Raw genomic sequence first — 57,671 nt, forward strand, 5'->3', positions numbered from 1 at the left:
ACGCTCGACGCCGGCGGCAGCGGCGTGGGCCAGCACCTGGCTGCGGTCGGCATCGAAGTCGGGGAAGTCCAGGTGGCTGTGCGTGTCGATCAAGCGCATGGTCAGGCCGCGGCGATGCGTTGCTTGAAGGTGCGGCCGATGGCGTGCACACCGGGCTCGTAGCGTTTCTCTTCAATCGCCGCCAACGCAAGCTCCAGGGCGGTGGCGGCTATGGCGCCGTGCTGCTGGGCCATCGCGTTGACCGGCAAGGGCAGGAAATCGAGCAATTGGTTGTCACCGAAAGTGCCCAACTGCAGCTGCCGCGAGTCGGCGGGGCGCGCTTGCAGGGTATCGAATACCCCCTGCAGCAGCACATAGGACGTCGTCACCAACGCGTCCGGCAAGCCGCCGTGTTCCTCGATCAACTGCTGCATCAGGCGTTGCCCGCATTCGCGGCTGAAAGCCTCGCCGGCATAGCGACGCACCACCCCTTGATAGCCCTGCATGGCTTCGTCGAAGCCGCCGGCGCGGGCCTGGCTGACCGACAGCTCCGGGCGTGCGGCTATCAGGGCGATACTGGCGGGCGCAGTTGCCAGCAAGCTACCGGCCAGTTGCCGACTGGCCTCACGGTCATCGCTGATGACCGAGCAGAAATGCCGGGGGTCCAGACGTCGGTCGATGGCGATGACCGGCAGGCCCTTGTCCAGCAGTTCGAGGTAGCTGTCATCCTCAGGGGGCAGGCAGCTGGCGACGAACAGCGCATCGCAGCGGCGGGCGCGGAACAGCTGCTGCAACTGGCGCTCGCTGTCGGGGCGATCATCGCTGCTGGCGATCAGCAGCTGGTAGCCGCGGGCACGCGCCCCTTGCTCGAGCTGTTTGGCGATACGCGCGTAGCTGGGGTTCTCCAGATCCGGGAGAATGAAGCCCAGCGTACGGGTGTGCCGGCTGCGCAGGCCAGCGGCTTGCGGGTTGGGGGTAAAGCCATGGGCCTCGACCACGGCGCGCACGCGCTCGACCGTGCTGGCGCTGATGCGCTGCTGCTCGGCCTTGCCATTGATGACGTAACTGGCAGTGGTCACGGACACACCGGCCAGACGGGCGATATCGCTGAGTTTCACCGAATTTTCCTTGTTATTGCCGGGGCTGGCTACGGCACCAGCCCCGGGTAGTTTGACCGCGAACGGGCGCTGCGCGCAGGCGACCATTGTCGCAATTGTCCGACAGGATGGGGCTTTTGCCTCAGGAGATTATCGAGTAACGTGGCCGCCTGGTCAGATTAAACGTTTCAGCTAGCCCATTTTTCTGCCTCGATGGCGCCTGTGCAAAGCCGTCGAACTGGCTGATTCTGTGAATATCACAACAATACCTCAGTACCTGGCATCAAAATCAAATCCGGGACTGCAAAAGGAGAAGGTCATGCTCGAGCTCGCCACAGGCCAGATAGCCATGGGCCAGACGGCTGTCGACAAGCAGGCGGCATTGCGCTTGCTGGCCGACCGCCTGGTCGCCGATGGCCTGGTCGCCGAAGGTTATCTGCAAGGCCTGCAGGCGCGTGAAGCGCAGGGTTCGACCTTCCTCGGTCAAGGCATCGCGATCCCTCATGGCACGCCGCAGACCCGCGACCTGGTGTTCGCCACCGGTGTGCGGCTGCTGCAGTTCCCCGAGGGCGTGGATTGGGGCGATGGGCAAATCGTCTACCTGGCCATCGGCATCGCTGCGCGGTCCGACGAGCACCTGCGGCTGCTGCAACTGCTGACCCGTGCGCTGGGCGAGACCGACCTGGCCGAGGCATTGCGCCGGGCCAGTTCGGCCGAAGCGTTGCTCAAGCTCCTGCAAGGTGCGCCGCAAGCACTGGCGCTCGATGCGCAACTGGTAGGGTTGAATCTGCCAGCCGAGGATTTCGACGAACTGGCCTGGCGCGGCGCACGCCTGCTGCAGCGCGCAGGATGCGTCGACAATGGCTTTGCCGCAGTGTTGCAGCAGGTCGAACCGTTGCCGTTGGGCGAAGGGTTGTGGTGGCTGCACAGCGAGCGCCAGGTGCGCCAGCCTGGGCTTGCCTTCCTCACCCCACAACAGCCGCTGCGTTACCGCGACCAACCGCTCAATGGCCTGTTCTGCCTGGCCAGCCTTGGCGCTGCGCACCAGGCGCTGCTCGAGCGCTTGTGCGAGGTGCTGATCGAAGGCCGAGGCCAAACCCTTTATCAAGCCACCAGCAGCCGCGCGGTGCTGGAAGTGCTGGGCGGTGAGGCGCCGGCCGACTGGCCGACGGCGCGCATCGTGCTGGCCAACGCCCACGGGCTGCATGCGCGCCCGGCGAAGATTCTCGCGCAGTTGGCCAAGGCCTTCGAGGGCGATATCCGCTTGCGGGTCCTCGACAGCGCGCAGCCGGCGGTGTCGATCAAGAGCCTGAGCAAGCTGCTGAGCCTGGGCGTGCGCCGTGGCCAGGAACTGGAACTGAGCGCCGAGCCGTCGATTGCCGGCGATGCCCTGCCAGCGTTGCTGGCGGCTATCGAGCAAGGCCTGGGTGAAGAGGTCGAAGCGCTACCGCCCACCGCCGGCAGCGAACCCGCAACAGCGGTCGAACATCTTGAGGCGCCGGCGGCAGGCAGCCGCGTCCAGGGTGTCAGCGCTTCGCCTGGGATTGCCAGTGGCCCGGCGCATGTATGCGTCGAGCGCGAGATCGATTACCCCCTGCGCGGTGACTCGCCGGCCCAGGAGCGCGCCAAGCTGCGCGATGCCTTGCAGGCCGTGCATGCAGAGCTGCAAGCCCTTGTCGAACGCAGCGACAAGGCGATTGGTGAAATCTTCGTCACCCACCAGGAGATGCTCGCCGACCCCGCGCTGACTGACGACGCCGAGCTGCGCCTGGCCCAGGGCGAGAGTGCAGCTGCCGCGTGGATGGCGGTGATCGATGCGGCAGCGCGCCAACAGGAGGCGCTGCACGATGCCCTGCTGGCCGAGCGCGCGGCCGACCTGCGTGACGTCGGTCGCCGGGTGTTGGCCCAGTTGTGCGGGCTGCAGGCGCAGGCCGAACCCGAACAACCCTACGTACTGCTGATGGCGGAGGTCGGCCCGTCCGATGTCGCGCGCCTGGACCCTGCCCGTGTCGCCGGCATCGTCACCGCCTACGGTGGCGCCACTGCACACAGCGCCATCGTCGCCCGGGCCCTGGGCATTCCGGCTGTGGTCGGCGTCGGCCCGGCGGTCCTGCTGCTCGCGGCCGGCACGCCGCTGTTGCTCGATGGACAGCGCGGCGCAGTCACGGTCGCGCCGCCAGCAGAGGTGCTGCAACGGGCATTGGCCGAGCGCGAGCAGCGCGAGCAGCGCCTGCAGGCCGCCTGGGCGAAACGCCACGACCCGGCGGTGACTCGCGATGGCCACGCCGTCGAGGTGTTCGCCAACATTGGTGAAAGCAGCGGCATCGACAAGGTCGTGGAGCAGGGTGCCGAGGGCATTGGCCTGCTGCGCACCGAACTGATCTTCATGGCCCATTCGCAGGCGCCGGACGTCGCTACCCAGGAAGCCGAGTACCGACGCGTGCTCGACGGCCTCGGCGGTCGGCCGCTGGTGGTGCGCACGCTCGATGTAGGCGGTGACAAACCACTGCCGTATTGGCCGATCGCGGCCGAGGAAAACCCGTTTCTCGGGGTGCGTGGCGTGCGCCTGACCCTGCAGCGGCCGCAGATCATGGAGGATCAGTTGCGCGCCCTGTTGCGCGCCGCCGATCAGCGCCCGCTGCGCATCATGTTCCCGATGGTTGGCCAGCTGCATGAGTGGCGCGAGGCCCGCGCCATGGTCGAGCGTCTGCGCCAGGAAACGCCGGTTGCCGACCTGCAGGTCGGCATCATGGTCGAAGTGCCTTCGGCCGCCTTGCTCGCCCCGCAGCTGGCCCGTGAAGTGGACTTCTTCAGCATCGGCACCAACGACCTGACCCAATACACCTTGGCCATCGACCGTGGCCATCCGAGCCTGTCGGCTCAGGCCGACGGCCTCGACCCGGCGGTGCTGAGCCTGATCGACATGACCGTGCGCGCAGCCCATGCCCAGGGCAAGTGGGTCGGTGTCTGTGGCGAGCTGGCGGCTGACCCGCAGGCGGTGGCAGTACTGCTGGGCCTGGATGTCGACGAACTGAGCGTGGCCGCCCGCAGTATTGCCGAAGTCAAGGCGTTGGTACGCCAGACCGATCATCAAGCGGCTCGCGCCCTGGCGCGCGAAGCCCTGCAACAAGACAGCGCCGCTGCGGTTCGCGCGCTGGTGGAGCGTTTCTGAATGGCCAAGATCCTCACCCTGACCCTCAACCCGGCACTGGACATCACCGTCAGTCTGGAGCGCTTGCGCCCAGGGCAGGTCAACCGTGCCCAGGCGCAACTCAGCCATGCTGCCGGCAAAGGCCTGAACGTGGCGCAAGTGCTCGCCGACCTGGGGCATGACGTCACCGTCGGCGGCTTTCTGGGCCGCGACAACCTGCAAGCGTTCCAAGCGCTGATCGCTCGTCGTGGCTTTGCCGACTGCTTCGTGCATGTCGACGGCGAAACCCGCAGCAACCTCAAACTGGTCGAGGCCGATGGCCAGGTCACCGACATCAACGGGCCTGGGCCTGTGGTGGATGAAGCGGCCTGCGCCGAGCTGCTGCGCCGCCTTGAACAGGTGGCACCTGGGCATGCGGCAGTGGTGGTGGCCGGAAGCCTGCCGCGAGGCATCAGCCCTGCCTGGCTGCGGCAGTTGCTCGAGCGCTTGCAGGCACTGGGATTGAAGGTGGTGTTGGACAGCAGCGGCGAGGCTTTGCGCGCCGGTTTGCAGAGTGCGCCCTGGTTGGTCAAGCCCAACACCGAAGAGCTGGGCGAAGTACTTGGCCTGAGCGTGCAGAGCGCCGCTGAACAGCGCGCGGCGGCCGAGCGTCTGCTCGCCAGTGGCGTCGAGCATGTGGTGGTGTCGGCCGGCGAGCAGGGTGTGCGTTGGTTCAGCGCCGCTCATGCGCTGCAGGCGCGGCCGCCCAAGGTGTCGGTGGCCAGTACCGTGGGCGCCGGGGATTCGCTGGTAGCTGGCATGCTCCACGGCCTGTTGGCCGAGGAAGACGCGCAGCAGACCTTGCGCCGCGCCACCGCGATCGCCGCCCAAGCCGTGACGCAAATCGGCTTCGGCATCTGCGATCGCCAGCAACTGGCGGCGCTTGAAGCCGCCGTGCAACTGACAGAACAACAAGAGGGTTGCTGATGAACATCGCCATCGTCACCGCCTGCCCCAACGGGCAGGTTTCCAGTGTCCTCAGTGCCCGCCTGCTGGCGGCCGCCGCCCAGCGTCGCGGCTGGAGCACCAGCGTCGAAGTGCTCGATACCGAGCATCCCGAGCGCCAGCTCAGCGCCGCGCAGATCGCCGAGGCCGACTGGGTGTTGGTGATCAGCACCGGCCCGGTGGATCTGGCGCGCTTCGCCGGCAAGCGGGTCTACCAGAGCACGCCTGCACAGGCGCTGGCCGACCGCGAGTGTTTTCTCGACGAAGCGGCAGCCAAGGCCGAGATGCTGACGGCGCAGGCCAGCGCTGCTGCGCCGGTGGCGGCAGTGCGCATGGTTGCGGTCACTGCCTGCCCGACCGGCGTGGCACACACCTTCATGGCTGCCGAGGCACTGCAGCAGGCAGCGCAGCAGTTGGGCTATGAGCTGAGCGTCGAAACCCAGGGCTCGGTGGGTGCGCGCAACCCGCTGTCGGCCGAGACCATCGCCGCTGCCGATGTGGTAGTGCTGGCTGCCGACATCGAAGTGCCGACGGCGCGCTTTGCCGGCAAACGCATCTACCGCTGCGGCACCGGCATTGCGCTCAAGCAGGCGCGTGCCACCTTGGACAAGGCCCTGGCCGAGGCCAAGGTCGAGGGCGCGGCCGACGGTGCCACAGCAGCGCCGGCCAAGGCCGAGAAGGCCGGGGTCTACAAACATCTTTTGACCGGCGTGTCTTTCATGCTGCCGATGGTGGTGGCAGGGGGGCTGTTGATTGCCCTGTCCTTCGTGTTCGGCATCGAAGCCTACAAGGAGGCCGGCAGCTTGCCGGCGGCGCTGATGCAGATCGGCGGCGAGGCGGCCTTCAAGCTGATGGTGCCGCTGCTGGCGGGCTACATCGCCTGGTCGATCGCCGACCGACCGGGCCTGGCGCCGGGCATGATCGGTGGTCTGCTGGCCAGTACCCTGGGCGCCGGCTTCATTGGCGGCATCGTCGCCGGTTTTCTTGCCGGCTACAGCGCCAAGGCCATTGCCCGCTGGGCGCGCCTGCCGAGCAGCCTGGAGGCGCTCAAGCCGATTCTGATCATTCCACTGCTGGCCAGCCTGTTCACCGGCCTGGTGATGATCTATGTGGTCGGCCAACCGGTGGCAGCGATGCTCGAGGGGCTGACGCAGTTTCTCGACAGCATGGGCACCACCAACGCCATCCTGCTCGGGCTGCTGCTTGGCGGCATGATGTGCGTGGACCTCGGTGGGCCTATCAACAAGGCCGCCTACGCCTTCTCGGTGGGGCTGCTGGCGTCGTCCAGCTACGCGCCAATGGCGGCGACCATGGCAGCGGGCATGGTGCCGCCGATCGGTCTGGGTATTGCCACCTTCCTGGCCCGGCGCAAGTTCGCCCAGAGCGAGCGCGAAGCCGGCAAGGCCGCGTTGGCCCTGGGCCTGTGCTTCATTTCGGAGGGGGCGATTCCGTTCGCCGCGAAGGACCCGCTGCGGGTCATCCCCGCCAGCATCGCCGGGGGCGCGTTGACCGGTGCATTGTCGATGTATTTCGGCTGCAAGCTGATGGCGCCGCACGGCGGGCTGTTCGTGCTGCTCATTCCTAATGCGATCAATCACGCGCTGTTGTATCTGTTGGCGATCGTCGCCGGCAGCCTGGTGACGGCAGTGGTGTACGCCGTCATCAAGAAAAGCGAACAGGTGGAGCTGGCCGTGGCACCGGCGAAGGGCTGAAACCTGCTCACGCTCTGCGATCGCCCTGTCGTCGCGTGAAACCGCTGCGATAGGGCGTTTTCGATCAGCGTCGGTGCTTGTGCCGCAATGGCACGAGCAAGTCACCCAGGCCGTTGTGGTCGATCTCATGCATCAACGCCAACAGTCCGCCCAACTCGCCGGCTGGAAAGCCCTTGCGGGCGAACCATGCCAGGTAGTCACCCGGTAAATCCGCAATCAACCGCCCCTGGTATTTGCCGAAGGGCATGTTGCGCGTCACCAGCAGTTCTAGCATCTCAGGTTTCATCACCAGCCTCTTCATCGAGCGGGTGGCGACGATACTGCAATCTGCACGGTCCTCCCAGGGCAATCATGCAGAAAACCGTGCCGAGCGGGTTTTTACTAGTGGCTAACTCGCTGATTTATATAGAAATTAATTTTATAGCCGATTTGGCACGATGCCTGCTCCTCTCCTAGTGACTATCACCTGCCACGGAGTTTGTGCGATGAGCAATGCAAACAAAGAAGTGATCGATATCCTCAACGACCTGATCGAGTACAGCAAGGACGGTGAAAAAGGCTTCAAAGAATCGGCCGATGATGTCAAGAACTCGGAACTCAAGGCGTTCTTCGTACAGCGCGCCGGCGCCTGCGCCAACGCAGCGGCTGAACTACAGGCTGAAGTGCGTCGCCTGGGCGGCGATCCAGAAACTTCCACCAGCGTGACCGCCGACCTGCACCGCGGTTGGGTCAACCTGAAGTCCATGCTGACCGGCAAGGACGAAGAGTCTGTACTCAATGAAGTGGAACGCGGTGAAGACCATGCGCTGAAGGCTTACAAAGAAGCCCGTGAGAAGCTGGTCAAGCACGGCCACGCTGCCGGTGACTCGACTTATGCGCTGGTCGAAAAGCAACTGCAAGGCGTGCAGCAGAACCACGACCAAGTCAAGGCGCTGCGTGACGCGGCCCGCGCTCGTTCCTAATCGAGCGGTCCTTCTACCCGGTCGCGGCCGTTAGCCTTGGCCCGGTAGAGGGCTTCATCAGCGGCGCTCAGCAGCTGAGTCAAATCGTGCTGAGTGCCGGGGGTGAAGACCCCAATGCCTACGCTTACCGTTATGCCCTGGCTGTCACCCTCAAACGGCGTTAGCGCTGCCACTTCGGCACGGATATTTTCAGCCAGTACCCTGGCGCCAGCCAAGCCCGTCTCCGGCAACACCACCTGAAATTCCTCGCCACCATACCGTGCAGCCAAGTCGGCTGGACGCCTGATGCAACGCCCCAGGGTTCTGGCGACGTTGTGCAGTGCCTTGTCGCCGCCCGCATGCCCATGGCGTTGATTGAACGCTTTGAAGTGATCGACATCCACCATCAGCACTGCCAAAGGTTGGCGATTGCGTTGGGCGCGTGCCCATTCCAGACGCAGCACCTGGTCGAGCTGGCGTCGATTGGCCAGACCGGTCAGGCTGTCGGTGGCCGCAAGCGCTACCAGCCCCTGTTCGGCGTGATGCCGACGACGCAGCTCGCGTCCCAGCAGCAATGTCAGCCAGACGATGCCGATGCACAGGACTCCAGTGGCCACACTCACCAGAATCGCGGTACGGCGCCATGACTGAAACACTTCATCGCTTGAATTGATCACCAGTACGACCAGGGGCAAGTCGCCGACCCTGGCGAAGGTATACATCTTCTGGCGCTGCGTGACGCTGGAGCGGGCCGTGAAGCTGCCCTCGGTTTGGCTGAGAATGCGCCGGAAGTTGGGCCGCTGTGCATAAGATGCGCCGACCGCGGCGTCTTGCGCAGGGGCTGGCTCACGGGCCAGCAGTTGGCCGTTGACGTTGAGCAGGTTGATGCTGCTGTCGGCGCCGATGTCCAAGCGTTTGAACAGCTCGCTGAAATACGACAGACGCAGGGCGCCTGCTGCCAGCCCAGCGAAATTGCCGTGGGCGTCGTCGATGCGCCGACTGAAACTGATGCACCAGTCCAGATCCCCTAGCCTGGCCTTGAATGGGGGGCCCACCAGCAAACCCAGCCGTGGGTCATTCAGGTGTGCCTGGAAGTCGCCGGTCTCGGCGAAGTTGGCCTGGCGCGGCACCGGGCTGCTGGAATCGCCGACCACGTTACCCTGCTTGTCCAGCCACAACACATCGCCACGCTGATGGTCGACCAGGGCGTCATTGAACAGCAGGCGCTGGCGCAACGGCTGCGGCAGGCGGGTCAGCTCTGGCCGGCTGACGGCCCAGATCAGGCCCTTGAGCGATCGATCGTATAACTCGACGTTGCGCAGGATGTCGCTTTCGATCAACTGCACGATATTGTTGGCAGCACGTACCGCCGACTGCTCGACGCTCTCGCGCTCGCGACCGAGCAGGTAGCTGACGATGGCGACGATGGCGAGCACGGCAAGGCAACTGCCCAGGTTGAGGAACAGCTCGGGGTGCGACCGGTAGAAGGCGGGGGACGACAGTCGGTTGGGCATGCGCGCTACTGCTGAGGCAGGGCCATTTTCGGCGGCGACATTCTAGGCAAGCGGTGATTGTCGGACAAGATTTGTCCGACGGAAACATCGCCAATGGCGCTTGGAAAGGGGCGGGAAGACCAGTTCCGCCCCTTGCGCCATAGCCGGTTGCGAATCAGAAGACGTTCAGGGGGTAGTCGACGATCACGCGCAGTTCATCATTGTCGCTGTTGCTGTCGATCGAAGCATAGCCCTGGCCACCGCGGTGGGTTGCGTAGCGCACCTGTACTGCGAGGTCCTTGAAGTCACCCTCTTGGAACACGTACTTGACGTCCAGATCGCGCTCCCAGTGCGTGGCATGCTTGCCGTCGGCGCGGTAGTAGTCGTAGTGGGTGGTGTCCTGGGTGGCCTTGGTCAGGTCCGCTTCGCCGCGCGAATACGACAGCGATGTGCTCAGGCCCGGAATACCGATGCCGGCGAAGTTGTAGTCGTACTGCAGTTTCCACGAGCGTTCATTGGGTGCGTTGAAGTCCGAGTACATCCGCGAGTTGTCGAGATAGACGCTGTCGCCCAGATTGATGTAGTCGAAGGGCGTATTGCCGTTGACCCGTTGATACGCGGCCGTGAGGCTGTGATAGCCGGCGTTGACGGTGAAGTGCAGGCTGTAGGTGTTGTTGTCGATCTTGCCCAGCAGCGCCTGGCCGGTGTCCTGGGTGTGATAGAAGTGCGCGCCAGGGTTGAGGCTGACCAGGTCGTTGACCACGTAGGTGTAGTCGAAGTCGGCGTAGTACTGGTTCCAGATGTCCTTGAGCTCGGCGGCATACAGGCTGGTGGTGATGCTCTCGGTGCCGCTCCAGGTGGCGCCTGCCCAGTTCAGGTGCTTGCTCTTGTCGCGCTCGTCGAGGCTGCCGTAGTAGGTGTCGATACGACGGTGGCCGCTCTGGTTGTAGGGATGGGTGAAGCTCACCTGGCCGCCTTCGAGCAAGAGGCCGTCGATGCTGGTGTTGGTCAGGCTGATGCCGCGGAAGGTCTGCGGCAGCATTCGCGTTTCGCCACCGGCAATGACCGGGTTGGTCAGAAACAGATCGCCGGCCTTGAGCTCGGTGTCGAAAGCCTTGAGCTTGAGCGCAGCACCGGCGGTGGAGAACGAGCGGGGAGCAGCGCCTAGTTCGCCGTCGTCCTTGATGTGCTCAGGCAAGATGCTGGTGCCCGCGTGACCGCCGCCGCCGTCGAGCTTCAGGCCCAGCATGGCATGGGCGTCGACGCCGACGCCGACCACACCTGGGGTATAACCGGATTCGAAGCGTGCCACTGCGCCCTGGCCCCACTCGCGGGTGTCGCGCACGTCGCTGTTGTGGTTGTTGCGGTTGAAGTAGGCATTGCGAAAATGCAGGTTGAACGACGCGCCGTCGATGAAGCCATCAGCCTTGTCTTCATCGGCCTGGGCGGCGAACGGCATCGTTGCAGTCAATGCAATGAACAGCGGGGTAAAACGAAACGCGGAAGGCACCGGGACTAGCTCCTTTGGTCTGACGGGTGTGACTGTTTTTGTTTTTCAATGCGCGTCTATTCATATCGATACGTGACAGCTGGGCTGATGGCGAGCGCACATAAAAAAAGCCGCTGATTGGCAGCGGCTTTAAAAGGCTAACATATCGACACCAACGGTGCCCATGGTCTAGCCGGGGGAAAGATGCGGCGTGCTTGAGCTGCACTCAGCTGTCGGCGGCGGTGTCGCTCGAGGCTTTCGATGCAGTCTGCTGCGCGTCTTTGGCGGCGTCGGCCTGATTGGCCAAGGCTTCGCGAGACTGTTGCTGAGTGGCCGCGAGTTGTGCGTTGCGGGCGACGAAAGCCGGGGATTCTTCGGCCATGGCCAAGGGCGACAACAACAGGGACGACAGGACGAAAACGCTGGCAATACCCATACTGTTGGACATGTTGAAACTACCTTCTTGCGGGGCAAGTGCTAATGAGGACGGGGTTAACGTTAATCCGCCCAAGCGCCCGGAAACAGGCTGATTATCGATAATCACTGTTGCGCGAAAGGTAAGGATTCACCCGATGACGGTGGCATAGGCGCTCCATGGCCAGGTAGATCACCGGCGTGGTGAACAGGGTCAACGCCTGGCTCACCAGCAGCCCGCCCACCACAGCAATGCCCAAAGGTTGGCGCAACTCTGCGCCAGCGCCGAAGCCGAACATCAGCGGCACCGCGCCGAGCAGGGCGGCGAGGGTGGTCATGACGATCGGACGCAAACGCGTCATGCACGCCTGGTGTATCGCCTGCTCAGGGGAGGCGCCCTGATCGCGCTGAGCGGCCAGGGCGAAGTCGATCAGCAGGATGCCGTTCTTCTTGACGATACCGATCAGCAGGACCACGCCGATCAAGCCCATGATGCTGAAGTCCTGGCCCATGGCCCAAAGCAGAATCAGGGCGCCCAGCCCTGCCGAAGGCAGCGTCGAAATGATCGTCAACGGGTGCACGAAGCTCTCGTAGAGCACGCCAAGTATGATGTAAACCGCCACCAGCGCCGCCAGAATCAGCCAGGGCTGGCTCGCCAGCGAGCGCTGAAAGGCCTGGGCTGCTCCCTGAAAATTGCCGCTGATCGCGTCAGGCATGCCCAGTTCACGCTGGGTGCGTTCAAGGATTGTCACCGCATCGCCCAAGGCGACGCCGGGTGCCAGATTGAACGACAGGTTGGCGGCTGGAAACAGGCCGTCATGGCTGATCGACAGCGGGCCGGTGCTGGGCGGCGCGACATGCGCCACTGCCGAGAGTGGCACCATTTCATTGCTCAACGGCGAGCGCAGGTAGAAGTAGTTCAGGCTTTCGGCTTTGCCTCGCTGCTGGGCGTCCAGCTCCAGAATCACCTTGTACTGGTTGGTCTCGGTCTGAAACTCACTGATCTGCCGCTGGCCGAAGGCGTCGTACAGCGCCTGGTCGACATCGGCGGTAGTCAGGCCGAAGCGCGCGGCGGCCTGGCGGTCGATGTCGATGCGAGTAACGCTGGCGCCCAGCTGCAGGTCGTTGGACAAATCACGAAAGGCCGGCTCTTCGCGCAGGCGGTCAGTCAGACGCTGGGTCCAGAGGTTCAGTGCCACGCCGTCGTTGCTTTTGAGCACGTATTGATACTGCGTGCGCGATGGACCGGAACTGAGGTTGATATCCTGGCCGGCGCGCAGGTACAGCACCACCCCCGGTATCTGGGCAAGCTTGGGCCGCAGCCGGTCGATCAGCTCGCTGGCCGAGACGTCGCGTTCTGCGCGCGGTTTGAGGGCGATCCAGAAGCGGCCGTTGGCGATGGTCTGATTGTTTCCGGTGACGCCCACCGCATGGGAATAGGCCTGCACCGCAGGGTCCTGGGCGATGATCGCCGCCAGCGCCTGGTGCTTGTCGATCATCGCCGGGTACGACACGTCTGCCGCTGCCTCGCTGGTGCCGAGCACGAAGCCGGTGTCCTGCTGCGGGAAAAAGCCCTTGGGAATGCCGATGTAGCCTGCCACTGCCAGGGCCAGCGTCAGGAAGAATACGCCAAGGGTCAGGCGTTGATGGGCCAACGCCTGGTTCAGGCCTTTCTCGTAACCCTTGAGCAAACGCGCGCCAATACCACCGTGCTGCTCCTGCAGCGGGCGGCGCATGAACAACGCACAGAGCGTCGGCGCCAGGGTCAACGAGACCACCACCGAAACCAGGATGGTCGCGGTAGCGGTGAGGGCGAACTCCTTGAACAAGCGCCCGACCACGCCACCCATGAACAACAGTGGGATGAAGGCGGCGATCAGCGAGAAGCTGATCGAGATCACCGTGAAACCAATCTCGCCTGCGCCCTTGAGCGCCGCCGTGCGGCTGTCGTCGCCGGCTTCCAGGTGGCGGTGGATGTTCTCGACCACGACGATGGCGTCGTCCACCACGAAACCCACGGCGATGACGATGGCGACCAAGGTCAGGTTGTTCAGGCTGAAACCGAACAGGTCCATCATCGCGCAGCTGGCGATCAGCGACACGCCAAGCACGCTGGACACCACCAAGGTGGCCGACCACTGGCGCAGAAACAGCGCCATCACCCCGATGACCAGCGCCACCGCGATCAGCAGGGTCAGTTCGACTTCGTGCAGGGAGGCGCGAATGGTCTGCGTGCGGTCCTGCAAGACCGACACCTCGACCGAGGCCGGTAGCATCTCCTGTAATTTCGGCAGCGCGGCCATGACTCGATCGACCGTGTCGACGATATTCGCCCCTGGTTGGCGAAACACCACCAGGTTCAGACCCGGTTGCTCGCCGGACCAGGCCTTGACGTAGGCGTTCTCGGCGCCGTTGATCACCGTGGCGACATCCTGCAACTGCACCGCTGCGCCGTCACGGTAAGCGACGATGAGCCGGGCGTAGTCCTCGGGGCGGAACAGCTGGTCGTTGGCGGCAAGGGTCGACACGCTGTGCTCGCCGTACAACGCGCCTTTGGCAAGGTTGAGGCTGGTCTGTTGAATGGCCAGGCGCAGGTCGGCCAAGGTGAGGCTTACCGCGGCCAGTTTTTCTGGCTGCGCCTGCACGCGAATGGCGGGGCGCAGTTGCCCGGTGATGTTGATCAAGCCGACTCCGTCGACCTGGCTCAACTGGCGTGCCAGCAGGGTCTCGGCATAGTCGCTCAGTTCGCTGCCGGGCATTTGTGCGGAGCTTACGCTCAGCACCAGCACTGGGCTATCGGCCGGGTTGACCTTGCGCCAGGTGGGCGGGTTGGGCAAGTCCCGCGGCAGGCGGGCGGTGGCGGTGTTGATCGCTGCCTGGACTTCCTGGGCGGCCGTGTCGATGTTCTTGTCGAGGCTGAACTGCAGGATCAGCGTGGTCGAGCCCAGTGCGCTGCTGCTGGTCATCTGGGTCATGCCGGGTATTGCGCTGAATTGCACCTCCAATGGCGTCGCTACCGATGAAGCCATGGTCTCAGGGCTGGCCCCTGGCAACTGCGTGGTGACCTGAATGGTCGGAAAATCCGCTTCCGGCAGCGGCGCCACCGGCAGCCGCGCAAAGCCGATAAGCCCCAGCAACACCAAGGCGAAGGTCAGCAGCAGGGTTGCCACTGGGTGATCGATGCACCAGGCAGAGACGCCGTTGCGGGTGTTCATGGCTGGCGCCGCAGGTCAGCGGGTGGCGGCGTCGAGGCGGCATCGCTGATGACGTCGACGCGCGCCCCGGGCTTGAGGCGTGACTGGCCGTCGAGCACCAGGCGTTCGCCGGGCTTGACCCCGGTGATGACCATCAGGCTGCTGTCCTGGTGCACGACATGCACCGCGACGCTGGTCACCGTGTCGCCATCCAGGCGATAGACGAAGTGGCCGTCGACAGCGCGCTGCACCACTGGCGGTGGTACCACCAGGGCGTTGCGCGCGATGGCGGTGCGCAAGCGCAAGGTGACCAGTTGCCCCGGCCATAGGCTGCCATCGTGGTTGTCGAACTCGGCCTTGACCCGCACCGTGCCGGTACTGGGCGAAACCTGGTTGTCGATCAACGCCAGGTGCCCCTCGCCAAGCAGGGCGCGGTCACCGTCGGCGTCCATGTAGGCCTGCACCAGCGCTGGGTCAGGCGCCTTGAGCAGCGCCTGCAGGGTGGGCAGTAGCTGCTGCGGCAGGCTGAACTGCACCGCGATCGGGTCGAGCTGGGTGACACTGAACAGGCCTTGCGCATCGCTGCTGCGCACCAGGTTGCCGGGGTCGACATTGCGAATGCCGACGCGTCCGGTCACCGGGGAGTGTATCTGCGTGTAGGAAAGCTGCACCTGGGCATTGGCGATCGCCGCCTGGTTGCCCTTGACCGTGGCCTGCAACTGGTTGACCAGGGCCTGCTGCTGGTCGAGGGTCTGCTGGGACACGCCATTGTCGCTGCTGAGCAGACGGTAGCGCCTGAGGTCCAACGCCGCCACTTGAAGTTGCGCCTGGCTCTGGCCGAGCTGGGCGCGCGCCTGATCGAGGCTGGCGCGAATGGCCCGGTCATCGAGGGTAGCGAGCAGGTCGCCGCGGTGGACCGATTGGCCTTCCTTGACCAACACCTGGGTCAGGATGCCGTCCACCTGTGGGCGAATCTGCACGTTGTGCAACGATTGCACGGCGCCGATGGCGCTGGCGTAGTGCGGCACGTCTTGCTCGACGACGCTGACCACCCTGACCGGTATGGCCGCCTGCGCCCGCGGCGCAATGCCTGGCTGGCGCTGTCCAAACCAGAACGCCACGGCCAATAAGGCGAACAGTGCGCAAGCGGCAAGCACAATAGCTCGAGAACGACGTCGCATTGGCGCAGGCACCTTGGCCGATGGGGTAGCTGTGCAGATTATCGGGATGCGCGGAGCAATCCACGCTTTTTTGCGCACCTGGCATCAGAAACCAATGAAGGCATAGAAGACCGGCGCTTGCGCCGTGGTGTGCAAGCCCAGCGCCTGCAACTCATCTACCCGTTCAGGTTGCTCCACGTGCAGCGTCCAGCCTAGCCCGATAGGCGCTGCGCGGGGCGCCTGCGTGGCAGCGGCGAACGCGCTCATCTGCGGCAGATAGGCGGTAAAGCCGTTGCCTTTGAGGGCGCTGGTGGTCATTTCCAGCGCCTCGCAGATGGCAACCTTGGCGGCAATGTCAGCGCGATCCGCCTGCCGTGAAGCGTGCACCAGCGCCTGCAGCGCGGCGTCCACCGGCAGCGATCCATGGATCAGCTCAGGGCCTTGCTGCCAGGCCTCTGCAGGGCAGTCCTTGTGCTCTGGGCGCAGCGCGATGTGCGGATTGATTTCCACCGGATAGATGCGGCAAACCAGCGGCCGCTGGTCGTAGATCGAGCACAGGTCGTCAGCATCGAGGTGACGGCAGCGCCCCGGATTGAAGGCGGCGAAGGTCACCGCGACCCGCGCCTCGGCGCTGCCGCACGGTACCGGGTAGGAACGGCGCATGACATGCTCGCGCTGTTCGACCGGCATGCCGGGCCCGTCGCTGACGAATGCCTCGATCAGCACGATCACCTGGCCGCCTGACACAGCCCATTGCCGTGCTTCATCCAGGGTCAGGGGTACATGGTGGCCGGTGCAGCATTTACCGCAGCCAGTGCAGGCGAAGCGCAGGGTGTCGTTCACTTGGCCTGGGGGTTCCATTCGCTGACGAAGGCCTGCTGTTGGCGGCGATCGTACAGGCACAGCTCGCTACCGGTGCGCTGCTTCATGTGCTTCTGCGCATAGGTGCCTTCGATCAGCAACGCGCTAAAGCCCACCCGGTCGTCGAACTCGGCGGGCTTGCCGCGGGCATGTGCGTTCTTGAACTGGCTGGCTTTGAGGCAGGCATTGAGCATCTGCTGGCGCTGGTCGTTCCAGGCCTGGGTGCTGGAAGCCTGGGCGGCACTGCTGAACAGCGTGCAGGCGATCACAAGGGAGCTAAGAAACTTCATACGCGGTTCCAGGATTTCATCCGAGGGGCGCGAATCATGCCCGAGCGCCCCTGGCGTCACGCCAGGGAGTTTGTCGCTGAATATAAAAACACGAGCATCAACGCTCGGCAAATACCACTGTGCGTGCAGCAGTTACCAGGCAATCGGTCAAGTCTGGCGAGGAGAATTTGGTAAGGATCGAATTGGCCCCGGCCTGGCGGGCTTTTTCGCTGCTCATGGCGCTGTCCAGCGAGGTGTGCAACAGCACATACAGGTGCTGGAAGTCGGGCGTCTCACGCAGGGTTCGGGTGAACGCATAGCCGTCCATTTCCGACATCTCGATGTCCGAGACAATGATATTGATCTCCTGGGCTGTGCCTTGCAGTTCCAGCAGCACGTTGATGGCATCCTTGGCGCTGCGCGCGGTATGGCAGTCGATGCCTAGGTTGCGCAGGGTGTGCACCGACTGCTGCAAGGCCACCTGGCTGTCATCGACCACCAGAATGTTCGCGGCAGCCAGCAGGCTGGCGTCCTCTTCGCTCAACTCGCCCGGCTGTGGCTCGTGCGCAGGCGGAGCGATGCCGTGGATGACCTTTTCGATGTCGAGCACCTGCACCAAGGTGTTGTCGACCCGCGTCACGCCGGTGATGAACGAGCGGTTGCCCGAGCCGAACGGCGGCGGCTTGATGTCAGTGCTCAGGCAGTGGACGATGCGGCTTACCGCCTGCACGTGCAGACCTTGGCGTGAGCGGCTGATCTCGGTGACGATCAGGCAGCCGCCATTCGGGTCTGCCAGCGGGCGCTCGCCGATGGCCCGCGACAGGTCGATGACCGACAGCGAGTTGCCGCGCAGTGTCGCCACGCCCTTCACGTGCGGATGTGATTCAGGCAGCTTGGTCAGCGGCGGGCAGGGGATGATTTCGCTTACCTTGAGCAGGTTGATTGCCATCAGCTTGCCGCTGCGCAGGGTGAACAGGAGCAGCGACAGCGAATCCGCGCGGGCTTTATGCGTGGCCATGGTGATCTTCGTGAGGCACAGGGGATGCCGGGTTATCGGCCTGATCAGGCAAGGCTTTAGCGTTTGCAGATCCCCGCGCATGAATTGTGCAAGCCACTGTCTTGCTATTCAAAACCGAGCGCGATCAGGTAGATCGCGCTGGAGTCCAGTGCAGGACGAATCTGCCAATCACCGCTCGCGCAGGGCCTCCTTGGCTCGGTTCAGAGGTTTGATCAGGTAGTCGAGGATGGTTTTCTCGCCGGTGCGGATATCCACCGTGGCGATCATCCCCGGCACGATCGCGAAATGCTTGCCGGCCTTGTTGGTCAGGCGGTCCTGCTCGGTGCGGATGAACACCCGGTAGTAGTAGATCTCTGGTTTGACTTCATCTTGCAGGGTATCGGGCGAGATCCCGACGACCTTGCCTTCCAGCCCGCCATACACCGAATAGTCATAGGCGCTGATCTTGACCTTGGCCGCCTGATCAGGATGGATGAAGGCAATGTCGCGCGGGGCGATCCGTGTCTCGATCAGCAAACGCTCGTCCATCGGCACGATCTTCATCACCTGCCCGCCCGGCTGCACCACGCCGCCCAAGGTGTTGACCTCGATATCCTTGACGATCCCGCGCACCGGCGAACGCAAGGTCAGGCGGGTCAGCGAATCGCTGCGCCCGCGGATCACTTCCGACAGGCTGTCAGCTTCGGCGCTGGCCTTGGCCAGTTCCTCGCGGGCGCGTACCAGGTATTCGGAGCGGGCTTCATTGGCCTTGAGCTCCAGTTCCGAGCGCTGGCGGTTCAGGCGGATTACCTCGACCCGGCTGGAAGCGCCCATCTTGGCCAGGTTCTCGGTGATCTTCAGTTCTGCTCGCACCAGGCGCAGCGAGTCCTCGATGCCGGCCAGGGTCTGCTCCAGGCCACGCCGGCGCGTCTCGTAGAGCGCGGTTTCGGCGTCGATCAGCTCGGGCGAATCGCGCAGGCTGTCCGGGAACTTCAGCGGCTTGCCAGTCACCTCTGCGCGCAGTCGCGCCACGCTGGCCTTGGCGGCGCGGAACTTGGCTTCGCTTTCGCCGACGCTGGAGGCGGTCTTGGTCGGGTCGAGCTGGGCGAGCACCTGGCCGCGCTCGACCAGGTCGCCTTCGGCCACGTTCATCTGCGCGACGATGCCGCCTTCGAACGACTGAATCACCTGTTCGCGGGAGCTGGGAATGACCTTGCCGGTACCGGTGGACACCTCGGTCACTTCGAACCAGGCCGCCCAGGCCAGGAAAGCGGCCAGCATCAAGGCACATAAGGTGATGACGCGCCCGGCGCGCAGCACCGCCTGATCATCCTGGCCATCCAGGTAGGAGGCGGGAAGTTCGTGGTTGCTCATGCCTGCGCTCCTTGCAGCTTGGCCAGGGCGGCATCACGCTTGTCGTCGATGACGATGCGCCCGTTGTCCAGCACGATGATTCGCTCTACCCGCTGCAACACACTCAAGCGGTGCGTGGCGATCACCAGCGTGCGGCCCTGGCAGAAGCGATCGAGATTATCCAGCAGCTTGCGCTCGGTGATGTCGTCCAGCGATGCGGTCGGCTCATCGAGCAACAATACCTGCGGCTGGCGCACCAGCAGGCGTGACAGGACCAAGGCCTGGCGCTGGCCACCGGAGAGGCCTTGGCCGCCCTCCAGGATCAAGTGGTCGAGCCCCTTGGGCAGGCGCCGGACGAACTCCAGGGCGCCGGTCGCGGCCAGCGCTGCCACCAGTTCCTGGTCGCTGGCCTGACCGGCGCCGAGGGTGAGGTTCTCGCGCAGGGTGCCGTGGAACAGGCGCGCATACTGGGCCAGCACGCCCACGTCGCGGCGCAGGTCGGCGGGGTCGAGGTGCGCCATGGCGATGCCGTCCAGAGTGACTTCGCCCTGGCTCAGGTCCATGGCGCCTGCGAGCGCCTGCAACAGGGTTGATTTGCCGGCACCGTTGCGCCCCAGCACGGCGATGCGTTCGCCAGGCTGGATATCCAGTTGGCCGATGCTCAGTACCGGTGGCGCCTCTGGGTTATAGCCGAAGGTGGCCTGGCGCAAGGTGTATTCGCCGCGAATCGCGGGCAGATGCACCCGCGCTTCACCTTCAGGGTGATCGACCGGTGCCTGCATCAGCTTGTCCAGCCCTTGCAAGGCGACCTTGGCCTGCTGCCAGCGGGTCAACACGTGGGTCAGCTGTGCCAGCGGCGCCATCATGCGCGATGACAGCATCGAGGCAGCCACCAGGCTCCCGGTGGTGAGGTCGCCGGCGATCACCATCGGTGCGCCGATCACGATGACCACGGCGAACACCGCACCCTGCACGTTCTGCGTCCAGGTCACCAGGCCATTGGTGAGTGTGCGCAGGCGCAGGTTGGTGTGTGCGCAGGCGGCGTTGTACTGGTTCCACTGGCGCTCGAAGCGCGCCTCGGCCTGCAAGGCCTTGATCTCGTCCAAGCCCTGGATGCTTTCCACCAGCATGGCATTGCGCAGCGACGACTCGCGCATCGAGGCGTTGGCCAGCACCGCCAGGCGTCGTTGTGCGAGCAAGCCGGGAACGACCATGGCCAGCAGCGCCACCAGCGGGATGAACACCAGCACGCCGCCGATCAGCCAGAACACGAACAGGAACAACAGGAAGAATGGCAAGTCGGCCAGCGCCGTGGCCGTGCTCGAGGTAATCAGGTCACGGATCGATTCCAGTTCACGCAATTGCGAGATGAACGAGCCGGTCGATTTCGGCCGCGCCGAATTGCGCAGGCGCAGGGCATGCCCGTACACCAGGTCCGATACCCGCAGGTCGGCCCGCTTGCCCAGCAGATCGGTGACCTTCAAGCGCAGCAGGCGCATGCTGAAGTCGAACACCAGTGCCAGCACCACACCGCCGAACAGCACATACAGCGTGGGCAACGACTCGGCCGGGATGACCCGGTCGTAGACCTGCATGGAAAACAGCACCCCCGCCAGGGCGAGCACGTTGGCTACCAGTGAGGCGACCATCACCTGCCCATAGGGGCGCAGGTCGCGCAAGACGATGCGGGCGAACCAGTGACGATCGTAAGGCGCCGTGTAGTCATCAGTACGCACATCGCGCAGCGGCCGCGCCGGGCGCATCAGCGCCACGCGGTTGATCCTGCCTTCGAGCGCATCGCGTGGCAGACGCGAAGTCAAGCGCTGGTCACCTGCGAACACCACCGCCAGCTGATCGTCTTCGGTCACCGCCTCGACCGTGGCCAGCTGGCCGTCGTCGAGCTCCAGCACCAGCGGTGTGCGCCACTGGCGCAGGGCTTTGGCGTCGTAACGCACGAAGCGCAGGGTCAGGCCGGCCTGGCGCGCCATGTGGCGCAGGATCTCATCCAACGGGGGGGCATCCTCGACTGCTGCCAGGCGGATACGCTGGGGCGAGACATCCAGACGATAGTGGTGGGCGACCTGCAGCATCACTTCCAGCCACGGGCCAAGATCGGGCCGTGGCTCCACGGCATGCTCAGGGGGTTGTGCCTGACTGGCCTGGGCCAGGTTGACGGTATCGTTCATGGCGCGATTTCCACCCCTTGCAGGTTGCGCCCTTCCAGCCCGAAGGCGGTTCGCAGGGCACCGGTGTTGTACAGGCAGTCGACATCCAGGCGCAGCAGGTCGGAGCGGGTGCCAGCGAGTTCGAAGCGCGACTGATAGATTTCCTGCTCGGCGTTGAGCAGGTCGAGCAGGGGCCGGGTACCGAGGTCCAGGTATTGCCGTCCATACAGCACGCGGGCCTCCTGAATGCTGCTTTGGCGGGCCTCGAGCGAGCTCAGGCGACGGCCCAGGCCGGAGGTTTGCGCCACCGCCTCGGCCAAGCCGCGACGCGCTTGCAGGCGCGCTGCGTCTTCGGCGGAATCAGCGGCGGTCAGGGCATGCCCCGCAGCGCGGCTGCGCGCGCTGGTGGCGCCGCCTTGGTAGATCGGCACCTCGACGTTCAAGTAGATGCCCGCCTGGGTGCGGTCCAGGCGCGAGTTGTCGCGGTTGTAGTCGTCGTCCAGGTAATGATTGACCTGCGGCTGCAATGACAAGGTCGGATAAGCTTCGGCCTTGGCCTGGGCCAACTCAGCCTGGGACTGGGCGCGCAGGGCCAGGGCCATGAGTACGGCCGGTAGTCGGTCGGCAGCGCTGGCGGGTCGCTTGCACGCCTGGTTCAGCTCAGGCGGGGCGTGTTCGGCCAGCGCCGGCGGCTCGGCGCGACCGAGCAATTCGGCCAGGGTCGAGCGCCAGCGCTCGTACTGCGCCTGGTATTCCTCGAGGGTCGCGCGGGCGCCCTCGACGCGCGACTCGGCCTGGACCACATCGGAGCGGGTACTGGCGCCCATGTCGCTGCGCTGGCGAGCCATGTCGGCAATCGATCCGACGCCGCGGATCTGATCGCGGGCGATGACGATCAGTTGCTCGTAGCGGCGCGTCTCGATCCAGGCATAGGCGGTATCGCGCGCCAGGTCGTCGACCACCAGCAGGATATTGGCCTGCGCCCGCGTGGCGGCGGCCTGGGCGGCGCTCACGGCGCTGTCGACCTTGCCGAAATCGTAGAGCATCTGCTTGAGCGACAGGTTCAGCGCCTGGCTGCTGCGATCACCGCCGTAACCGGTGTCGTAGCCGGTACGCAGGCCACCGGAAATCTGTGGGTAGTAACCGGCGCGGGCAACGTTGATGCCTTCGCCCTGCTTGTAGAGGTTGCCGATCGCCTCGGCAATGCTGGGATGCCACTGGGCAGCGGTGAGTACTGCCTCGGCCAGCCCTAATCGGTCGCCGCTGACGGCACCTTGACCGGCAAATGGGCGAGCGGAAATGGCATCGGGCGCGTCACGCATCAATGACGGCCCGATGGTGCGCAATCTGGGGTCAATGTCGTCGGCTGCCTGGACAACCGGGTTGAGGTTCAATGCCAGGAGCCCGAGGGCTCCCAGCCACAGCGGTGATAGCGGACTGCTTCGCTTCACGAAATTCCCTTACTGCTACTCGTCCTTGTCGCCGGGCGTTACGCCCGGCGGGTTACAGCGGCCTCAGACTATATGGATGCTGTTCTGCACCCAGAGGTGGTGGCTCGGATCTTCCTGGGCCGTGTATTGGTTATAGTCGATCCCCTCGGCGCTGTGGTTGCCGACCAGGTTCCAGTTGTCGGTCATGTGCAGCGTGTCATTGTTGTCCCCCTTGATGATTAGCGTGTCATTGCCAGGCTCGGTGACCGCTACCACGTCTGCCAGGTTGAGGGTCAGCGCCACCGCGCTGGTGTCGTTGAGGTCGATGACCTCGATGTTGTGGATACGCTCGGCCAGGGCCCCCAGGTCGATGCTGGCATCGCCACCGCCCCAGAGCAGGGTGTCGGTGCCGCTGCCACCGTCGACGCTGGCGAAGTTCTGGTCGATCACCTCAAGCGTGTCGTTGCCCGCGCCGCCCTCCAGGGTGACCTGCCCACCCTGGCTCGCCACCAGGTGATCGTCAGCGTCGCTGCCCAGCAACGCTTCACTGCCGGCCGCTGCCGCAACGCTGGCCAGGGCCACATGATCGTCGTCAGTATCGGCTACCAGGGCGGAGAAGGCCCGAGCGCCACTGGCGTTGTTCAGGTTGACGGTCAGCGTGGCGGTGTCGGTGGTGCCGTTGGGGTGGGTCAGCTCATAGGTGAAGACGTCCTGTTTGCCAACGGCGACCGAGGTCAGGCCGCTTTTCAGGGTATAGGTGTAACTGCCGTCGGCCTGCACCAGCAGCGTGCCGTAGGTACCGGTCACACTGACCCCGTTGTAGCCCGGAATGGCATAGGTGCCGGCTGCGGTCAGCACGCTCAGCACAGTCAACGCAGAGCCGAGGTTATCGGCGCCGGTGGGGTCGGTGATCAGGTTGCCGGTAACCGGCGTGTAGCCGCTGACCACGAACTCGTTGAGGTGCGTGGTAGTGGCGTTGACGCTGGTGGTGATGGAGCTGGCCAAGCCGATACCACCGGCTGTCACCCGTACCTGGTAAGCGCCGGCTGCCTGGTTCTGGAAGGTGTAGCCTGCGCCGCCGCCCAGCAAACTGACCAGCGATGCGCCGCCGACCGACTGCACCACGACATACTGCCCAGTCGCCGGGTTGAGCTTGAGTAGGTCGATGGTGGTGCCGTTGAGCAGCGCCAGCAGGTTGGTGGAGTTGACCACCACCTGCAGGTTGGCCGTGGTGTCGGCGGCAACTGTGGTGGTGTAGGTGGCCGAGCGGCTGCCGATCACCGGCAAGGCCAAGCTACCGAGCGTGCTGCTGCTGGTGTCGACGCGGTTGGCCAAGGTGATGCTGGTGCTGTCGATATCGTTGACCGCATCGACGACCGTGGCTGGCGCGCCGAGGTTGCCGTTGTTCCAGATTTCGTTGGCTTGCGGGCTGTCGATGCGCACATACAGGTTGGCGCCGTCCGACAAGCCGTTGGGGTGCACCAACTGGTAGTTGAACACGTCTACCTTGCCCACGCTGGCAGGGCTGCCATTGGGGGTGTAGGTGTAGCTGCCATCGGCGTTGATCAGCAGCGTGCCGTACTGGCCCTGCACCGTGGTGCCGCTGCCGGCAGCGACATAGACGCCGTTTTTCAACACCTGCAGTACGGCGCCGCTGTCCGGCCCGCGGGCATCGACCGTGCCATCCGTGCCTGGATCGGTGACCACATTGCCCGACACCGCCGTGCCGACCCCGGTGAACTGAGTCAGGCTGGTGGCAGCGATATCCAGGGTGGTGGTGACCTGGGTAACCAGGCCGATACCACCGCTGGCCACGGTCAGGCGGTAGTCGCCCGCTTGCAGGCTGCCGATGTCCACCTGCAGGCCGATCGGCAGGATGATCAGGTCGAGCAAGCCTTGGGTATTGCCGACGGCGAGGTTGACCCAGGCGCCGCTGGCATTCTTGACCTGCAAGGTAAAGGTGGCGTTGTTCAGCAGCGCCAGCACGCTATTGGTGGTGAGCGTCAGCGTTGGGTCGACCGTAGTGCCAGCGCCCACCGTCCAGGTGAAGGTTTTGCTGAAGCCGGACAGCAGCGTGGTGAAGCTGTCGCTGTAGGTCTGCGTAGCCGTGACCGGTGCCAGGTTGACAGTAGCGGTGGCAAGGTTGTCGCTGGCGACGACAGGCGCATTGGCATCCACATCCGGGGCGGTGATGTTGACGTTGCCGGAGACATTGCTGCGCGGGTCGGTAAGCGTTACCGAGAGCACCTGGCCGTTGTCTTGCGGCGGGTTCAGGGTCACGCTGAAGCTGCCATTGGGCTGCACCACGGCGGTTTGCAACACGGTGCCAGTGGCGCTGCGCACGGTGACCGTGGCACCGACCTCGCCAGTGCCGGTCAAGGTGCTGCCGTCGGCACTGATGACCAGGTTGGCGGCGTTGGCCGGCGGGGTGAAGTCGGGCGCGGTCAGCGGCGTGGCAGTCGAGGTGTTGCCGGCAGCGTCGGTGAGGGTGACGCTCAGGGCCTGGTTATCGATCTGCGCGGCGCTGAGGCTGACCACGAACAGGCCGTTGCTGCCAACCGTGGCAGTGCCCAGCACGGCGCCTGCGCTGTTGCGCACGGTGACGGTGCTGCCGACCTCGCCGGAGCCTGTGACTGCCGTGCCGTTGGCATTGATGGCAGCCACCGGCGCGGTCGGTGGCGTGGTATCGGGCGCGGTGATGCCAGCGCTGCCCGATTGGTTGCCGGCAGCGTCAGCCTGGCGTACCAGCAAGGCCTGGCCGTTAGCCTGGGCGCTGCTCAGTGCCACGGTGAAGCTGCCGTCGGGCTGCACGACAGCTGTGCCCAATGGGCCGCCCGGGCCTTGCACCGTAACGGTTGCGCCAGGTTCACCAGTGCCGGTCAGCAAGGTGCCGCCCGCGCTGAGCTGCAAGTTGGTCGGCGCCAGCGGCGCCTGGGTATCAGGGGCGGTGAACGCGGTGCTGCCGGAGACGTTGGATGCCGCATCGGCCTGGGTCAGGCTCAGCACCTGACCATTGAGCTGGGCGCTGCTCAAGTTGATGGCGAAGCCGCCGGCACCGTTGACCAGGCCGCTGCCCAGCACATTGCCGGCGGCGTCCCGTACGGTGACCGTGGCGCCTGCTTCACCGGTGCCGCTGAGCACCAAGCCGTTGGCCGACAAGGCGGTGACCACTGGATTGGCTGGTGGGGTGATGTCAGCAGCGGTGATGAACACCGGCTGCGACTCGCCGCCAAGCAGCGATCCGGCTGTTACCGAGAGGTTTTCGCCGTTGAGCTGCGGGGTGTTGAGGGTGATCGAAAAACCGCCATTGCCGATGTTGGCGCTGCCACTGCCGATCAGGTTGCCAGCGGCGTCGTAGACCCGGATGGACGCACCCGTGGTGGCCGTGCCCGTCAGGGTCAGGCCGTCAGCAGCCAGTGTGACGTTCAAGGGTGACGCCGGTGGAGGCACCAGTGGCGTCAGGTAAGTCTCCACCGCCGAGGTGTTATTGGCAGCATCGGTCTGGGTCACGGCGAGCGAGGCGCCCGAGCCTGGCGCAGGTTGCAGCGGGATCGAGAAATTGCCACCGCTGTCGACCTGGCCGGTACCGATGACACCACCATTGAAACTGACGGTCACGGTTGCGCCTGGTTCGCCGCGACCGGTGAGGATGTCATAGGTGGTGTTGACCCCCAGGTTGGTGACGATCTCTGGCGGCAGGGTGTCGAGGGTTTGGTACTCGGCAGGGATCGAGGTGTTGCCGGCGGCGTCGGTGGCAATGACCGTCAGCAGCTGGCCGTTGTTCTGCGCAGGCGTCAGGGTCACAGTGAACGTCCCGCCGTCGGGCACGGTAACGGTACCGACCACCGTACCGGCGGGGTTGCGCACGCTGATGACACTGCCCACTTCGCCAGTGCCGCTGAGCAACGTGCCGTTGCCAGTGAGGGTCAGGTTGGCAGGCTGCGGCGGCGGCACCAGGTCGGGCGCGGTCAATTGCAGCGGCGCCGATGGATTGCCAGTCGCGTCCTGGGCGATCACCGTGAGGACCTGGCCATTGATCTGCGGCGTGTCGAGGTTGAGCACCAAGGTGCCGTCGGGGTCGATGGTGCCTTGGCCAACCAGATTGCCCTGGTTGTCGATCACCGTAACGCGCGCGCCGGCCTCACCGGTACCGATCAACTGGGTGCCGCTGCCGTTGAGCGTGGCCACGACCGTGGCCGGCGGAGTGCTGTCCACAGCCAGCACCGTGCTGATCGGCGAGACGTTGCCGCTTGCGTCCTCCAGGGTCACTTGCAGGGTTTGGCCATTGAGCTGGGCTGCATCCAGGTCGACCAGGAAGGTGCCGTTGGCAGCGACCGTGGTGGTGCCGATTTCAGTGGTGCCGACATACACCCGAACGGTGCTGCCGGGTTCCCCGGTGCCGCCCAGCTGGTCGCCAGCGGCGTTGAGCCGCAGGTTCAAGGCTGCCTCCGGAGGCGTCAGATCAGGTGCATTGACCGTGACCGGCGCGCTGATGTTGCCAGGTGGGTCGGCCTGCTGCACCGACAGCACCTGCTGATTGATCTGCGCCGGCGTGAGCTCGACGCGGAAGCTGCCATCGGCCAGCACCACGGTCGTCCCCAGTACCACGCCCGCGGCGTCGCTGACGGTGACGGTCGCGCCGACCTCGCCGCGACCACTGACCACGCTGCCGTCGGCGTTGATGACGACATCGGTGAGGGCATCGGGTGGCGTGAAGTCGGGCGTTTGCAAACTGCTCGGTGGCGACACGTTGCCGGCAGCGTCGGCTTGGGTGAGGCTGAGCACTTCGGCATTGCCCAGCGCAGGGCTGAGGGTCACGGTGAAGTCGCCGCTGGCCTCGACGGTGGCGGTGCCGATCGGATCGCCTGCGCCATTGCGCACGGTGACCAGCGCACCCGGCTCGCCGCGTCCGGTCAAGGTCACGCCGTCGCTGGAGATCGTAAGCTCTGCTGGCGCGGCCGGTGGCGTGATATCAGGCGCGATCACGGTACCTGGGGTCGACTGATTGCCGGCGGCATCGGTCAGAATCACCTGCACCTGCTCACCATTGGCTTGCGCGGGGCTCAGAGTCACTTGGAAGGTGCCGTTGTCGCGCACCACGGCCGTACCCAGAACGGTGCCATCGGTGGCTACCACGCGCACACTGGCGCCGGCTTCACCGCTGCCGTCGAGCAGGCTGCCGCCACTGGAGAAGGCCAATCCGCCAGGGGCGTCGGGGGCGATGCGGTCCGGGGCGGTCAGGCTGACGCTGTTGGACTCGTTACCTGCCGCGTCGGCCTGGGCGGCGCTGAGCAATTCACCGTTGAGCTGCGCGGTGGCCAGGGTGATGCTGAAGTTGCCACTGGCATCGACCACGCCAGTGCCCAGCTCGATGCCACCCTGACCCAGCACGGTCACGTTCGCGCCGGCTTCGCCACGGCCGCTCAAGACCAGGCCGTCACTGGACAAGACAAGGTCACTCAGCGGTTGCGGCGCGGTGGTATCGGGCGCCTGCAGGTCCGCAGGCAGCGAAGCACTGCCGTCACTGCCCACGGCGCTCACCTGCAGCAGCTCGCCATTGGCCTGAACGCTGCCGAGGTTGACGCTGAAGGTGCCGTCAAGGGCGGTCGGCGCCGAACCCAGCAATACACCGCCAGGGCCGTAGACATTGACCGTGCTGCCCAGCGCGGCGGTTCCGCTGACGACCAGGCCGTCGGCGGACAGCAGCAGGTTGTCTGGCGCGTCGGGCACCAGCGCGCCCGGTGCCAGGATGCTCTGTGCAGGCGAGACGTTTTGCGCCACGTCGGCCTGTACCACGCTCACGCTTTCGCCGGTGATCGCGGCAGGGACAAGGGCGACGCTGAAGCGGCCATCGGCGCCGACGACCGCGGTGCCCAGGGGGCTACCATCGGCGGCACGCACCGTGACCGTAGCGCCTGCTTCACCGGTGCCAGTCAGCGTCGCGCCATCGGCCGAGACTGCCAGGTTGGTCACTGCCTCAGGCGCCGTGGTGTCCGCTGCGGTGTAGGCGGCGGCGGGCGATACATTGCCCGCAGCGTCGGTCGCCGTCACCTGCAAGGTCTGACCGTTGGTCTGGGCGCTGGCCAGGGTGACCTGGAAGGTGCCGTTGCTGGCGGCCACTGCAGTGCCCAGCACGGTCCCGGCAGCATTGCGGACGGTCACTGTGCTGCCGGCCTCGGCGGTACCGCTCAGTTGCAGGCCGGTCGCCGCCAGGGCCAGTGCAGTCGGTGCTGCAGGCGCGGTGAAGTCAGGGGCCGTTACCGCAACGGCAGCCGAGGTATTGTTGCCGGCGTCGGTCTGCGTCACGCTCAGGCGCTGGGCATTGAGTTGGGCGCTGTCCAGGGTCAGGGTGAAGCTGCCGTTGGCGGCGACCTGGCCAGTACCGATGATGGTGCCATCGGGACCGCGCACGGTCACGCTGGCACCGGCTTCGCCCAGCCCGGTCAGCGTCAGGCCGTTGTTGTTGAGCACGACGTTGCTCAGGGCGGCGGGGGCGGTGAGGTCCGGGGTCGTTACACTCACGGCCGGCGACACGTTACCGGCTGCATCCACCTGGCTCACACCGAGGGCGCGGCCATCGGCTTGCGCGGTGGCGAAGTTCACGGTGAAGCGGCCATCGGCGCCTACCGTTGCGCTGCCCAGCACGCTGCCAGCGGCATCGCGCACCTGCACGGTGGCGCCCACCTCGCCGCTGCCGGAAAGCTGGCGGCCATCGGCGCTCAGCACCGGGTCGGTGACCGCAGCCGGCGGCGTGCGATCTGGCGTGGCCAGGCTGGCCGGTCCGGAGACATTACCTGCGGCATCGCTCAGGGTCACCTGCAGCGCGCTGCCGGTGGTTTGTGCGCTGGGCAGGGTGATCTGGAATTGCCCGCTCTGGTTGACCGTGCCGGTGGCCAGGATCGCCCCGCTGGCATCGCGCACCGTGACCAGCGCCCCCGCTTCGCCTTGGCCACTGACCACGGTGGCGGCGTTGTTCAGGCTCAGCCCGGTGGCGGCGCCCGGCGCTTGCAGGTCTGCAGCCTGGACGGTGGCGGCCAGCGAGACATTGCCGGCGGCATCGGCCTGGGTGATGGTGAGATTCTGGGCATTGGCCTGGGCAGGCACCAAGGTCACGTTGAACAGGCCGTTGCTGCCCACTACGGCGGTGCCAAGCAATGTCCCGCTCGCATCGCTTACGCTGACCGTCGCGCCTACCTCACCACGGCCAGACACCAGGCTGCCGCTGCGGTTGATCGCAACGTCCGCAGGCGCGTCGGGCGGCGTGGTGTCTGCCGCAACGATGGTGGCGGGCACCGAAGGCGCGCCGCTTGCCGAGGCGCGCGCCGTGACGTTCAGGGTTTGGGCGTTGAGCAGGGCATTGGCGAAGAAGATGCGGAAGATGCCGTCGCTGCCCACCGTGGCACTGCCCAGTGTGGTGCCGGCAGAGGTGACGGTAATCAGGCTGCCGACCGTGCCTTCACCGGTCAGCAGGAAGCCATCGGCGCTCAGGCTGAGGTTGCTTGGTGCAGCCAGTTCAGCGCCGGTTGGCCCCGCTACGTTGATGCCAGTTTCATTGTTGCCGCCGTCGCGCACCACCAGTTGCACGTTGTCGCCCGCTTGCAGCGGCGGATCCACCGTGACCACGAACGAGCCGTCCGCTGCCACGACCGCTGTACCCAGCTCGGTCGTGCCGTCGCGCACGATGACCGTGGTGCCGGCCTCGGCGGTGCCGCTGATGAGGGCGCCATCCGGGCTCACGGCGATGTCCGTGGCCGCCGCTGGCGGTGTGGTGTCCGCAGCGCTGACCGGGGTCGGCAGGGTGCTGTTGCCGGCGGCATCGGTAACCACCACGGTGACGGTTTCGCCATTGAGCAACGCAGGCGTCAACGGCACGCTGAAGCTGCCGTCAGGGTTGACTGCCTGCGTGGTCTCGACGCCAGTTGGGCTGATTACCGTGACCGACGCTGCGCCGGGCGCAGTGCCGGTCAGGGCCAGGCCATCGGCGCTGATTGCAAGGTCGCCCGGCACTGCGGGCGGGGTCAGGTCAGGCGCAGTGGCCTGGCCGGTAGCCGATGCGATGCCCTGGGCGTCGACCTGGATGACGGAGAGGACCTCGCCATCCAGTTGTGGCGGGGTCAACGCGACGCTGAAACTGCCCCCGGCCGGCACTACGACGCTGCCCAGCAAATCGCCAGCCGCGTTGCGCACCTGCACGGTGGCGCCCACTTCACCGCTGCCCAGCACAAGGGTGCCGTCGGCGCTGACCTGCAAAGCGCCAGGGACGTCTGGGCCGCTGGTGTCGGCGGCAGTGTACGGTGTCGAGCCGGAGGCATTGCCAGCGGCGTCGGTCAGTACCACGGACACGGTCTGGCCGTTAGTCTGCGCAGGCGTGAGCGTGACGCTGAAGTTGCCGTCGGCGTCGACCACGTCGCTGCCGAGCAACTGCCCGGCAGCATCGCGCACCTGCACCGTGGCGCCAGGTTCGCCCTGGCCGCTCAGCACCAGGCCATCGCCACTCAGGGCAAGGCCTTGCGCAGGTGCCGGCGGCTGCAGGTCGGCGGCCGTGATGGTATTGACTGGGGAGACGTTGTTGCCGCCATCGACCTGCACCACGGTCAAGGTCTGGCCGTTGAGCTGGGGAGGATCGATGGTCACGCTGAAACTGCCATCGGCCTGCACCACGGCGCTGCCCAGGACGACGCCGTCGGCGCCGGTCACCTGGACCTGCGCGCCGGCCTCACCGGTGCCGCTGAGCAGCGCACCATCGCTGGACAGCGCCAGGTCGGCGGTGCTGACTGGCGCGGTGGTGTCTGGCGCCGCCAGAGCGACGCTGACCGACACGTTGCCAGTCGGATCGCGTTGTTCGACGGTCAGGGCCTGGCCGTTGTTCTGCGCGCTGTCGAGGGTCACGCTGAAGTTGCCATCGACGCCGACCACAGCGGTGCCCAGCACAGCGCCGTTCGGGCCCCTTACGGTAACCGTTGCACCCGCTTCGCCGGTCCCGGTGACGGTGCTGCCGGTGCCATCGATGGCCGGCGTGCCGACCGCTTGCGGCGCGGTGGTGTCCGGTGCGATGAAGGTGACCGGCCCGGCACTGTTGCCCTGGCTGTCGGTAGCCTCGACCGACAGGCTTTCGCCGTTGCGCTGGGGCTGGCTGAGGGTGACATTGAAACGCCCGTCGGCGCCCACCGTGGTGGTGCCCAGCACTGTGCCGTCGGCAGCGCGCACGGTGACGATCGAGCCAGCCTGGCCCTCACCGGTGAGTTGCAGGCCGGTCACATCCACGGCCAAGGCCGAAGGCTGCAGCGGGCCGTCCAGATCAGGTGCGGTGAAGGGCGCGCTCGAGCTGTTGCCGGCGCCGTCGCGCAGCACCACGTCCAGAACCTGACCATCGGTCTGAGGCGCGTCGAGGATGACCGTGAAGGTGCCATTGGGGGCCACCACGCCAGTGCCCAGCAGCACCCCTTGGGCGTTGGTGACCTCGACCGTCGCACCGATTTCGCCACGGCCGGTCAGGGTCACGCCATCGGCGGCGAGCTGCAGATCGCTGGCTTGGTTCGGCGCGGTGATGTCGGGCGCGCCTATCTGGGTGGGCAGCGAGCTGTTGCCATCGGTGTCGATCGCCACCACATCGAGCAGTTCGCCATTGGCCTGGGCCGGGGTGAGTGGCAGGGTGAAGGTGCCGTCATTACCCACCTGGACGCTGCCGATCACCGCACCGCTGGCATCGCGGACCTCTACCAGGCTACCGGCCGGCGCGGTGCCGGTCAGGCTGCTGCCGTCAGGGCTCAGTAGCAGATCGGCTGGGCTTTGCGGTACCGCGGCAGCCGGTACGATCACGCTGAGCGGGTCCGAAGGGTTGCCTGCTGGGTCGGTCTGCACCAGAACGACCGTTTGACCCGCGCTGACCGGGCCATTCAGCTCGACCAGGAAGGTGCCATTGGCCGTTACCACGCCGCTGCCGAGCACGGCGCCATCGGCATCGCGCACTTGCACGGTAGCACCCGGTTCACCGCGACCGCTGACTACCACGCTGCCGTTGCCGATGATCACGTTGCTGATGATCGCAGGTGGCGTGGTATCCGGGACGGTGTAATCGAGCGGGGCAGAGCTGTTGCCGGCCGCGTCGGTCACGGTGACGGCCAGGTGTTCACCGTCGGTTTGCGCAGGGTTCAAGGTGAGGCTGAAGCTGCCATCGGCAGCGACGATGGCGCTGCCAATCAGCGTGCCGTTGACATCGCGCACTTCCACGCGTGCACCGGGCTCCGCCGTACCGGTCAGGGTCACGCCATCGGCGAGGGCCAGCCCGGTCGGTTGCCCGGGCGCCTGCAGATCGGGCGCAGTCAGCGGGCTGGCAGCCGATACGTTGCCGTCGGCATCGGTCAACGTCACTTGCAGCGACGAGCCGTCGGTCACGGGTGTGGTCAGTTGCAGGTTGAACGTGCCATCGGCTTGCACCGTGCCTGTGCCGATCACCTGGCCCTGGTCGTTGAGCACAGTGACCGTCGTGCCTGCCTCACCGCGCCCCGAGACGGTGCGGCCATCGGCGCTGATGAGCAGATCGCTGGCGGGCTGGGGAGGGGTGGTGTCGGGTGGGTTGCCGAGGCCGTCGTCAGGGGCAGTGATCACGGTGCCGCTGGAAACGTTACCTGCCGTGTCGGTGATGGTCACCTGCAAGGCCTGACCGTCGGTCTGGGGCGGCTGCAAGGTGACGCTGAACTGGCCATCGGCGCCAGCAACCGCGCTGCCCAGTAGCGCGCCGTCGGCACCGCGCACCTCGACGGTGGCGCCGGGCTCGGTGCGGCCAGTGACCGTGTCGCCTTGCGGGCTGACAGCGAGATCGGTCGGTGCGACCGGTGCGGTGGTATCGGGCGCGGTGACGGTGCCGGCTTGCGACGTGTTGCCGGCCGCATCGGTGAGGCTGACCGTGAGATTTTCGCCGTTGGCCTGAGGGCTGCTGAGGGCGACGTCGAAGCTGCCGTCGGCATTCACCGTACCGGTTCCGATCAGATTGCCCGCTGGATCGAAGACATTCACCCGCGCCCCGGCTTCGCCGCGGCCGCTCAGGCGCAGGCCATCGGGCGATACCAGCAGGTCGATCGGCGTGGCGGGGGCCGTCGTGTCGCCTGGTGCACCACCACCGCCGCCGCCACCACCACCACCGCTTGCCGCTGCCGCCACGCCGCCTGCGCCCAGCAGGCCAAGCGCGGCAAAGGCGAAGGTCGATGTTTCGTTGCCTGCCGTGCCGATGCCAGCCACCAACTCGTCAAGCGATTTCACCTCATCGAAGGTAAAGCCGGTAAAGGCCGTCGAATCGTAGTTGGCGTGCCACAGGGTGCCGTCTTCGCCGACGAAGACCATGTCGCTGGCAACCCCTGCCTGGTCAACGGCGAAGAAGTTGCCGACGGTGACCTTCTCTCCGGACTTGAGCGTGACGATCAGGTCCTGCCCGCGCCGGGTGACGGTGGCCACCTGGTCGGGCGCTACGGGCATCTGCACCACGCCAGGGCTGTTGAGGGTGATGTTGCCCCAGGCATTCTGGGTGGCTACGGCGGATTGCTTATCGGCGACGACGATGTTGTCCATGACTGCTCCCTGCTGGATTTCGGCACACAGGCTCGACTTCGGCGATCCTTGACCCGTGCAACGCGCCAGGCATGACGCGGTGCGCAAGGCCGGCCAGGGTGATGGCCGTGTAACCGGAGATTAGGGAGATATAGCAGTCCAGAAAATCGCCACCAGATGGCTTTGGCGGTAGTCGTTTAGTTAATGAACTTAGGCCTTAGTCCTTTCGTAGAAGGGTCAGCGCAGCCCCAGACGACGAGCCAAACGGCTTAGATTGGCGCGGTCCAGACCCAGCTCGCGGGCTGCTGCCGACCAGCTGTGCTGGTGCCTTTGCAGGCACGCGGCAATCAACTGACGCTGATAATCGTCGAGGGCCTCGCGCAGGCCACCAGGCGGCAGTCGCTCAGGCACCTGCGGGCCTGACGCGGGTGCAGCAGGGGAGGGCGCTTGGGCCAGCTGCAGGTCCAGGTCGCTGGCTTCCAGGGTAAGGATGCGCGGGCGCTGCGGATGTCGACCCATGGCCTTGAGGGCAGAGCGGCCGATCAAGTGCTCCAGCTCGCGCACGTTGCCGGGCCAGTCGTAGGTCAGCAGTGCTGTCTGGGCCTCGCTGCTCAGGCGCAAGCTGTTCAAACCCAGCCGCGATCGATTCTGTTCGAGGAAAAAGCCTGCCAGCAGCAGCACATCCCGGCCTCGTTCACGCAGCGGCGGTACGTGCAGCGGGTAAACGCTCAGGCGGTGATAAAAATCGGCGCGGTAGTTGCCGGCACGTACTTCGGCAGAGAGGTCACGGTTGGTCGCGGCGATCAGGCGCACATCGACCCGGTGCTCGCGGTCCGACCCCAGGCGCTGCAGCTGACCGCTCTGCAACACGCGCAGCAGCTTGGCCTGCACGGTAAGTGGTAATTCGCCCACTTCGTCGAGAAACAGCGTGCCGCCGTTGGCCAGTTCGAATTTGCCGCGACGCTCGCCGTGGGCGCCTGTGAAGGCGCCGCGAACATGCCCGAACAGCTCGCTTTCAACCAGGGTGTCGGGCAGGGCGGCGCAATTCAAGCTGACCAAGGCCTTGTCGGCTCGGTTGCTGGCCTGGTGCAAGGCCATCGCCACCAGCTCCTTGCCGACGCCGGTTTCGCCGGTGATGAGCACCGTCAGGTCGCTGCTGCCGACCAGGCGGATTTCCTCGAGCAGGCGCTTGTGCGCAGGGCTTTGGCCAATCAATTGCCTGTCCAGGCCGCTGGCCTGTCGATACACCTCTGCACGGTGGCGTTCGTCTTCGGCGCGCAGCGCCAGATGCTCGATGCGCTCGGCCACGGTGACGGTGGCTGCCGCAAGGCTGGCGAACGCCTGCAAGGCATCGAGCTCCAGGCTCTGGAACTGCCCGGGCGTCAATGCGTCCAGGGTCAACAGGCCCCAGGGCCGTTCCTCGACCATCAACGGGCAACCCATGCAGTCGTGTACCTCGAGGGTCGCCTGCGGGGTATTGACCAGCCCGTCATACGGATCCGGCAGCTCCGAGTCGCTGGCGAAACGGGTTGGCTGCGGGTTGCTCAGCAGAATCTGAAAACGTGGATGTTCGCTGACCTTGAAGCGCCGACCCAGGGTATCGGGCGCCAGTCCGTCTACCGCCAGCGGTACCAGCCACTCGCCATCCAGGCGCAACAGTGCAGCGGCGTCGCAGGGTAGCAGGCTGCGCATGGCTTGCAGCAACCGGCGGTAGCGTTCCCGGTCGGGCAGGTCGCGCGACAGGTCGCTGACCAGTGGCAGAAGGGCAGTGAGCAGGGGCTTTGCAGTCATAAGGACTCCTTTTGGTCATAATGACTATACGCGCAGGCGGGTCAATTTGACATGTTTATGCCTAAAGCACTGATTTTGCTGAATAAAAAAGTTGGCATGAAAGCTGTAATCCCTAAGGCATTCATCTCAAGCCACTGGCTCAGGAGTTACCTGAATGCTCACCGCCGAACAACGCGCAATCATCAAAGCCACCGTGCCCCTGCTGGAAACGGGCGGCGAGGCACTGACCACGCATTTCTACAACATGATGCTCAGCGAGTATCCCGAAGTGCGCCCGCTGTTCAACCAGGCCCACCAGGCCAGTGGCGACCAGCCACGGGCATTGGCCAATGGCGTACTCATGTATGCGCGGCACATCGATCGCCTGGACCAGCTCGGTGGCCTGGTCGGTCAGATCATCAACAAACATGTCGCCTTGCAGATTCTGCCGGAACATTACCCCATCGTCGGCCGCTGCCTGCTGCGGGCCATCGAGGAGGTGCTGGGCACGGAAGTCGCCACCGCTGAAGTGGTGGCGGCCTGGGCTGCGGCGTATGGCCAGCTTGCCGACATCCTGATCGGCGCCGAGGAAAACCTCTACCAGCGCAAGCAAGAGGCGGTTGGCGGCTGGCGCGGGACGCGGGAGTTCCGCCTGGTGCGCCGCGAGCAGGAGAGCGACGAGATCACCTCGTTGTATTTCGCTCCGCTGGACGGCCAGGCGGTACTCGCCGCCGAGCCCGGCCAGTACATTGGCTTGCAGCTGTTCATCGACGGTGCCGAGCATCGGCGCAATTACTCGCTGTCGGCGCTGTGCGATGGTCGTCAATACCGCATCAGCGTCAAGCGCGAAGCCAATGGCAAGGTCTCCAATTATCTGCATGACCGGCTGGCGGTCGGCGACAGTCTGCAGCTGTTCCCGCCCTCAGGCGAGTTCACCCTGGCCGCCAGCGCCAAGCCGCTGGTACTGATCAGCGGTGGGGTAGGCATCACGCCGACCCTGGCGATGCTCGAAGCGGCGCTGCAGACCGAGCGTCCTGTGCACTTTATCCACTGTGCCCGTAATGCCGCCGTGCACGCCTTCAGCGATTGGGTGGATGGCCTGGCCGCACGCCATCCGCAGCTCAAGCGCTTCTATTGCTATGCCGAGCCAGACACAGCGAACCGCGCGCACGCCGTCGGTCAGCTGTCTGAAGCATTGCTGGAAGAATGGTTGCCGCGCGAGCGCGACGTCGATGTGTATTTCCTTGGGCCCAAAGGGTTCATGGCGTCCGTCAAACGCCAGTTGAAGAAGCTTGGTATCCCCGAGGTGCAAAGCCGTTACGAGTTCTTCGGGCCGGCCGCCGCACTGGAATGAGCCAGCAGCCGTCAGGTAATACTTCCTGCCTATATAAAAGGAAAGATGAAAGGCGCCTGTGCACCTTTCATCTTTAATCCTGGTTTAATCGCTGTATCCTTCACTCCCGGATGTCGAGGGCTGGTCCCTGCCTGACATTCGGGCAGCCCCTCGCTGGCCACCGTGGAACTATCTCGCGCTAGCCTGTCTTACTTCTCCGGATCTCGCGCAAGAAGGTCGTAACGGTTCCTCGACGCCTAGCACGCCGTGCCTGTGTAGAATCGCGCCAGGCAGGCGGGTCAAGCTGCCATCTACTCATCGAAGGAATCGGCAATGAACGAAGAATCATCGCGCCTGAACCGCGAACGGCGCTTTCTGGTGCTGCTGGGCGTCATCTGCCTGGCGCTGATCGGCGGCGCGCTGTACATGCAGGTGGTGCTCGGCGAGGCCCCGTGCCCGCTGTGTATCCTGCAACGCTACGCCTTGCTCTTTATCGCCCTGTTCGCCTTCATCGCCGCTGCCATGCCCGGACGCCGCAGCCTGACGCTGTTCGAAGGGCTGGTCGTGCTCAGCGCTGTCGGGGGAATCGTTGCAGCCGGCAACCATGTGTATATACTCGCCAACCCCATGGTCAGTTGCGGCATCGATACGTTGCAGCCGATCGTCGATGACCTGCCGCTGGCCAAGCTCTGGCCACTGGCCTTCCAGGTCGACGGCTTCTGCAGCACGCCCTACCCACCGGTGCTGGGGTTGTCGCTGGCGCAGTGGGCTTTGGTGGCCTTCGTGCTGACTGCCGTTCTGGTGCCGCTGGGCATCTACCGCAACCGGCGCCAGGGTTAGACCAAAGTCACGATTTCGCTGAGGTCTTTTGCGCCGGCTGTGAAGAGTAAAAAGTCGCCTCCCGCTTGATCTGGATCAACCTCAAGCCCTTGCAATAGAAGGCTTGCAGCGCTAGCAAGCGGGGTGCGACAAACTGTCGCGAAGTTGATTTTCCTCCCGTCATTGTTGCAGATCCTGTAAAAGACTGTTGCTCAATAAGTCATAGTCAAGGGTTTGCGACCTATCTACAATCGCCCCCAATTTCCGTTCGGCACTGCTTGCGAGTCGCAGGATTGAAGGAAGCCCCAGCGCTCCTTTTTGCTGACTTCGTCAAGTTTCGCCCAACGGCGAGACCGGGCGGACCCCCCTCCGCGTTTTCCCGCACCAAATGGACTTGGTCTGAAGTACAGGCCTGTTGCCTACGAAACCACACGCACCGCTAACCCGCTTGACGCCAAGGTCCTGCAGTCGGACCCCCGGCAGGAGCGAGTACGGGCGCGCAATGCCTCACTTGGCAGGACGAAGTGTTGGCTACCAAAACACAAATTGCATTGAAGCAAGCTGATCTAGAGGTCGTGAGATGAGTAAAAAGCGTTACCCCAGACTGTTTGGCATATTGCCCTTTTTAGGCATGCTTTTACTCAGTGGGTGCAACTGGACCCTGCTCGACCCGAAAGGTCAGGTCGGCATTGAGCAAAAGAACCTGATCCTGATCGCCACCGGCCTGATGCTGCTGGTGGTCATTCCGGTGATCATCATGACCGTGGCGTTCGCCTGGAAGTATCGCGCTTCCAACAAGGCTGCCACCTACACCCCCGACTGGTCGCACTCGACCAAGATCGAGGCTGCGGTGTGGATCATCCCGATCATCATCATCATTGCCCTGGGCTACGTCACCTACAAGTCGACCCACAAGCTGGACCCGTACCGTCCGCTGGATTCCGATGTGAAGCCGGTGCAGATCGACGTGGTCGCGCTGGACTGGAAATGGCTGTTCATCTATCCGGAGCAGGGCATTGCCACGGTCAACAAGATCGTCTTCCCGGCTAATACTCCGGTCAACTTCCGCGTGACCTCCGACGCCGTGATGAACTCGTTCTTCATCCCAGGCCTGGGCGGCCAGATCTACGCGATGGCGGGCATGACCACCAAGCTGCACCTGATCGCCAACGAAAATGGCGAGTTCGACGGTATCAGCGCCAACTACAGCGGTGCTGGCTTCACCGGCATGAAATTCAAGGCCACTGCCACCTCCCAGGAAGACTTCGACAAGTGGGTCGCCGAGGTCAAGCAGTCGCCGAAGAAGTTGGACAAGGCTACCTACGACGCCTTGGCCAAACCAAGCGAAAACAACCCAGTCGAGCTGTACAGCGAGGCTTCGCCTGACCAGTTCCAGCTCATCGTCGACAAGTACGAAGGCATGAACCGCGGTCGTCCGAGCCACGAAGAAGCAGGCAGCAAAGACCTGGCCACTACCAAGGGTGTGGAATCGACTATGCAACCAGCTGCCGGTGCAGAGGAGTAAGAGATGTTCGGTAAATTAACCCTGGAGGCGGTGCCCTTCCACGAGCCGATAGTCATGGTGACGCTCGCCATGATTGCGCTCGGGGGTATCGCTGTCGTTGGTGCTATCACCTATTTCCGCAAGTGGAGTTACTTGTGGACCGAGTGGTTGACCACCGTCGACCACAAGAAAATCGGGGTGATGTATATCGTCGTCGCGATGGTCATGCTGCTGCGCGGCTTTGCCGACGCGATCATGATGCGTACTCAGCTGGCGGTTGCTACCGGCGGCTCCGAAGGCTATCTGCCGCCTGAACACTATGACCAGATCTTCACCGCCCACGGTGTGATCATGATCATCTTCATGGCGATGCCGTTCTTCACCGGCCTGATGAACCTTGCGGTTCCGCTGCAGATCGGTGCACGTGACGTTGCCTTCCCGTTCCTGAACTCCCTGAGCTTCTACCTGCTGCTGGCAGGCGTGCTGCTGGTCAACATCTCGCTGGGCGTTGGTGAATTCGCCAAGACCGGCTGGGTTGCCTATCCGCCGCTCGCAGGCATTCAGTACAGCCCCGGAGTCGGTGTCGACTATTACATCTGGGCGCTACAGTTATCAGGCCTGGGTACGACACTGACCGGCGTCAACTTCCTCGTCACCGTGATGAAGATGCGCGCCCCTGGCATGAAGCTGATGGACATGCCGATCTTCACCTGGACCTGCACCTGGGCCAACGTGCTGATCGTGGCTTCGTTCCCGATCCTGACCGCTGCACTCGCGCTGCTGACCGTTGACCGTTATCTGGACTTCCACATTTTCACCAACGAGCTTGGTGGGAACCCGATGATGTACGTCAACCTGTTCTGGGCGTGGGGTCACCCTGAGGTTTACATCCTGATCCTGCCGGCCTTCGGCGTGTTCTCGGAAGTGACTTCGACGTTCTCTGGCAAGCGTCTGTTCGGCCACCACTCGATGATCTACGCATCGGGCGCCATCGCCGTGCTGGGCTTCGCCGTTTGGCTGCACCACTTCTTCACCATGGGTGCCGGCGCCAGCGTCAACACCTTCTTCGGCCTGGCGACGATGCTGATCTCCATTCCGACCGGTGTGAAGCTGTTCAACTGGCTGTTCACCATGTACCAGGGCCGCGTGCGCTTCACTGCGCCAATGCTGTGGACCCTGGGCTTCATGATCACCTTCTCCATCGGTGGCATGACTGGCGTCCTGCTGGCTGTACCTGGCGCTGACTTCGTGCTGCACAACAGCCTGTTCGTTATCGCTCACTTCCACAACGTGATCATCGGTGGTGCGGTATTCGGCTACATCGCCGGCTTCGCCTACTGGTGGCCAAAAGCGTTCGGCTTCAAGCTGAACGAGAAGTGGGGCAAGGCTGCGTTCTGGTTCTGGATCTCGGGCTTCTACGTGGCGTTCATGCCGCTGTACGCCTTGGGCTTCATGGGCATGACCCGTCGTCTGAACCACTCCGACAACCCGCTGTGGGAACCCTACCTGTACGTGGCCGTGGTCGGCGCCGTGCTGATCCTGTGCGGTATCGCTTGCCAGCTGATCCAGATCTTCGTCTCGATCCGCGATCGCGAGCAGAACCTGGACGTGACCGGCGACCCATGGGGCGGCCGTACCCTGGAGTGGTCGACTTCCTCGCCACCGCCGTTCTACAACTTCGCCCACATGCCAGAGAAAGTTGGCCTGGACTGCTGGAACGAAGCCAAGGAAGCCGGTGTTGCCTACAAGGTGCCTGGCAAGTACGAGCCGATCCACATGCCGAACAACACCGCTACCGGTCTGTTCATGGGTATGTTCCTGACCGTGTTCGGCTTCGCCTTCATCTGGCACATCTGGTGGCTGGTAGGCGCGAGCCTGTTGGCAACCATCGCAGTCTTCGTCCGCCACGCTGCACGTGACGACCAGGGCTACATGGTTCCAGCCGAAGAAGTTGCGCGCATCGAAGGCGAGCGTCTCAAAGCGCTGGCCAATGCAGGTGCTCTGCCTGCCGGCGCACGTGTCGAATCGTTTGAACGGGTGTAATCAATGTCCAGCCAAGTAATCCACGGTGGCGCGCATGGTCATGACCATGCTCACGATGACCACCACCACGACTCGGGTCAGATGACCGTATTCGGTTTCTGGCTGTACCTGATGACCGACTGCATCCTGTTTGCGTCGCTCTTCGCCACCTACGCGGTGCTGTCCGGCAGTTTTGCCGGCGGCCCGTCGGGTCACGACATCTTCCAGCTCGATTTCGTAGCGGTTGAAACGCTGTTCCTGCTGCTGTCCTCGATCACCTTCGGCTTCGCCATGCTGAAGATGTTCGATGGCAAGAAAGCAGGCGTACTGGGCTGGTTGGCCGTGACCTTCCTGTTCGGTGCAGGCTTCATCGCGATGGAAATCTACGAGTTCCATCACCTGATCGGCGAGGGCTTCGGCCCTCAGCGCAGTGGCTTCCTGTCGGGCTTCTTCGCCCTGGTAGGTACCCACGGTCTGCACGTGACCGCCGGCCTGATCTGGATGGCGATCATGATGTACCAGATCAACAAGCACGGCATCACGCCGACCGCCAAGACCCGCATGAGCTGCCTGAGCCTGTTCTGGCACTTCCTGGACGTGGTCTGGATCTGCGTATTCACCGTCGTCTACCTGCTGGGGGTTCTGTAATGGCTAACGCACACGACACTCATCACGAAGGCGGTCACGGTAGCGTTCGCTCGTACATGATCGGCTTCGTACTGTCGATCATCCTGACCGCGATTCCATTCGGCCTGGTGATGTTCCCGAGCCTGCCGAAGAACCTGACCGTTCTGATCGTTGTCGCCATGGCGGTGATCCAGGTAGTGGTACACCTGGTGTACTTCCTGCACATGGACCGCTCGAAAGAGCAACGTAACAACGTATCGACGTTCCTGTTCACCACCCTGGTGATCGCTCTGCTGGTCGGCCTGTCGCTGTGGATCATGTTCAGCATCCACTTCGAAATGATGGCCAAGTGAGGTAAGACTGCATGTCCGTTAAGCACTTTATCCAAATCACCAAACCGGGGATCATTTTCGGTAACGTGCTTTCCGTGGCAGGCGGCTTCTTCCTTGCCTCGAAGGGCCATGTGGACTTCGCCCTGTTCCTGGCGGTGGTGATCGGTACTTCGCTGGTGGTGGCGTCCGGATGCGTGTTCAACAACTGCATCGACCGTGACATCGACCACAAGATGGAGCGCACCAAGAACCGCGTCATGGTTCAGGGCGGCATGTCGCTGACCCTCGCGCTGGTCTACGCCACCCTGCTCGGGGTGGCGGGCTTCAGCTTGCTGTATGTCCAGGCCAACCCGCTGGCGGCGTACTGCGCATTGGCAGGTTTCATCGTCTATGTCGGTTTCTACAGCCTGTGGCTCAAGCGCAAGTCGGTCCACGGCACCTTGGTCGGTAGCCTGTCGGGGGCCATGCCTCCAGTGATCGGTTACTGCGCCGTGAGCAACAGCTTCGACATGGCGGCAGTGACCCTGCTGGTGATGTTCAGCCTGTGGCAGATGCCTCACAGCTTTGCCATCGCGATCTTCCGCTTCAAGGACTATAGCGCGGCCAATATCCCGGTCTTGCCGGTGGCCCGCGGCATCCTCGCGGCGAAGAAGCAGATCGTGCTGTACGTACTGGCCTTCGTCCTCGCTTGCGTGATGCTGACCCTGGGCGGCTATGCCGGCCTTGGTTACCTGGCGGTGGCCGCTGCCATGGGCCTGTACTGGCTGTACATGGCGTGGGGCGGCTACAAGGCTGAGGATGACAGCAAGTGGGCACGCAAGGTCTTCGGCTTCTCGATCCTCACCGTCATGGCCTTGAGCCTGATGATGGGCGTCGACAGCCAGACCGCTGCTGATGTGCTGATGACCTACGCGCGCTGATCGAGGCGGGTGCTTCACCCGAAAACCCGGCCTGGCGTCGGGTTTTTTTACGCCCGGAATTTAAGGGCTGCGCACAAAGCCTAAAAGTGCATTTTCAAAAATAAAGTCTGAAAAGCCGGGCTAAAACAGGAAATCATCCTTTACAGGGTGCTCATTTCGGCATTATCGTCTGAATCAGGCCGCCAAATCGGCCAGCGTCGCTCGGACGGTTCCGGGCGCTTACGTCTTCAGAGGTTTCCATGGCTAATCCAGGTTCGCCGCGCCGCTTCGCGCGTATCGATCGTCTGCCCCCTTACGTGTTCAACATCACTGCCGAGCTCAAGATGGCCGCACGCCGCCGTGGCGAGGACATCATCGACTTGAGCATGGGCAATCCCGATGGCGCGACTCCGGCGCATATCGTCGAGAAACTGGTGCAGGTCGCCCAGCGCGATGACACCCACGGTTACTCCACCTCCCGGGGCATCCCGCGCCTGCGGCGGGCCATCGCCAACTGGTACGAGCGACGCTACGAGGTCGATATCGACCCAGAGAGCGAGGCCATCGTCACCATCGGTTCGAAAGAGGGCCTTGCGCACCTGATGCTCGGCACCCTTGACCACGGCGACACCGTCCTGGTGCCCAACCCCAGTTATCCGATCCACATCTACGGCGCGGTGATCGCCGGCGCCCAGGTACGCTCCGTGCCCCTGGTGCCAGGCGTGGACTTCTTCAACGAGCTGGAGCGGGCGATACGCGAGTCGATCCCCAAGCCGAAGATGATGATTCTCGGGTTCCCGTCGAACCCTACCGCCCAGTGCGTGGAGCTGGACTTCTTCGAACGCGTGGTGGCCCTGGCCAAGCAGTACGACGTGCTGGTGGTGCACGACCTGGCCTATGCCGATATCGTCTACGACGGCTGGAAGGCCCCGTCGATCATGCAGGTTCCGGGCGCCAAGGACATTGCGGTTGAGTTCTTCACCCTGTCCAAGAGCTACAACATGGCCGGCTGGCGGATCGGCTTCATGGTCGGCAACCCCGAGCTGGTCAGCGCTCTGGCGCGGATCAAGAGTTACCACGACTACGGCACCTTCACGCCATTGCAGGTGGCAGCCATCGCCGCCCTCGAAGGCGATCAGCAGTGCGTGCGCGACATCGCCGAGCAGTACCGGCAGCGCCGTAACCTGCTGGTCAAGGGGCTGCACGAGCTGGGCTGGATGGTCGAGAACCCCAAGGCGTCAATGTACGTGTGGGCGAAGATTCCGGAGCAGTACGCACACTTGGGCTCGCTCGAGTTCTCCAAGAAGTTGCTGGCCGATGCCAAGGTCTGTGTGTCGCCGGGCATCGGTTTTGGTGATTACGGGGACGACCATGTGCGCTTCGCCCTCATCGAGAACCAGGACCGCATTCGCCAGGCGATACGTGGAATTCGTCAGATGTTCCGGGCCGATGGTCTGACTCAAAAGTAACGCGTTTCCCGGGCCCGCCTTGGCGGGCCCGGGCTTGCCGGATCAATGGCAAACTATTTTTGCGTTACCCCTCTTCTCAGCCGACCTGGCTTCGATTACAAATGGCGCGCGGGCCCAGCCCCGATAACAACAACCTTCCCTCCGTGCCATCATGTCCGAATATAACCCTTGCCTTGACTGCGGCGCCTGCTGCGGGTACTTCCGTGTGTCGTTCTTCTGGGGCGAATGCCAGTCTGCCGGCGGCCTTGTGCCGGATGGCTTGGTGGTACAGATCAACCCCACCCGCGTTGCCATGATCGGCACCGACGCCAAGCCTTGCCGCTGCGTGAGCTTGCAAGGCGAGATCGGTACCGAGGTGGCGTGCACCATCTACGCCAACCGTTCCAGCCCGTGCCGTGAGTTCGAGGCATCGTGGGAGGGTGGGGTGCATAATCCCAGCTGTGATGATGCGCGGGCGGCCTATGGGCTGCCGCCGCTGACTCCGCCGGGGGCCAACGAGCCGCATTGGCCGGATGATGGAGCGGAGGTGGCCTGAGCCATTTTCGTTGGCCTGTGCCGGCCCTTTCGCGGGCACGCCCGCTCCCAGTTGCAGTGCTCTTGAGATCGAGCGCCGCGCGCGCGGCGCATCGCGAGCTGCGCTCGCTCCTACGTTTGTTTCGGGCCCGTGACGCCTGTGACAGAAGCGCGCGACCGCCTTGTTGGTACGACGCGATATCGCGCCATGCGCCAAGGCCCCCGCGCGCTAATCCCTCAGGAATAATTGGCCCGAAACAAACGTAGGAGCGAGCGCAGCTCGCGATGCGCCGCGCGGGCGGCGCTCGATATCCGCCCCACCCCAACCCCTAAGACATACATGTGTTTCGCGCCAATTTCACCCAGGGGATTTGTGCGCATACGCCCTGGCGCCTGGCGCGATATCGCGTCGTACCCCAAGGCGGTCGCGCGCTTCCGCCACAGGCGTCACCGGCCCGAAACAAACGTAGGAGCGAGCGCAGCTCGCGATGCGCCGCGCGGGCGGCGCTCGATATCCGCCCCACCCCAACCCCTAAGACATACATGTGTTTCGGGCCAATTTAACCCGGGGAATTAGCGCGCGTACGCCCTGGCGCCTGGCGCGATATCGCGTCGTACCCCAAGGCGGTCGCGCGCTTCCGTCACAGGCGTCACTGGCCCGAAACAAACGTAGGAGCGAGCGCAGCTCGCGATGCGCCGCGCGGGCGGCGCTCGATATCCGCCCCACCACAACCCCCAAGACATACACCCGCAGCCCCCACATCACGTTAAACTGTCATCTCCCCAGCAATGGACAGGAGATCCGGCGTGACCCCACCCCGCAGTTTTCCGACTGACCTCTGCCTCGACAGCCCACGCCTGCAACTGCGGCCGATGCGCCACGCCGACGCCGCGCAATGGCTGACGATCATGGCCGACCCCGAGGTCATGCGTTACTGGCACCATGCCCCCTGGCAAAACCTGGCCGAAGCCGAAAGCGCCCTGGCCGCCGACCGCGAGGCCTACACCAACGGCGACCAGCTCAAGCTCGGCATGTACCGCCGCGACAACGGCGAATTGATCGGCATGGTCCAGCTGTTCAACATCGACGAAATCTCGCGCCGTGGCGAAATCGGCTACTGCCTGGCCAGCGCCGTGCAGGGCAGGGGCTACATGGACGAAGCGCTGACCTGCTTCATCGACTACATCGCCCACACCCTGCACATGCGCCGCCTCGAAGGCGAGATCGACCCACGCAACCAGGGCTCGGCGCGTACCTTGGAACGTCAGGGCTTCGTACTCGAAGGCACGCTGCGGGCGCGTTGGTGCGTGGCTGGCGAGCTGACCGACTCGGGTATCTATGGCCTGCTGCTGGAACCTCCCGTCGCATGAGCGTATCCCGCCTGCCTGGGTTCTACCTTACGCTTAGCCTTGCTCTGTACCTGCTTAGCCTAGCCTTCGACGGCGCCCTGATGAGCGCCGGCCGACACATGCCCGCCCTGCAGATGTTCCTGTACGGCCCCTGGGGCATTCCCTTCGGGATGCTCCAGTGGTTCGCCAATCCACTTTTGGCGGTAGCGATCCTTTGCCATCGGCGCTTTCGTCGGTTGGCGCTGCTGCTTGGGTTGGGCGCGTTGTACCTGGCCGCTAGCAGCTTTGCCATCGAGCGCCTGCCGAACAACATCAGCTACGAGTTCACCGATCGTACGGGCTTCGGTGCAGGTTTCTACCTGTGGTTGACGGCGATCGCCCTATTTTGCGCAGGCCAGGCGTGGCAGTGCTGGAAGGCGCGCAGTCGCGACGACGTTCCGGGTTGGAATTGGCTGGATGTCGCCTTGATCGCGGCGCTGGCAGCGACCGCTTACGCCGCCACGCAGATGCCAGCTATACAATTCGAACCGGGTAGGGTGTTGATGCCCTCGGCGCCCATCCAAACGTTGTGAGGAGTGTGCCGTGACTAGGACACTATTTGCATTGCTGGCTGTCATCGCGCCGCTGGCACAGGCCGATGACCAATCATCGTCTTACCGCGAGTGCATGGACAACGCCTCCAGCACGCTGGCCATGAGCAGTTGCGTCCAGGCCGAGACCCGACTTCAGGACCAACGCCTGAACCGGGCCTACAAGCAACTCACCAGCACACTCGAATCAGGGCCGAAGAAGAGCTTGCGCGATGTGCAGCGGCAATGGATCGCCTACCGCGACGCCAACTGCGCATTCCATGTAAAGGCCAGTGGCGGCAGTATGGCGCAGTTGGAAGGCGGGATGTGCATGATGAACATGACCCGCGAGCGTGCGGCGGAGCTGGAGCGGGTGCTCAGCCCCGGGCAGTGATCTGCGCCGAAGCGGCTATGGGTTTACGTGGTTTACGCCAGCGCTCAGATTGACGGCGATTTTGCTTCGCGTTGGGCGCGGGCCTTGAGGTATTCGCGCACCTCCACGCCATCCCCGGCGAACTCGATTCGCTCAGCCTTGGCATCGCGCTGATACGCGTACATCGGGTCGTAGTATTCCTTGAGCAGCCCTTCGATCCAGCCCCGGTGCAGGTCTACCGCGCCGGAGCGCAATTGCTCATCCAGGGCCTGGTTGAGCAGCGCTGACAGCCGCTGATAACGCTCACCGCCCAGACGTTTGTGAATGTTGCTCATGCTTTGCGTCATGCGTGCGGCAAAGCGCAGGCGCCCGTCCTGCGGGCCATGCACGTCGATGAATTCGGCGCTGAGGTTGATCACGTAATCACGCAAGATGCGCTCGACCCGGTTGTCGAAGCTGTCTTCCAGCCATACCAACGGATAGTGCTGCATGCCCTGATACAGCTCCAGCGGCACGGTACAGCTGCCGACAATGCGCCCTTCGTCTTCCAGCACGAACTGGTCGATGCCGCGGGCGCGCTTTTTCAGCAGATCGATGGCCAGCTTGTTCTCGAAGTCGATCTGCGCCGGCTGTGCAGTGGCGCGTTTGCCGAAGCTGGAGCCTCGATGGTTGGCGTGACCTTCAAGATCAAGCACGTTGCTCAGTTGGTGCAGCACGTCGGTCTTGCCGGTGCCGGTCAGGCCCCCGACGAGCACGAAATCACACTGCGCGACGGCCTGCTGGGTGGTTTCCAGCAGGAACGTGCGCATGGCCTTGTAGCCGCCTTTGATGCGCGGATAGTCGATGCCCGCCTCATCGCGCAACCACTGCTGCACAATCAGCGAGCGCAGCCCGCCGCGGGCGCAGTACAGGTAACCTTCGGGGTGCGCCTTGGCGAAACTGGCCCAGGCATGCAGGCGCTCGCGTTTGGTCGCGCCGCTGACCAGCTGGTGGCCGAGGGTGATCGCCGCGGCTTGCCCTTGCTGCTTGTAGCAGGTGCCGACCTTTTGCCGCTCAATGTCGGTCATCAACGGCAGGTTGACGGTGCCAGGGAAGGCGCCTTTGGCGAATTCCACTGGCGCGCGCATGTCCATCAGCGGCGTGTCGGCGAGAAACAGCTGGCGAAACTCGGTGCAGTCGTGGCGCATCAATGCACCTCGACCGCGTGACGCTGTCGCTCGACCAATTGGCCGATGGGCGACAGCTGCAAGCCAAGTTCGGCAGCCACGGCAAGGAATTCGGCGTCACCCTGTTCGCTGACTGCCACCAGCAGACCACCGCTGGTCTGCGGGTCGCACAACAGGTGTTTCTGCTCGTCGCTCAGCGCGCCGAGCTTGTGCCCATAGCTGTCGAAATTGCGCAGCGTGCCACCAGGGATGCAACCTTCGGCCAGGTAGTGCTCGACGCTCGGCAGGCGCGGCACGGCAGCGTAGTCCAGTTGAGCGGTAAGCCCACTGCCTTCGGCGAGTTCTACCAAGTGACCCAGCAAACCGAAGCCGGTCACGTCGGTCATCGCCTTGACCCCGTCGAGTTTGCCGAAACGGCTGCCGGGCGTGTTCAAGGTGCACATCCAGTCGCGCGCCAGGCCCTGGTCCTGCTCGCGCAGCTTGGCCTTTTTCTCGGCAGTGGTGAGAATGCCGATGCCCAGCGGCTTGGTCAGGTACAGGCGGCAGCCTGCGGTTGCCGTGTCGTTGCGCTTGAGGTGGCGCTTGCTCACCACGCCGGTCACTGCCAGGCCAAAGATCGGCTCGGGGGCGTCGATGGAGTGGCCGCCGGCCAAGGGGATGCCGGCCTCGGCGCACACCGCCCGGCCGCCCCGGATCACCTCACGGGCAACCTCTGGCGGCAGGACATTGACCGGCCAACCGAGAATGGCGATGGCCATCAACGGATCGCCGCCCATGGCATAGATGTCGCTGATCGCATTGGTCGCGGCGATGCGCCCGAAATCGTACGGATCATCCACGATCGGCATGAAGAAGTCGGTGGTCGAGACCACGCCGCGTTCGTCGTCCAGGGCGTACACCGCGGCATCGTCACGCGAGGCGTTGCCGACCCACAGTTTCGGGTCCAGAGCCTGGGTACCGCTTTCGGCCAGGATGACGTCCAGCACCTTGGGGGAAATCTTGCAGCCACAGCCGGCGCCGTGGCTGTACTGGGTCAGGCGAATCGGCTCGCTCATGGATACCTCGGCAGGTCAATTTGTTGCGCGATTGTAGCAAAGCTGGCCTTTGCGCCTGCGCCTCTTATAATTCCCCGCAGTTGCTAGCGGTAAGTGACAAGCTGCAAGCCGCAAGTCGAAGCATCGCCCATTGTCATTCTTGTAGCTTGAAGCGCATCGCTTGAAGCTGCTCCATGGAGAAGCCCCATGCTCAAACGTCCTCTGGCGCTTGCCGCCGGCCTTGTGCTGTCGTGCTGTGCGGTTGTCGCGCAGGCTGCCGATACCTTGCGCGTCAGCGCCATTCCCGACGAAGCGCCGACCGAACTGCTGCGCAAGTTCGAGCCGCTGGGCAAGTACCTGTCCGAGCAGTTGGGCATGCAAGTGAAGTTCGTGCCGGTGGCCGACTACCCGGCAGTGGTCGAGTCGCTGGCCAGCAATCGCCTCGACATGGCCTGGCTGGGCGGCTTCACCTTCGTCCAGGTCCACCTCAAGGACCCGACTGCCACGCCGCTGGTGCAGCGCGAGCAGGATGCGCAGTTCACCTCCAAGTTCATCACCGCCGACCCGGCCGTCACTAGCTTGGCCGACCTCAAGGGCAAGTCGTTCGCCTTCGGTTCGATCTCATCCACCTCTGGCAGCTTGATGCCGCGTTATTTCATGCTCAAGCAGGACAACATCAAGCCAGAAAGCTATTTCAGCCGCGTGGCCTACTCTGGCGCCCACGATGCCACCGTGGCCTGGGTCCAGGCCGGCAAGGTCGATGCCGGTGTACTCAACGCCAGTGTCTGGCAGAAGCTGGTCGATGCCGGCAAGGTCGACACCAGCAAGGTCAAGGTATTTGCCACTACCCCGACCTACTTCGACTACAACTGGACCGTGCGCGGCAACATGGACCCGGCGCTCAAGGACAAGATCAAGCAGGCGTTCCTCAGCCTCGACCCGGCCAACCCGCAGCACAAGGCGATTCTTGACCTGCAAGCCGCCAGCCGCTTCATCGAAACCGAGCCTGAGAACTACCTCGGCACCGAGCAAGCCGCGCGCGAGGCCGGCTTGCTCAAGTGACTATCGAGCTACAGGGCGCCGGCCTGCGCCATGGCCAGGTGCGCGCGCTGGACGCCATCAGCTTGCGCATTGGCCAAGGCGAACGCGTGGCCATCATCGGCCCGTCGGGGGCTGGCAAGTCCAGCCTGTTGCAGCTGATGGCCACCGCGCTCAAACCCAGCAATGGGCAGCTGCAGGTGCTCGGTGAGCAGCCCTGGGCCCTGTCTGCCGCAGCCCGCCAGCGCCTGCGTACGCACATCGGCCTGGTTCATCAGGCGCCGCCTTTGCCGCCGCGCCAGCGCGTGGTGACTGCGGTGTTGGCGGGCCGCCTGGGGCAGTGGGGCACCTTGCGCGGCTTGCTCAATCTGCTTTGGCCCACCGATGTGCCCGGGGCACGCCAGGTGCTTGCCGAACTGGGCCTGGCTGACAAGCTGTTCGTGCAGTGCGGGCAGCTCTCCGGTGGCCAATTGCAGCGGGTCGGTATTGCCCGGGCGCTGTATCAACGGCCGCAGGTGCTGCTGACCGACGAGCCAGTTTCGGCGATGGATCCGGTGCTGGCCGAACACAGCCTGGCGCTGCTCAATCGGCATGCGCTGGCCCACAACGTTACGCTGGTGGCCAGTCTGCATGCGGTGGACTTGGCGCTGGCCCATTTTCCCCGTGTGATCGGTATCCGCGATGGCCAGGTCGCCTTCGACTGCGCGGCCGAGGCGGTCAGCGAGCCGTTGCTGCAGGCGCTGTATGCCAATGAACATCTGGCTTCGCCCATCGCGCCCGAGGGCGCGGCGCTGACGGTACAGATCCCGCGATGCTGAAAACCGATGCGCGCGATCCAGCCAGCGTGCCCCGGCTGTTGCTGACCCTGTTGGCGATTGCTGTGCTGTGGCCCGGCTTGCACCTGAGCGAACTGAACCCTGGCGTGCTGGTGCAAGCGGACAACCGTCAGCAGATCGCCAGCTTCACCCGCGGCTTCTGGCCGCCGGCGCACAGCGGTGAATTCCTCCAACTGCTCTACGCATCCACCTTGCAGACCCTCGCCGTGGCCACTGCCGGCATGGCGCTGGCGTTGTTGCTGGCGATTCCCGCCAGCCTGCTGGCCAGCCGCGCGCTGTCGTTGCGCGCCGCTAGCGACGGCGGTCGCGCTGGCGCCTGGTCGCGCCTGCTGCGCCTGCCGGTGCGCGGTATGCTGATCTTTCTGCGCAGCGTGCCGGAGATCGTCTGGGCACTGTTGTTCGTGCGCGCCGTGGGCTTGGGGCCGACCGCCGGCGTGCTGGCCATCGCCATCACCTACAGCGGCATGCTTGGCAAGGTCTACGCCGAGATCTTCGAGTCGGTCGATCAACGCCCCGCACATGCCCTGCTGCAGGCGGGCAGCGGTCGGTTGACGGCGTTTTTCTACGGCATCTTGCCCAGCGCAGCGGCCGAGGTGGTGTCCTACAGCGTGTACCGCTGGGAATGTGCCGTGCGCGCCTCGGTGGTGATGGGCTTCGTCGGTGCTGGCGGGCTTGGCCAGCAGATTGATCTGTCCATGCGCATGTTCGCCGGGGGCGAGGTGGCCAGCATGCTGCTGGCGTTCCTGGTGCTGGTGATGCTGGCCGATCTGCTCAGCCGCTTCCTGCGCGGGAGGCTGGCATGAATCGGCTGATCAATGCAGCCGTGCTGCTGGGCATCCTGGCGGCGGTGCTGGCGTCATTCAGCTACCTCGAGTTGGACTGGCATGCCGTGATCGGTGACGGCGGGCTCGGGCAGATGGGCGAATACGCTGCGCGCTTCCTGCAGCCGGACCTGTCCGTCGAGCACCTGCAGGCGGTGGGCCGCGGCGCCGTGGAAACGCTGGCCATGTCCGGCATGGGCACCTTGCTGGCGATGCTCCTGGGCCTGCTGTTGGCGTTGCCGGCGGCGGGGCGTTTCGGTTGGCCGCTGCAGTCGCTGGCGCGCTTGCTGCTCAACGCCTTGCGGGCGATCCCGGAACTGGTGTGGGCGGCGCTGACAGTATTGGCGGCGGGCCTGGGACCAAATGCCGGCACCCTGGCGCTGGCGCTGCACACTGCCGGGGTGCTGGGGCGCCTGTTTGCCGAAGCGCTGGAAAACGCACCCGAAGCACCCGCTGCGGCGATCCGCCTGCAGGGTGGCGGGCAAGTCGCGGCGTTCTGCTTCGGAACCCTGCCGAACCTGTGGCCGCAGCTGCTCGCCTACAGCCTGTACCGCTGGGAGAACAATATCCGTATGGCCAGCGTGCTGGGCTTCGTCGGCGCGGGCGGCCTGGGGCAGCTGCTCTACACCACACTGAGCCTGTTCCAGGAGGCGCAGGCCAGCACGGTAATCATCGCCATGCTGGTGCTGGTCTTGCTGGTGGATGCCTGTAGCGACGTGCTGCGCCAGCGCTACGTGCGGGCTTGATCGACCCGCCGCCATTACTGCACCACCTCGCCACACTGGGCCTCGCGCTGCATCGACTCGAGGTTGCGCTCGATGGTTTCGCAGATCGCGTCCATCTTGATCTGGTGCTCACTGGTGCGAAACGGGCTTTGCAGGTCGGTGCCGATCCGCTCGATCGCCAGCAGCATGAAGCCCACCACGGTGGATGCCAGCGGCGTGAACCAGCCCAGCGATTCGACCAGTCCCACCGGCACGATCAGGCAGAACAGCGTGATGAACAGGCGCGGGAAATACACATACGGGTAGGGCAGGGGCGTATTGGCGATGCGCTCCATACCGCCTTGGGCATTGGACAAGTCGACCAGGGTCGATTCCAGGCGCGCCAGGCGAATGCTGTCGAGCCGGTCGGCCTGGTATTCGCGGGCCAGCAGCGCTGCCGAACCGCTGAGAATGTCGTTGGCGAAGTTGTTCGAGCGGTTGCGCCGTTCGAACTCACCAGGCGGGATGAAAGCCATCAGCTCATCGGGGCACGCCTCGCCCTTGAGGTGCGCCGCCAGGCAGTTCACATAGGCAATATGCCGGCGCAGCAGCGTTGCCTTGACCGGGTTGAGTTGATCGGCCGGATCATCGATCAAGGTCAGCGTCTGCCGGGCAAAGCTGCGCGAGCTGTTGACCAGCGCGCCCCACAACGTGCGCGCTTCCCACCAGCGGTTGTAGGCGCTGCTGTTGCGAAAGCTGACCAAGACCACCAGCGCGGAACCGAGCAAGGTCAGCGGGATCAGCGGCAGGCTGAATTGGCTGTCGAGAAACAGCATGAAGTCGATGGTGACCAGCACGTCCCAGAGCAACAGCCACAGCAGCGACCAGCCGATGTAGCCGAACGTCTTGACGACCAGGCGATATTTGCGGGCGATGACGTCTTTCACGCGAGGGGCCTCGAAGAATCGCGGGGATGATGGATCGGACGTCGAGGGCGGGGGAAGGTTCGCGCAGTGATGTTGCAAGAGGTTGGGCAGGGCAATCGGATGAACCCGAGGAGCTCCTCGCAGGTGGCAGGATTGCACGCTCGGCTCGCATTTCGTCCGCCAGGTTTGGTGCCCGCGATCGAGTGATGGCACAATGCCTTCTCCGCCGAACCGTCAGGCGCTATCCGTCTGACTGCCTGTCCGGCGCCTCCAGGACAGCAATTTCTCGGTGATCCGGCGATGAACGAGCGCAGGGGCAGAGGCCTCTCTTTTGCCAAACGCATGTACCTGCCCCGTGCTATCGGTACGGGGCTGGGGTTTTTCTGCGTATCGATTGGCATCTACCCGCTGCAACCCAGTGGCTGGATATGGGCCTTGCTGATCGGCCATGGCTTCGTCTGGCCGCACCTGGCGTACCTGATCGCGCGCGGTTCGGCACAGCCGTTTCGTGCCGAACAGCGCAACCTGTTGTTCGACGGGTTTTCCGGCGGTTGCTGGGCCGGGGTAATGGGGCTCAACCCATTGCCCAGCGTGATCATCCTGTCGATGATCGCCATGGACAAGATCGCTGCAGGCGGTTGGCGCATGCTGGTCAAGACCTTGATCATGCAAGCGACAGGCATTGCCTTGGGCTTGTGGCTCTATGCACCGCCGTTGTTCCCACAAACGACCCAGGCGCAGGTGCTGGCCTGCCTGCCCATTCTGCTGATCTATCCGATGGCTGTGGGCATGGTCTGTTACCAGGTCACCGTGCAGTTGACCAGGCACAAGCGCGCCCTGGCCCGTTTGAGCGAGACCGACAGCCTGACCGGCTTGAGCAATCACGGTGCCTGGAAAGGCATGCTGCTGCGTGAATTCGCCCGCTGTCAGGCAAATGCCGCCAGCAGCTATCTGGCCTTGATCGATATCGACCATTTCAAGCAGATCAACGACCGCCACGGCCACCTGGTGGGCGACAACATTCTGCGCGTGATCAGTGCCAGCCTGTCGCTGCATGTACGCAAGCGCGATGTCGCCGCGCGCTATGGGGGCGATGAGTTCTGCGTGATGCTGCCTGACACCAACGCCGAGCAGGCCTTGGAGATTCTCGAGCGGCTACGCCAGGCCATCGAGGCTTTCCGCGACGCGGCACTGCCGCAGCTGGCGTTGACCGTGAGCATCGGCGTCGCACCCTATCGCAGCGATCTGACCGATGCCGAAGCCTGGTTGCATGCCGCCGATATGGCGCTGTACCAGGCCAAGAGCGCGGGGCGCAATTGCCTGGTCGTAGCGGCAGCGGCCCGTCAGGCCGAACCTTCGGCCTGACGGGCGCGTCGTCATGGTTTGCTGGCCACCGCTACATAGCCCTTGACCGCAACCGGTGCGCCATTGCCCTTGCCTTTGTTGGCCAGGTATTGGAAGCGGCGCCATTCCTTGTCGATTTCGCTGTATGACATGAACACGCTGACCCGCGCCTTGTCGGCCAGGTCCGGGCGACTGCGCGCGTCGATTCCGTCCTTGGCGATGAAGGCGACATTCATCCCGACCACCTTGCCATCGTCGGCGAACACCGGGCCGCCCGACATGCCCTTGACCAGCGGGCCGTCGTGCACTGAGTAGAACACACTGCCTGGCGTGCCGTTCAGGCGTACCAGCGAGTCCAGGGTATGGCCTTTGCCCTGCACCGGCACCATGAAACTGTTGAAGCCGACCGCCGTCACCGACTCGCCCGGTACGAACTGGCGCCATTGCGGCACCTTGCTGGCCTTGTGCTTGAAGAACACCACATCGCCCAAGCCCTTGTGCACCACGTTCGGCAAGAACGGGGTGTGCTTGGCAGTCACGGCGTAGTCTTCATTCCATTGGATGGCACTGGCCATCATCAGCATCGGCAGGGGAGCGCCTGAGGTCACCACGAAAGCTTGGTCGTAGACGGGGTCTGAAACATAAGCGGTCGGCATTCCATTGCACCCACTCAGCAGCGTCATTGCTGCCACACAGGGCGCCAGTTTGTTCATGGGTCACGCATGGGTTATTGAACGGGATCGCAAATATGGCCAAGTGACATCATTGTGGCAATACTTTTGGCATATAACCGACGAGTGACAGCTTAATGCCATCATTTTACGTAGGGCTAATTGAATTAAGCGATGCGGGGGTTAGGGGTCAGTCGTTGGGATGGCGTCAAAGTCGGCACACAACGGTTGCTGATTGGAGATGGATGGACTCAGCTCATTGTTGAGCTGCATTGAGCTGCATTGAGCTGCATTGAGCTGCATTGAGCTGCATTGAGCTGCATTGAGCTGCATTGAGCTGCATTGAGCTGCATTGAGCTGCATTGAGCTGCATTGAGCTGCATTGAGCTCAGTGAGCTGTGAGTAGAGGGTGTCATGACGTTGCCAGATAAAATCTTGAGTGCATTGCGAGTAGCCCAAAGACTGAGCTCTCGCGAATTGAGCCAACAGACAGGCGCAAGCTGGTCGACGGTAAAGCGGCACCTGAACCTTTACTGACGGCCGGTTATGTCGTACGCGAGAAAGACGGGCGTACAACCCGCTACCGCCTGAGCAACGCATCAGCTATCCCCATTACAAATGAAGTAGCCGCAGTTGCCGCGATACCCTGGACGCGCGAAAGCCTCATGCTCCGTGAGTTGTTGCTTCGCCCACTGGCGATGCGAGACGCGGTGACGTATCAGCGAGACCTGGTCGACAGCTATAGGCCCAACCAGTCGTCGTGGCTAGGCGCAGACTTGGCAGTTGCTCTGGAAGCAGAGGGGCGCATGCGTGGGCAGCAGCCCGCAGGGACATACGCCCGTAAGGTGCTGGAGCCATTTCTGATCGATTTATCGTGGTCGTCTTCGCGCTTGGAAGGTAACCGCTACACGCTGCTGGATACCAAAAATCCGATCGAAGCGGCTTTTTTCCTGTGGGTCAACTTGGCGTATCTGCAGCCGTTCGAGGTCGGCAACAAGCGCACCAGCCGACTGGCAGCCAATATCCCGCTGATGCTTTACAACTGCTCGCCGTTGTCATTCCTGGATGTTGGGCGTGAGGATTATGCCTTGGCGATGATGGGGGTGTACGAGCAGCGTGACATGGCCATGGCAGCTGACGTGTTCACCTGGGTCTATCGTCGATCGATTGCCAAATATGGCGTCATGCTTGAAGCGATGGGCGTACCTGACCCCGTCCGGTTGCAATACCGCGAGCTGTTGAATGAAGCCATCAATGCGGTGGTGCGTGAGGGTGTTACGGTCGAGCAGGCAATGGAGGAGATGGCGCTTGCTGTTGC

Annotated in this window: 43 protein-coding genes (2 of these 43 only partly in view); 23 read left to right on the top strand and 20 right to left on the bottom strand. The window is 64.2% G+C overall.

Features of this window, described 5'->3' with window-relative positions; all coding sequences use genetic code 11:
- Together ACLEJW_RS00810 and cra are read right to left on the bottom strand one after the other, a co-directional pair.
- Positions 1 to 99: the beginning of a TatD family hydrolase gene (locus tag ACLEJW_RS00810; RefSeq protein WP_440776848.1), read on the bottom strand. Its footprint begins 678 nt before the window's first position; the window shows 99 of its 777 coding nt (coding positions 1-99); its start codon is at positions 97 to 99; its stop codon lies beyond the left edge, outside the window.
- Between the two features lie 2 nt (positions 100 to 101).
- The gene (gene cra, locus ACLEJW_RS00815; RefSeq protein ID WP_145191881.1) at positions 102 to 1,097 is read right to left on the bottom strand and encodes a catabolite repressor/activator; all 996 of its coding nucleotides are present in this window, start codon (positions 1,095 to 1,097) and stop codon (positions 102 to 104) included.
- A 298-nt stretch (positions 1,098 to 1,395) separates the two neighbouring features.
- Between cra and ptsP the strand changes: the two genes are divergently transcribed.
- The 3 genes from ptsP to ACLEJW_RS00830 are packed head-to-tail and all read left to right on the top strand — an operon-like array spanning position 1,396 to position 6,923.
- A complete protein-coding gene (ptsP, locus tag ACLEJW_RS00820; protein WP_440776849.1) occupies positions 1,396 to 4,248 on the top strand; it encodes a phosphoenolpyruvate--protein phosphotransferase in 2,853 nt (950 codons plus the stop codon).
- The gene (pfkB, locus tag ACLEJW_RS00825) at positions 4,249 to 5,193 is read left to right on the top strand and encodes a 1-phosphofructokinase (protein WP_313296533.1); all 945 of its coding nucleotides are present in this window, start codon (positions 4,249 to 4,251) and stop codon (positions 5,191 to 5,193) included.
- A complete protein-coding gene (locus ACLEJW_RS00830; protein ID WP_440776850.1) occupies positions 5,193 to 6,923 on the top strand; it encodes a PTS fructose-like transporter subunit IIB in 1,731 nt (576 codons plus the stop codon). The genes pfkB and ACLEJW_RS00830 overlap by 1 nt, the downstream gene beginning before the upstream one ends.
- 64 nt (positions 6,924 to 6,987) lie before the next feature.
- Here the strand turns inward: ACLEJW_RS00830 and ACLEJW_RS00835 are convergent, their stop codons facing one another.
- On the bottom strand, positions 6,988 to 7,209 hold the full coding sequence (locus tag ACLEJW_RS00835) for a DUF3820 family protein (protein WP_440776851.1): 222 nt from the start codon (positions 7,207 to 7,209) through the stop codon (positions 6,988 to 6,990).
- A gap of 199 nt (positions 7,210 to 7,408) precedes the next feature.
- On the opposite strand from ACLEJW_RS00835, the gene ACLEJW_RS00840 reads away from it, so the two are divergent.
- Entirely contained in the window at positions 7,409 to 7,885 is a 477-nt protein-coding gene (locus tag ACLEJW_RS00840) for a ferritin-like domain-containing protein (RefSeq protein WP_313296539.1), read from the top strand.
- On the opposite strand, the gene ACLEJW_RS00845 is transcribed toward ACLEJW_RS00840, so the two are convergent.
- The 13 genes from ACLEJW_RS00845 to norR all read right to left on the bottom strand — a co-directional run bounded on the left by ACLEJW_RS00845 (position 7,882) and on the right by norR (position 36,024).
- Complete coding sequence (locus tag ACLEJW_RS00845; protein ID WP_440776852.1) at positions 7,882 to 9,378, bottom strand: diguanylate cyclase domain-containing protein; 1,497 nt, start codon at positions 9,376 to 9,378, stop codon at positions 7,882 to 7,884. The genes ACLEJW_RS00840 and ACLEJW_RS00845 overlap by 4 nt on opposite strands.
- Before the next feature lie 154 nt (positions 9,379 to 9,532).
- Positions 9,533 to 10,867, bottom strand: a complete 1,335-nt coding sequence (locus ACLEJW_RS00850; RefSeq protein WP_313296544.1) for an OprD family porin — start codon at positions 10,865 to 10,867, stop codon at positions 9,533 to 9,535.
- 205 nt (positions 10,868 to 11,072) lie between these two features.
- Positions 11,073 to 11,294 (bottom strand): hypothetical protein, encoded by a 222-nt coding sequence (locus tag ACLEJW_RS00855; RefSeq protein WP_145191905.1) that lies wholly within the window; start codon positions 11,292 to 11,294, stop codon positions 11,073 to 11,075.
- An 82-nt stretch (positions 11,295 to 11,376) separates the two neighbouring features.
- Positions 11,377 to 14,475 (bottom strand): multidrug efflux RND transporter permease subunit, encoded by a 3,099-nt coding sequence (locus ACLEJW_RS00860; RefSeq protein ID WP_440776853.1) that lies wholly within the window; start codon positions 14,473 to 14,475, stop codon positions 11,377 to 11,379.
- A complete protein-coding gene (locus ACLEJW_RS00865) occupies positions 14,472 to 15,635 on the bottom strand; it encodes an efflux RND transporter periplasmic adaptor subunit (RefSeq protein ID WP_440776854.1) in 1,164 nt (387 codons plus the stop codon). The genes ACLEJW_RS00860 and ACLEJW_RS00865 overlap by 4 nt, the downstream gene beginning before the upstream one ends.
- An 84-nt stretch (positions 15,636 to 15,719) precedes the next feature.
- Complete coding sequence (locus tag ACLEJW_RS00870; protein WP_313296555.1) at positions 15,720 to 16,457, bottom strand: YkgJ family cysteine cluster protein; 738 nt, start codon at positions 16,455 to 16,457, stop codon at positions 15,720 to 15,722.
- Positions 16,454 to 16,765, bottom strand: coding sequence for a hypothetical protein (locus ACLEJW_RS00875; protein ID WP_440776855.1), 312 nt, complete (start codon positions 16,763 to 16,765; stop codon positions 16,454 to 16,456). The genes ACLEJW_RS00870 and ACLEJW_RS00875 overlap by 4 nt, the downstream gene beginning before the upstream one ends.
- Before the next feature lie 97 nt (positions 16,766 to 16,862).
- On the bottom strand, positions 16,863 to 17,762 hold the full coding sequence (locus ACLEJW_RS00880) for a chemotaxis protein (RefSeq protein ID WP_145191921.1): 900 nt from the start codon (positions 17,760 to 17,762) through the stop codon (positions 16,863 to 16,865).
- A gap of 168 nt (positions 17,763 to 17,930) precedes the next feature.
- Positions 17,931 to 19,115, bottom strand: a complete 1,185-nt coding sequence (locus tag ACLEJW_RS00885) for an HlyD family type I secretion periplasmic adaptor subunit (protein ID WP_145191924.1) — start codon at positions 19,113 to 19,115, stop codon at positions 17,931 to 17,933.
- Entirely contained in the window at positions 19,112 to 21,280 is a 2,169-nt protein-coding gene (locus ACLEJW_RS00890) for a type I secretion system permease/ATPase (RefSeq protein WP_440776856.1), read from the bottom strand. Before ACLEJW_RS00890 ends, ACLEJW_RS00885 begins: the two co-directional genes overlap by 4 nt.
- The gene (locus ACLEJW_RS00895; RefSeq protein WP_313296572.1) at positions 21,277 to 22,710 is read right to left on the bottom strand and encodes a TolC family outer membrane protein; all 1,434 of its coding nucleotides are present in this window, start codon (positions 22,708 to 22,710) and stop codon (positions 21,277 to 21,279) included. The genes ACLEJW_RS00890 and ACLEJW_RS00895 overlap by 4 nt, the downstream gene beginning before the upstream one ends.
- 63 nt (positions 22,711 to 22,773) lie before the next feature.
- Complete coding sequence (locus tag ACLEJW_RS00900; protein WP_440776857.1) at positions 22,774 to 34,254, bottom strand: BapA/Bap/LapF family large adhesin; 11,481 nt, start codon at positions 34,252 to 34,254, stop codon at positions 22,774 to 22,776.
- 216 nt (positions 34,255 to 34,470) lie between these two features.
- Positions 34,471 to 36,024, bottom strand: coding sequence for a nitric oxide reductase transcriptional regulator NorR (norR, locus tag ACLEJW_RS00905; RefSeq protein ID WP_440776858.1), 1,554 nt, complete (start codon positions 36,022 to 36,024; stop codon positions 34,471 to 34,473).
- Between the two features lie 154 nt (positions 36,025 to 36,178).
- Here norR and hmpA point away from each other — a divergent pair, with 154 nt between their 5' ends.
- The 12 genes from hmpA (at position 36,179) to ACLEJW_RS00965 (ending at position 47,834) form a co-directional block, all read left to right on the top strand.
- Positions 36,179 to 37,357: an NO-inducible flavohemoprotein gene (gene hmpA, locus ACLEJW_RS00910; protein WP_440776859.1), complete on the top strand. Its 1,179-nt coding sequence runs from the start codon at positions 36,179 to 36,181 to the stop codon at positions 37,355 to 37,357.
- A 312-nt stretch (positions 37,358 to 37,669) separates the two neighbouring features.
- Positions 37,670 to 38,176 carry a disulfide bond formation protein B gene (locus ACLEJW_RS00915; RefSeq protein WP_313302481.1) on the top strand — a complete coding sequence of 169 codons (507 nt, stop codon included), beginning with the start codon at positions 37,670 to 37,672 and terminating at the stop codon, positions 38,174 to 38,176.
- Between the two features lie 559 nt (positions 38,177 to 38,735).
- Positions 38,736 to 39,680 carry a ubiquinol oxidase subunit II gene (cyoA, locus tag ACLEJW_RS00920; protein WP_145191948.1) on the top strand — a complete coding sequence of 315 codons (945 nt, stop codon included), beginning with the start codon at positions 38,736 to 38,738 and terminating at the stop codon, positions 39,678 to 39,680.
- A 3-nt stretch (positions 39,681 to 39,683) separates the two neighbouring features.
- The gene (gene cyoB / locus ACLEJW_RS00925) at positions 39,684 to 41,702 is read left to right on the top strand and encodes a cytochrome o ubiquinol oxidase subunit I (RefSeq protein ID WP_145191951.1); all 2,019 of its coding nucleotides are present in this window, start codon (positions 39,684 to 39,686) and stop codon (positions 41,700 to 41,702) included.
- A gap of 3 nt (positions 41,703 to 41,705) precedes the next feature.
- Positions 41,706 to 42,329, top strand: a complete 624-nt coding sequence (gene cyoC / locus ACLEJW_RS00930) for a cytochrome o ubiquinol oxidase subunit III (RefSeq protein WP_145191954.1) — start codon at positions 41,706 to 41,708, stop codon at positions 42,327 to 42,329.
- Complete coding sequence (gene cyoD / locus ACLEJW_RS00935; RefSeq protein WP_145191957.1) at positions 42,329 to 42,661, top strand: cytochrome o ubiquinol oxidase subunit IV; 333 nt, start codon at positions 42,329 to 42,331, stop codon at positions 42,659 to 42,661. Before cyoC ends, cyoD begins: the two co-directional genes overlap by 1 nt.
- Before the next feature lie 11 nt (positions 42,662 to 42,672).
- Positions 42,673 to 43,560 carry a heme o synthase gene (cyoE, locus tag ACLEJW_RS00940; protein WP_313302486.1) on the top strand — a complete coding sequence of 296 codons (888 nt, stop codon included), beginning with the start codon at positions 42,673 to 42,675 and terminating at the stop codon, positions 43,558 to 43,560.
- Between the two features lie 239 nt (positions 43,561 to 43,799).
- The gene (gene alaC / locus ACLEJW_RS00945; protein WP_145191963.1) at positions 43,800 to 45,008 is read left to right on the top strand and encodes an alanine transaminase; all 1,209 of its coding nucleotides are present in this window, start codon (positions 43,800 to 43,802) and stop codon (positions 45,006 to 45,008) included.
- Between the two features lie 151 nt (positions 45,009 to 45,159).
- Positions 45,160 to 45,543 (top strand): YkgJ family cysteine cluster protein, encoded by a 384-nt coding sequence (locus ACLEJW_RS00950; RefSeq protein WP_313302490.1) that lies wholly within the window; start codon positions 45,160 to 45,162, stop codon positions 45,541 to 45,543.
- 785 nt (positions 45,544 to 46,328) lie between these two features.
- Positions 46,329 to 46,892, top strand: a complete 564-nt coding sequence (locus tag ACLEJW_RS00955) for a GNAT family N-acetyltransferase (protein WP_145185004.1) — start codon at positions 46,329 to 46,331, stop codon at positions 46,890 to 46,892.
- A gap of 11 nt (positions 46,893 to 46,903) precedes the next feature.
- A complete protein-coding gene (locus ACLEJW_RS00960; protein WP_313456185.1) occupies positions 46,904 to 47,443 on the top strand; it encodes a hypothetical protein in 540 nt (179 codons plus the stop codon).
- Between the two features lie 94 nt (positions 47,444 to 47,537).
- Positions 47,538 to 47,834: a lysozyme inhibitor LprI family protein gene (locus ACLEJW_RS00965; RefSeq protein WP_313456183.1), complete on the top strand. Its 297-nt coding sequence runs from the start codon at positions 47,538 to 47,540 to the stop codon at positions 47,832 to 47,834.
- Positions 47,835 to 47,878: 44 nt separating this feature from the next.
- On the opposite strand, the gene mnmH is transcribed toward ACLEJW_RS00965, so the two are convergent.
- Both mnmH and selD read right to left on the bottom strand, forming a co-directional pair.
- Positions 47,879 to 49,000, bottom strand: a complete 1,122-nt coding sequence (gene mnmH, locus ACLEJW_RS00970) for a tRNA 2-selenouridine(34) synthase MnmH (protein WP_440776860.1) — start codon at positions 48,998 to 49,000, stop codon at positions 47,879 to 47,881.
- Entirely contained in the window at positions 49,000 to 50,034 is a 1,035-nt protein-coding gene (gene selD, locus ACLEJW_RS00975; RefSeq protein ID WP_440776861.1) for a selenide, water dikinase SelD, read from the bottom strand. Before selD ends, mnmH begins: the two co-directional genes overlap by 1 nt.
- A gap of 186 nt (positions 50,035 to 50,220) precedes the next feature.
- Between selD and ACLEJW_RS00980 the strand changes: the two genes are divergently transcribed.
- The 4 genes from ACLEJW_RS00980 to phnE are packed head-to-tail and all read left to right on the top strand — an operon-like array spanning position 50,221 to position 53,454.
- Complete coding sequence (locus ACLEJW_RS00980) at positions 50,221 to 51,075, top strand: putative selenate ABC transporter substrate-binding protein (RefSeq protein WP_313456165.1); 855 nt, start codon at positions 50,221 to 50,223, stop codon at positions 51,073 to 51,075.
- Positions 51,072 to 51,869 carry a phosphonate ABC transporter ATP-binding protein gene (locus ACLEJW_RS00985; RefSeq protein WP_313456163.1) on the top strand — a complete coding sequence of 266 codons (798 nt, stop codon included), beginning with the start codon at positions 51,072 to 51,074 and terminating at the stop codon, positions 51,867 to 51,869. Before ACLEJW_RS00980 ends, ACLEJW_RS00985 begins: the two co-directional genes overlap by 4 nt.
- On the top strand, positions 51,863 to 52,690 hold the full coding sequence (locus ACLEJW_RS00990) for a PhnE/PtxC family ABC transporter permease (RefSeq protein WP_145185019.1): 828 nt from the start codon (positions 51,863 to 51,865) through the stop codon (positions 52,688 to 52,690). The genes ACLEJW_RS00985 and ACLEJW_RS00990 overlap by 7 nt, the downstream gene beginning before the upstream one ends.
- Entirely contained in the window at positions 52,687 to 53,454 is a 768-nt protein-coding gene (gene phnE, locus ACLEJW_RS00995; protein ID WP_145185022.1) for a phosphonate ABC transporter, permease protein PhnE, read from the top strand. The genes ACLEJW_RS00990 and phnE overlap by 4 nt, the downstream gene beginning before the upstream one ends.
- A 14-nt stretch (positions 53,455 to 53,468) precedes the next feature.
- On the opposite strand, the gene ACLEJW_RS01000 is transcribed toward phnE, so the two are convergent.
- On the bottom strand, positions 53,469 to 54,359 hold the full coding sequence (locus tag ACLEJW_RS01000; protein ID WP_440776862.1) for a bestrophin family protein: 891 nt from the start codon (positions 54,357 to 54,359) through the stop codon (positions 53,469 to 53,471).
- 321 nt (positions 54,360 to 54,680) lie between these two features.
- On the opposite strand from ACLEJW_RS01000, the gene ACLEJW_RS01005 reads away from it, so the two are divergent.
- Positions 54,681 to 55,703, top strand: coding sequence for a diguanylate cyclase (locus ACLEJW_RS01005; RefSeq protein ID WP_306102574.1), 1,023 nt, complete (start codon positions 54,681 to 54,683; stop codon positions 55,701 to 55,703).
- 11 nt (positions 55,704 to 55,714) lie between these two features.
- On the opposite strand, the gene ACLEJW_RS01010 is transcribed toward ACLEJW_RS01005, so the two are convergent.
- A complete protein-coding gene (locus ACLEJW_RS01010; RefSeq protein ID WP_256675024.1) occupies positions 55,715 to 56,338 on the bottom strand; it encodes a serine protease in 624 nt (207 codons plus the stop codon).
- A 429-nt stretch (positions 56,339 to 56,767) separates the two neighbouring features.
- Between ACLEJW_RS01010 and ACLEJW_RS01015 the strand changes: the two genes are divergently transcribed.
- Positions 56,768 to 56,890: a winged helix-turn-helix domain-containing protein gene (locus ACLEJW_RS01015; protein ID WP_409520646.1), complete on the top strand. Its 123-nt coding sequence runs from the start codon at positions 56,768 to 56,770 to the stop codon at positions 56,888 to 56,890.
- Between the two features lie 128 nt (positions 56,891 to 57,018).
- Positions 57,019 to 57,671 carry the 5' portion of a Fic family protein gene (locus tag ACLEJW_RS01020; RefSeq protein WP_440776863.1) on the top strand. The gene runs 130 nt beyond the window's last position, so the window shows 653 of its 783 coding nt (coding positions 1-653); it begins with the start codon at positions 57,019 to 57,021; the stop codon falls past the right edge of the window.

Origin of the sequence: Pseudomonas sp. SMSB3, assembly GCF_052041965.1 — a bacterium.
Lineage (GTDB): Bacteria > Pseudomonadota > Gammaproteobacteria > Pseudomonadales > Pseudomonadaceae > Aquipseudomonas.

Bases quoted from the DNA above. Each gene is read 5' to 3' on its own strand.
- ACLEJW_RS00830 (WP_440776850.1), top strand. From the start codon at position 5,193: ATGAACATCGCCATCGTCACCGCCTGCCCCAACGGGCAGGTTTCCAGT.
- cyoE (WP_313302486.1), top strand. From the start codon at position 42,673: ATGTCCGTTAAGCACTTTATCCAAATCACCAAACCGGGGATCATTTTC.
- mnmH (WP_440776860.1), bottom strand. From the start codon at position 49,000: ATGCGCCACGACTGCACCGAGTTTCGCCAGCTGTTTCTCGCCGACACG.
- cyoC (WP_145191954.1), top strand. From the start codon at position 41,706: ATGTCCAGCCAAGTAATCCACGGTGGCGCGCATGGTCATGACCATGCT.
- ACLEJW_RS01005 (WP_306102574.1), top strand. From the start codon at position 54,681: ATGTACCTGCCCCGTGCTATCGGTACGGGGCTGGGGTTTTTCTGCGTA.
- ptsP (WP_440776849.1), top strand. From the start codon at position 1,396: ATGCTCGAGCTCGCCACAGGCCAGATAGCCATGGGCCAGACGGCTGTC.
- ACLEJW_RS00875 (WP_440776855.1), bottom strand. From the start codon at position 16,765: ATGAAGTTTCTTAGCTCCCTTGTGATCGCCTGCACGCTGTTCAGCAGT.
- norR (WP_440776858.1), bottom strand. From the start codon at position 36,024: ATGACTGCAAAGCCCCTGCTCACTGCCCTTCTGCCACTGGTCAGCGAC.
- ACLEJW_RS00915 (WP_313302481.1), top strand. From the start codon at position 37,670: ATGAACGAAGAATCATCGCGCCTGAACCGCGAACGGCGCTTTCTGGTG.
- ACLEJW_RS00880 (WP_145191921.1), bottom strand. From the start codon at position 17,762: ATGGCCACGCATAAAGCCCGCGCGGATTCGCTGTCGCTGCTCCTGTTC.
- ACLEJW_RS00965 (WP_313456183.1), top strand. From the start codon at position 47,538: ATGGACAACGCCTCCAGCACGCTGGCCATGAGCAGTTGCGTCCAGGCC.
- ACLEJW_RS01015 (WP_409520646.1), top strand. From the start codon at position 56,768: ATGACGTTGCCAGATAAAATCTTGAGTGCATTGCGAGTAGCCCAAAGA.
- ACLEJW_RS01010 (WP_256675024.1), bottom strand. From the start codon at position 56,338: ATGCCGACCGCTTATGTTTCAGACCCCGTCTACGACCAAGCTTTCGTG.
- ACLEJW_RS00990 (WP_145185019.1), top strand. From the start codon at position 51,863: ATGCTGAAAACCGATGCGCGCGATCCAGCCAGCGTGCCCCGGCTGTTG.
- ACLEJW_RS00835 (WP_440776851.1), bottom strand. From the start codon at position 7,209: ATGAAACCTGAGATGCTAGAACTGCTGGTGACGCGCAACATGCCCTTC.
- ACLEJW_RS00840 (WP_313296539.1), top strand. From the start codon at position 7,409: ATGAGCAATGCAAACAAAGAAGTGATCGATATCCTCAACGACCTGATC.
- cyoB (WP_145191951.1), top strand. From the start codon at position 39,684: ATGTTCGGTAAATTAACCCTGGAGGCGGTGCCCTTCCACGAGCCGATA.
- ACLEJW_RS00885 (WP_145191924.1), bottom strand. From the start codon at position 19,115: ATGAGCAACCACGAACTTCCCGCCTCCTACCTGGATGGCCAGGATGAT.
- ACLEJW_RS00860 (WP_440776853.1), bottom strand. From the start codon at position 14,475: ATGAACACCCGCAACGGCGTCTCTGCCTGGTGCATCGATCACCCAGTG.
- ACLEJW_RS00890 (WP_440776856.1), bottom strand. From the start codon at position 21,280: ATGAACGATACCGTCAACCTGGCCCAGGCCAGTCAGGCACAACCCCCT.
- hmpA (WP_440776859.1), top strand. From the start codon at position 36,179: ATGCTCACCGCCGAACAACGCGCAATCATCAAAGCCACCGTGCCCCTG.
- phnE (WP_145185022.1), top strand. From the start codon at position 52,687: ATGAATCGGCTGATCAATGCAGCCGTGCTGCTGGGCATCCTGGCGGCG.
- ACLEJW_RS00865 (WP_440776854.1), bottom strand. From the start codon at position 15,635: ATGCGACGTCGTTCTCGAGCTATTGTGCTTGCCGCTTGCGCACTGTTC.
- ACLEJW_RS00845 (WP_440776852.1), bottom strand. From the start codon at position 9,378: ATGCCCAACCGACTGTCGTCCCCCGCCTTCTACCGGTCGCACCCCGAG.
- ACLEJW_RS00950 (WP_313302490.1), top strand. From the start codon at position 45,160: ATGTCCGAATATAACCCTTGCCTTGACTGCGGCGCCTGCTGCGGGTAC.
- selD (WP_440776861.1), bottom strand. From the start codon at position 50,034: ATGAGCGAGCCGATTCGCCTGACCCAGTACAGCCACGGCGCCGGCTGT.
- ACLEJW_RS00855 (WP_145191905.1), bottom strand. From the start codon at position 11,294: ATGTCCAACAGTATGGGTATTGCCAGCGTTTTCGTCCTGTCGTCCCTG.
- alaC (WP_145191963.1), top strand. From the start codon at position 43,800: ATGGCTAATCCAGGTTCGCCGCGCCGCTTCGCGCGTATCGATCGTCTG.
- ACLEJW_RS00900 (WP_440776857.1), bottom strand. From the start codon at position 34,254: ATGGACAACATCGTCGTCGCCGATAAGCAATCCGCCGTAGCCACCCAG.
- cyoA (WP_145191948.1), top strand. From the start codon at position 38,736: ATGAGTAAAAAGCGTTACCCCAGACTGTTTGGCATATTGCCCTTTTTA.
- cyoD (WP_145191957.1), top strand. From the start codon at position 42,329: ATGGCTAACGCACACGACACTCATCACGAAGGCGGTCACGGTAGCGTT.
- pfkB (WP_313296533.1), top strand. From the start codon at position 4,249: ATGGCCAAGATCCTCACCCTGACCCTCAACCCGGCACTGGACATCACC.
- ACLEJW_RS00980 (WP_313456165.1), top strand. From the start codon at position 50,221: ATGCTCAAACGTCCTCTGGCGCTTGCCGCCGGCCTTGTGCTGTCGTGC.